This is a genomic window from Okeania sp. SIO2F5 (assembly GCF_010692685.1).
Lineage (GTDB): Bacteria > Cyanobacteriota > Cyanobacteriia > Cyanobacteriales > Microcoleaceae > Okeania > Okeania hirsuta.
Genome location: NZ_JAAHGU010000013.1, coordinates 57,672 through 115,342, shown reverse-complemented (window position 1 = coordinate 115,342; position 57,671 = coordinate 57,672). Strand labels below are relative to the sequence as shown.

Below are 57,671 nucleotides of genomic sequence, written 5' to 3'. Positions count from 1 at the left end.
AATTTCAAAATATTCGAGAGCAATATCAGCTTAAGGGAAAAATCATGGAAAAGGTAATTGCCTTTCATAGAACTCTTAACCCCCACTCTGGTTGTTATTTTTTGAATGCCGAACAGATGAAAAAATGGGCTAGTAAACCTTATTTTTTAGACCGAGATACCAGCTTTATTGGTCCGTTAGAAAGTGCTGCTACTTTAGGAATTATGCGGACTTTTAAAATTTATAAACCTGCTGCTGCTGATGCAAGTTTTCTAGAAATTCAGCATTTTGGCACTACATTTTTGAGTTTAATTGATAATCAAATAACATTGATTCAAGAACAAGCTCCAGCTAAGGAAAAAACTCAGAGTGAAGGTACAAATAAAGTAGAAAAACAAGTCAAAACAGAAACTAATCCAGAAAAAAATGAGGAGTGATTAAAAATCAATCACAACCTCATAATTTTGCTTAATGCTAATAGATTATATTAGATAATAAAGATGTCAGATTGAAGTAGGTTAGGAGTACCATTGAGGCGAGCAATGGTAATAATAGGATTACTATCATCATTTTCCAGATTACCGTTAGGATCGTACTTTAACAGACCTGAACCAGCTAGTTCTGGGTCATCTGATGTGTCATTTGGATCTGTTTTTGGGTTTCGTTCATAGATAATAGTAGGACCGCTAGTTCGAGCAAAGCTATCTTCATAGTTATCACCTGGACCAACACCAGCAAAATCATTAATGCCAATAATTGAGTTTTTGCTGGAATTTTCCAAATTAAATCCATTCAAGTCTAGAAGTATCCGGTCATCAGAAGGATCGAAGTCTACGATCACACTATTTTCAGTGACACCCTCCTCAACGGCAAAATAAGCAAAGCTATCGTTACCTTGACCACCAATTAAGGAGTCCCCTGTACCATTAAGGCCAGCTGCAATATAGTCATCACCAGCACCAGCAAGAATGGTATCAGTTCCTCCACGGCCAAATATAACATCATCCCCTGCACCAGCGCTAATACTATCTCCTAATGAGTCATCTGCAGTACCACCCACAATGGAATCATCACCTGCTCCAGTAATTAAGGTATCTCCTCCATCACCACCACTTAAAGTGTTACTACCTTGAGTATCTTCTATGAAGAATGGTGCTGTACCTCCACCCTGAAATGCTATTACTGTATCGTTACCTTGTGTATTCCCAATTAACTGATCGCTTGTTCCACCAAACTGAATAAAGTCATTACCCGTACCACCATCAAAGAAGTTTGCCACACCAGCGTTGGTACTACCCAAAAGGATATCATTACCTGAACTACCAATCAGAGTAACTTCAATACTACCACCACCCGAAGCATTGGTACTGATGCTTGTAGCATCAATGGTATCGTCACCCTCGCCCCCATCCACACGACTAAAGATACCACTGAGACAATCATTTCCCTGACCACCAATCATAGTATCTGATAAAAAGCCTGATGCTAGAGTATCATTACCGGCACCACCATCTAATCTGTTTTGACCAGCAAAACCGGGAACAGTAACTGCTATACCATTAGTACTAAATTTATCTTCATTTTCTTCGATCAAACCAGTGATAATTAAGTCATCACCTTCACCACCAACCAAGGTATCTCTTGAAGCTTGGCCCCTGATAGTATCGTTGCCAGCTCCGCCATCTAAGGAATTTCTACCATCACCAAATGGCCCTACTGCACCTTGAATAAAGTCATTACCTTCACCACCTATTAGAGTAGACCTTTCTATCGAAGTTAAAGCTATAGCTGTGCTATTAACAGGGGTACCTACAGATTCCTGATTTAGCTGAACTATTACATCATTGCCACGATCTCCACTTAAACGGACTTGGCTACCCAAAGAATATAATGTGTCATTATCTCTACCGCCGTAGATAGTATCGCGATCGCCAAAAGCAACAACTAAATCTTCTTGTCGGTTTGCAGAAATAAAGTTTTGGCCTTGACCTGTGTCACCTGTAAATGTAGGTAAGGTGTCAAAATCAAGTGCCTCTACTACTTCCGGAGCAAAGACACTAATAGTGTCATTATCCCTGCCACCATAAAGACTATCTCTTGTGCCGATAAGTAGGATATCATTACCTTGATTGGCAGAGTACCAGTTATCTCCAATCAGGCCACGGAGAAAGTCATCTCCCTGACCTCCATAAAGGCTAGTACGGGAAACAGCTACTAAGGTATCATTTTCATCATCTCCAAATCCGAAACCAGCAGCAGCTTGGAATTCCAGGGAGTCACTCCCTGCACCACCTTCGAGAGTATCTGGTTGACCAGAGTTGTTAATACCAGAAGGACCCCTAGATACCAGTGTATCGTTTCCATCTCCACCTCTAGCTAGACTGCCACCTAGGGTCGAAGTAAAGATCGTGTCGTCTCCACCAATAGCATTAATCGTATCAGGTGCTATATTACCAGAATCCTCCTGATCGAAGCGATCATCTCCATCAGTTAGCGTTACCATACCGTTTCACTCCTCTACATGGTTTATATCTAAAATATGGACAATTGTTTTGTTTGGCTCAACTACCAACAAATACCAGTAATTTTATATTCGGCTGTAGTTTAACCTGTTTATCTGGAATAAGTCTAGCCTTTTAACTACAAAAATTATCAGCCAAAATTTGGCCTACTATGTGCCTATGGGTTTACCATTATTGACTTTTAAGTACAATCTAGTATTTATACTAAGGCAGCATATTTTTAATGATTGATTATAGTGTTAACATTACCGGAGGACGTGGATTGTTGATTTTAGGTTCCCATATAGTATGGTTGATTTTTAAGGTATCTAGAGTTTAGATGAGGTTAGAGGTTGTTTTTTTTCTATACCTACATCTTTGATTTGTAAGGTGCGGTTAGCAACTTGATGAATTAGTTCTAAATGTTTTGCTAATAAGTTGGAAAGAGCGTATCGCTCTAAAACTGTTTTGCGGGCCTTGGCACGTATTTCTGCCATGCGAGTTGGATGATTCAACACTTCATCAATGCGGTCAGCTATTTGTTTGGGGGAGAAGAAGTCTACTAATAGGCCATTTTTACCATCCTCAATAACTTCCCTCACAGGAGGTGTATCTGAGCCTACAATTAGACAACCTGTGGATAGAGACTCAATCATAGACCATGAAAGAACAAAGGGTCTGGTCAAGTATACATGAACATCAGATGCTTGAATGACTTTTAAGTATAGACCATAGGGCAATGAACCAACGAAGTGAACTCGTGATAAGTCCAAGGGTATTTTTTCTAACATTTCTTGTTTGTAAGTTTTACCATTGGGTAAAGATTTACCGTAGCAAACTCTTTCAGAACCGACTACTACTACATGGCAGTTGGGCCTCCTTTCTTGGAGATAGGCGATCGCTTCTATAAATTCTGGGAATCCCCGATAGGGTTCCATGCCTCGCGCTACATAAGTTACAAGTTCATCAACACCGGACAGGTCTAAATTAGGTAGTACTAATTTTGCCTCTGGATTGGGTTTAAAATAATCAGTATCTACCCCATCGTGGAGTACTGATAGTTTGTTTTGGAGTTCTGTGGGAAATTGTGACCGCTGCCAATATGTGGGGGATAATCCCCAATCACAGGTGTACAAGTCTATGAGTATGGGAGCATTTTTTACTCTTATTCTGGCCATATCATCTACTGTTAAGGGTTCTGCGGGGTCGAAGTCAGCATCAGAACCATGGGAATGATAGAACCATTCAAAGTAGCAAAGAAGTGGGGTGTTCGGAAATGCTTCTTTGACAAATAAGGTGGGTCCCCAGCCAGAGTGGCCACAAATTATATCTGGCACAAACCCCTGTGCTTTGAGTTGTTCTGCGGTTCTAAATACGGCTTGTCCATAAATTACTGCACTTTCTAGGGGACGGACGTAGTGATGGGTTTCTGGACGTGGTTCGCGACTTGGTTTGAATAATGCTTTGTGAACTCCTGGTATTTTCCACTCTGGGCGTTCGTTTTTTGTGCCAAATACAACTTGATTATTAGGATTTGCTCCTAAAGCGGTAATAATATGACGATATTGGGCAGGAAAGTTTGGGTGTAGGAAGAGATATTTCATAAGTTCTAAATTTGTATTATTAATGATTATTTTTTAATGTTTGAATGTAAGCATTTCCTGGGGACTGCTGCGCAAACAGCTATTAGCAGTCAGCTATCAGCAATTAGTAATTATTCATTACTTCTAGGGTTTAGTCAGGGGACGTATGGCAGTAACTTTTTATTTTTTCTCAATTTCAAAGGTTGCTTTTACCTTGCCTAAAATTCATAGCTGATAGTTAATAGCTGACGGCTGTTTGCTTACGTTTAAATAGGGTTTGCTGATTAAATCTTAAAGAATTGACTGATATTGGCTTTAGTCTTTTTATGATGTAAAAAAGTGCCTGGTATTACGTCCAAAACCCTCAAAATTTTAGCATAAAAGGCAGAATAATTGCAGAAAAATAACTCTGACAAATATATTTGACTACCTCCTAATTAAATTCTATTCTCCGTTCCTCCTAACTACTCCCCCACTTCCCTACTCCTCCACTCCCCTACTCCTTAAAAAGACTTTTTCAGCAAACCCTAAATAATGTCTGGTGCCTGGCATATCCATACACAATCTCTAGGAACTGAATTAGTATCTTGATGAATAATTTTGTATTTTAGATGGGATAGAAATTTCTCCATTATTGTATTAGTCATTACTGAGTGAGCGGTTCCGTTTCGTTTTCCCATAAGATTGTTATCCCAATCTTTGAGAAATCTTTGCCAACCTAGATCGCTGAGGGTATTTGTGTGGTGAAATATGCAAATTTTTTCTCCTCGTAATTTGGCGGGTATTTTGGTTAGGTAGTTAAAAATATCTCTGGGTTCTAAATGCACCATTGTGTCGTAACAAAAACAAACATCTGCTGTTTTTGAATCAATTTCATTTAATGTTATTCCATCAAGTTTTAGGTATTTGACTTTGGCTTCGCCGAGTCGATTTTTAGTAGCATTTAACATAGAATTGGAGATATCAGCACATATTAATTTTTGGCAATGTTTGAGCAACAATTCTGCTGTACGTCCTCCACCAATGCCTATTTCTAGTACTGTATGTTTTTCATTGACATATGGTGCTATAAATTTTTGTTCTATTAATTTTTCATATTCTGCTAATGAGTTGGCTGCCCCTGCTGCTTTACCTATCCATTCGTCACCTATATGAGTTAATTCGGGATAATCTTCATGCCATTTTTTTGCATATTCTTCCCAAGAATTTTCATAATCAATAGTCATAGTTATGTCGCTATATTTTGTCAATTTTTTGATTAAAGTTGCCAGTTTAGTTCAATACCTAAATACTTAGTTAATTTTTGATTATATGGTTGAAAATATGTTACTAATTGTTGGTATATTTCATCTCTAGGTTGTGAGTAATTACCAGAATTATATCTAAAATATGTTTCTGAGTGGTATGTAGGTAATTCTAGAAATTGAAATACTTTGTTCATGGTTTCTAGTGGGTGGTTAAATAAGTCTTCACTCAGGAGAATGAGAAATTGTTCCTTGGGAAAAATATTCATCCAATTTTGTAGTTGTTCAATATATTTGCCTCTTGCTAGATATGTATAATGTTGATGATTAAAACTGTAATATGTTCCTGTTTGAATTATTTTTTCAACTTCTCCTTTTAGGCGATTTTGTTCGGCAGCGATCGCTTCTTTCAAAGTTAATTTTTCAGTTCCTAATCTAACTTCGTGATAATAATGAGATATTGCTCTTTCTGCTGGGTTTCTCAACAATATAATTAATTTCATCTGAGGATATATATCAAAAATTCGTTGGGGTACGAGAGGATGGAATAAATAGTAAGGGCTTGATTCTCCTGTAATTATTCCTGGCTCTAATTCGGGAAATTGCGATTGATACCATTTTAAATCCTTATCAAAATTTAAGTCAAAGTAATGAATTTCATGTTGTAAGGATGCTGCAACTAAAGGGTGTTGCACTAAATAGTTATATAAGGAATTAGTACCACATTTCTGAGCGCCAATTATCAGAAAATGTGGCTTTTGATAGTTGATTGGATAGTCGATTTTTTTGTGGAATTTGATACCAATATATTCCTTGAGTTTTTGGTTATAGGGTTGAAAGTATTCTGTTAATTGCTGGTATGTTTTAGAGTTAATGTCAGGTTTTTTTTCTTGATTATGATCGATATAATCATCTATTAATTCTGGCTTCAAATCGAGAAACTTAAATACTTTGTTCATAGTTTCTTGAGGATGATTAAACAAATCTTCACTTTGCAGAATTAAAAATTGTTCTTTTGGGAAAAATTTCATCCAATTTTGTAGTTGCTCGACGTATTTACCGCGAGATAAATATGTGTAGTGTTGATGGTTAAAGCTGTAATATGTTTCTGTTTCTATAATTTTCTCAACTTCTCCTTTTAAACGATTAGATTCTGTAGCGATCGCTTCTGATAAACTTAAAGATTCATAACCTAATTTCACTTCATGGTAGTAGTGATTGATTGCTCTATCTATAGGATTTCTTAGTATGACAATCAACTTTATATTAGGATAAAAATTGTAAACTCTTTGAGGAACAAGAGGATGAAATAAATAGTAAGAACTTGATTCTCCTGTAATTAAATCACTTTCTTCTTCCACTACAAATTGATTTTGATACCAGTTTATTCCTTGATGAAAATTTAGATCGAAAAAATGTAATGATGGTTGTTTAACTGCTGCTACTTTAGGATGTTGAAAAAGATACTTATGTAAGTAATTAACACCACATTGCTGCGCTCCAATTATCAAAAAATTAGGTTTTTTGGATTGTTCTTTTAATTTTTTATGTCGGAGAATACATAAGCAAAAATCACTTTTTAAACCTCCTGGAATTTCCATTAAAATTTTCTCAAATTCCAGTAATAATCTGATTATTGTTTCTCCTTTGGGGTCTTCAGTAACAAATTGATTACTATCTAGTAATTGATATAGTTCGTTAATTAATCCACCACCATAGTGATTCAAAACTTCTATATGAAAGTAGTATTTGATGAATGCCAATATCAATTTTGAACGTACTGCTTCAGATGGGTCTAGTGTAAATACTTCTTCAATACTTGGGCTTTTATATTTTGATACTTTGACAGATTTTAGACTATCATCAAAGCAATTATATATACGATTAATAATATCTAATTGTTGTTGTTCATAAATATTGAAACAATCACCAATATACTCATTTAAGATTACATAACCTTGAGGCTTTAAGCTATTTTTGATTGTGGACAAACAGTGTTCTAATTCTTTCACATGATGCAAAGAACCAAAGCACGTTATTAGGTCATATTTTTTGTTAAGAGTAAAAGTATTAAAATTATCTTGGTATAAATTAATTTTAACTCCGGCTTTTTCTGCATCTCTTCTAGCAATTGCTAATGCTGATTCAGAAAAATCAAAGGCATCAATATTCTTAGCTAAACCCAACTTAGCCATTAGTATTTCGTGATTACCAACGCCACAACCAATAGACAATAAACTATCAAATTTTCTGCCAGCAAAAAAATCTTCTATCAACCAAGCTAGCCAATATTTTTCTGTTTCGCCACCAGATATTCTTTTATTAATAGCTTTTTCAATAATCAAATTAGATACCCACTGATTACTATTTACTAAAGCTGCTTTTGGATTTGTTTGCCAATATTTTTGGGCTTGATTCTGATGCTGATGATTGAAACTCTTTTCTGACATATAAAAATTTTCTTTTAATTGTGAAATATTATATAGCAGGGAATATTGATATTATGCATTTTAATAACAATCAAATCCTCATATAGCAATTCCCAAGAAGCGTGAGGTTATTTCAGTTATCAGTTATCAGTTATCAGTACCTCTACAATAAGGAGGCTTGAAATCTGAAATATTCTCTTTTTTTATCTCCTTAAAAGGCTATCCATTACCAAATAATTAATAATTAAATAGGGCTTACCGATCAAATATAAAAGTATTTATATATAAAGGTTTGAGTATTTTTAGGCTCGAATTGCAGTGCCTCTGTTTCAGTTGAAAACGCTCAAAAAGCTAGTATTTTAGGCGTATAGTTGGGCAGAAAAATCATTCTTACAATTCTTACTCCTACCTCCTCGCTCCCGACCCATTTCTCCGTCTCCCCCTCCTGGGAGGGGTTAGGGGTGGGTTTTCTCCTGTCTCCTGTCTCCTACCTCAGCAAAAAGACTTTATTCAGCTTTCTGTGGTTTTTTTACCCTCAAAAAATACTCCTGCTGCTAAAATTTCTCTACCCTTTTCTCCTAATACAATATCTAAATTATCACCTTCTTGTACTAAAAAAGCGTGCCAATCTTCTAAACGTTCTTGCCATTCTTGTTGTTGAATATAAGGCCAGACAGTTTGAATAAACATCATCATACTATAGGATGGATAATGATGGGGAAAAATACCACTATTGATTTCTTCAAAGTCTGACAAAATTTGCCGTAAACCATGAATTGTCATATTAAAATAATGGCTGGGGTCAGCGTGAAGTGGTTGTAAAAATGCAGTATCAATAAATATTAAACCTCCTGGTTTTAAGATGCGATAAAGTTCTTTTGCGGTAAAAAATGGATTAGGTAAATGTTCAAAAACTGCATGACTAATTATGCCATCAAAGCAGTTATCTGAAAATGGTAATTTTAATGTTGAGCAGACGACATCTGTATATTGATATTGCTGCACATCTAAGTAACAAATATTTGGCTTTAGATATTCTTTTTGAGTGTTACCTGCGCCAAAATCTAAAACTATTCCATTTTCTCCAATTTTATTTAATACTGTTAAAATTCCTTCTGAGTAAGGATGGGTAGTTTCTGTTTCTGTGAGTTTAATAAATGGTAAATCTCCTGGTTGCAAAATATGAGGAGTATTGCTTCTTATCCATATAGGGCAATTTTTTTTATTACATGGTGCAGCTATATTTCCACATTGGGGGCAAATTAATAGTTTTTGTAGGTTGAAAATTTTCTGTCGTTGAGGTTGGTTAGGGATATTTCCAATAATTTTAAATTGATTTTGAAATAATAATATTTTTTCTCTTCCATCGGCAAATATTTCTATTTTTATATCTGTCTCTGGTTTAATATTTTTTGGCAGTAAAAGCTCTCCCCCAAAACCACTATGACTAGCATATTTTTTTTCTGGAAAAGCAGCAGCTACATCTGGTCGATATCCACCATGTAAAAGGGAGGCATAAGGTTTTCCATTTAGATAAATACTTAGTTGAATATTGAAATTATTTTCAGAAATGTACCAACCATAAAATTTAGTTAAGTAATGTATTTCTGTGCTTTTAGGAAAATCTAGATTAAACATTATTTATTTTCATAATTTGCCAGTTTTAAGACCAATTTTTCATACTTTAACTACAAATTTTGACTTAAAAATTACCAAATAATAAAGATTTAAAGGCTCTCCTTTAAAGTAGAAAAGCGGTCAAGGGATGGCTAGATATCCCCCCCATATCCAATCGATCAAGAGAAAATAAAAAATTTTTCTTTTAGTCAATTTTCTTCTTTTCAAGGAAAGGTAATTGTTAATTATTAATTTTAGAATGCTTTGTTTTCTCTATCATTGGTTTCTCAAGTTTTGAACTTCTTCTAAACTTAAACCTGTATTTTGACTAACACTTTTTGCATCTAAAAATTCTAGTAATCGTTTGGCAATTTCGATTTTAGCTTCTCGATTACCTTGCTCAATTCCTTGTTTTATGGCTCTTTTTATAGCATTTTTTTTTTCGGCGATATAAGTTTCCCGTGCCTCTAAATTTTCAAATTATTCTCTAGTCAAACCAGCTTGATTAGCAACTTCAAATGCTTTATGAATTTCTGGAACTTCCCTCATTTTTTCTGGCACAGAATCTAAACTATTCGCACTTTTGAGAAAATACAGCCATTTATCAGTAATTGTTGTTAATTATGAGATTTATTTAGTAAATTTGGGCAATTCCACAAAGACTAATTCAATATCATAAACAGGATAGTCTATTAAGTAATCTTTTTCTTTGAGCAGAAAGTGAGAAATTGTTTTATCTAACCCAGAGAACATTTCAAAATCTGTAATAGTCAAGCCAATAACAGGATTTAGCAAAGTGTAATCTTCTCCTGAATTTAACTGAGTAGAATAAGTTTTAGCTGCATTATATAAAATCTGCTTTTCAAATCCTTCTAAGTTTAAAACTTGCATTTAAATAATTACAGTTTTTTCACCAGTAATTTTGGCTTTAACATCTAAATAAGTATCTTTTAAACCTCGAATTTTAGGTACGAGATAGGGGTTGAGGATTTGTAGGTCTTTGATAGTAGGATTACTGTCATAGAGGATGCTGTTTAGGAAACTAATTAAAATGTCTTTACTTTGTTCGGAACCAAATATTTTCTTGAAGGCAAAATCTGTTTTGGGATTAATAAAAATCATTGGTTTGACCTCTTGAGGGAGTAGGGGAGTAGGGGAGTAAGGGAGTAAGGGAGTAGGGGAGTAGGGGAGTAGGGGAGTAGGGGGGTAAAATTAAGCTTTAATACCCTTATTTTTCTAGAAAAATAAGAGTCTAAAAAAGTGTTTAATGACTCCATAACCAAAGTCAAGAGTAACACAAAATTGGAAATTATTAGTAACATTAAACTCACTAATTAATCCGTACATCTGTGCCATAATTCCTGTGTGCTAATTTGTCTAAAGAAAAGTATGCTTCTCTGAATATTTGACCATAAGTTTCTGTCATTTATGCAAAGGTATTTAATGACTCCAATACATATTTAGAATTATCTGCGAGTCGATGACGTAATGCTTCATCTGTCAACAAAGATGTCAAAACATTTGCTAATTCTTCTGGGTTATCGGGAGTATAGAATAAACCATTAATATTTGGTTTTACTTGTTCCACAATGCTAAATAATGGAGTAGTAACTATGGATAAATTATCGGCTATTGCTTCTCATATAACTCTAATTTGGAAATTATTAGTAACATTAAACTCACTAATTAATCCGTACATCTGTGCCATAATCCCTGTGTGCTAATTTATCTAAATAAAAGTATGCTTCTCTGAATATTTGACCATAAGTTTCTGTCATTTCAGCAAAAGTATTTAATGACTCCAGTACATATTTAGAATTATCTGCGAGTCGATGACGCAATGCTTCATCTATCAATAAAGATGTCAAAACATTTGCTAATTCTTCTGGGTTATCGGGAGTATAGAATAAACCATTAATATTTGGTTTTACTTGTTCAACTATGCCAAAAACTGGAGTAGTAACTATGGGTAAATCATAAGCCATTGCTTCTAATATGACTCTTGGGAAACTCTCGACCCGAGAAGTACAAACAAATATATCTGCTGCTTGATAATATTTGGCTGTTTCTGGAGTTTCTTTGACTATTTCTACTCGCTGTTGAATTTCTTCTGGTAATTCAGTCAAAAGTTCGTGTAATTTTAAACTGTAAAGATTTGGGCGATCGCCTACTAGAAAACATTTGATTTTTTGACTTTCTGCTTCAGGAATAAATGATAAGGCTTTTACTAAATCGTGTTGACCTTTCCTATCGCAAACAGTACCTAATAATAGAATGACAATTTCATCATTTTTGACTTCTAAAGTTGACCTTGCCGATTGTTTTGACCATTTCTGAGCTGCTGATTTTAATAATTGTAAATCTAAGCCATTATGTACGACGGTAAAGTTGTGATGACTATTCAAAGGTAAGTATCTATTTCGAGTAGCATCTGCCACAAAAATTATTCGATAAGGATAGCGGAAACATTCTAATGCTCTAGCAGCTATCTCTGTGCCAAACCGATTAAAATAAGTTTGCCAAGGCTCACTTTCATGTACATTCCAGACACTGGGAATATTTAACATCTGAGCGACATCTACCATGAAAAAGTTTTCTAAAGTATTGATATACATAACATCAATATTTAGTGCTTTTATTTGTTTGGCAAAACTAGCTAAAGCTTCATCATAAATATCTCTTTGATAAATATGTTCTAGTGGATTATCTAGAACAACAACCTGAATATTATGCTGTTGATAAATTTCTCTCAACTCTCCATCATTGACAGAAAAAATTATTGGTTCAACAATTCCATCATTTGCCAATTTTAGGGCAATTTCTAATTGATGAAGTGGCGCACCAGTCAGGTCTAAGGAATTACTACACATCAATAATTTAATTCTGGGAAAAATGTCTTTCATCTTAGCGAGTAAGTTTTCCTCACTATAATTAACCAGTTCGTTTATTTCTGGTTGATTTGGAGAATTTGCCTCTACTGACAAATTATTTATTTCTGGTTGATTTAGAGAATTTCCCACTTTTGTCGGATTATTTATTTGTGATTCTGGCTGAGACTCATTAACTTTTGCCTGACTATTTATTGGTGGTTGATTTAGAGAATTTCCCACTTTTGCCGGATTATTTATTTCTGGTTTATATAGAGAGTTATCAACATTTTCGAGAATATTTATATCTGATTTTTTCTGAGACTCATCAACTTCTTCCTTCTTGCTTCTTCCTTCTTTCTTCCCTATAAAATTTAATTCTGATTCATTAGGATAATTATGAAATTCTGACTCCTGACTCCTGACTCCTGATTCCTGATTCCTAACTCCTAATTTTTGACTTTTGACTTTTGACTTTTTAATTCCTTCTTCCTTCTTGCTTCTTCCTTCTTCCTTCCCAATAAAATATCGTCTTGGTTGAATTTCAAATAATTCACTTTCTAGAGAAAAATGAGGACTATAAAATCTATCAACCATCTGAGAATATTTCTGACGATAATTTGCTTCTTCTTGGGGATTATCAGAATAACCGCGACTCGTTCCTTCCTTATGAATTAACTCAGCATCTGGACAATAAACTGAACGATAACCTCTTTCTAAAAGTCGATAACCATAGTCAGCATCATTATAAGCAACGGCAAAATTTGACTCATCAAAACCACCCAAATCTAAAAATAATTGCCGGGAAGTTAACATACAAGCAGCAGTTACTGCCGAATAATTTCTTGACACAAAAGCTTGAGAAAGATAACCCCTATTTTCACTATGTAATAATTTAAAAGCATGACCTGCTAAACCATGATGTAAACCATGAATTACTCCTGCGTGTTGAATCCTTTTATCGGGATATATTAATTTGGCACCCACTGCACCAACACCAGGAAATTGTGCATAACCAATCATTTGACTTAACCAGTTAGGAGAAATAACCTCCGTGTCATTATTTAAAAATAGAATATATTCACTATCAACCTGTTCTACAGCACGATTATTAATTGCAGCAAAATTAAACTTACCCCCACTGTTAGGAATAGAAATAACTGATATATTTGCCGACCTAGAAAATGAACTTTTTAGATTTGCAAAATATTCTAAAATTTCAGGTTCATCACTCTCATTATCAATCACAAATATTTGATAATTCTCATAAGTAGTCTTTCTCAAAGACTCAATACAACTCTTCAATAACTTGACTTGATTTTTAGTCGGAATAATAATACTTACCGACTTACCTTCGTCCGGAAAAGTAGCTTTAAAAATTCCCAAATTTTCTCGCACTGCCCAATCTGGTTGATAAATATCTCCCTTCACACCACGACGTTTTAAACTTTCTTGAACCGCTCTTTCACCTGCTAGAAAACTTTTCGGTTTTTCCCCACCAGAAATAGCAGTCGAACCAGGAGAAGTTCGCCAATGATATAACACCAAAGGTAAATGCCCAACTTCGCGAGAAATTTCTGTTGCTCTTAAAGCAAAATCATAATCTTGAGACCCTTCAAAACCAATTCTTAAACCTCCAACTCTGTCAAAAATTTCTTTTCTAACTACACACAAATGACCCATATACATATAGGAAAGTAACAGCTCTGGAGAATATTCCGGTTTAAATTGAGGGTCGAATCTTTTGCCTTCCACATTAATTTTGTCATCGTCCGAATAGAGAAAATCTGTCTCTGGATTTTGACTTAAATATAAAGCCACCTCTCCCAAAGCATCCGGGGTAAGTTCATCATCATTATCTAAAAAGAGAATAAAATCTCCCGTAGCAAGTTCAGCAGCAGAATTCGTCGCAGCACTAATATTTCCATTTTCAGAACGGAATATTAACTTAATCCGACAGTCTTTCTCAGCCATTTCTGTCAAAAATTCCCGAATATCTGGATTACTACTACAATCATCCGCTATACAAAATTCCCAATTTTGGTACACTTGGTTTAGTACACTGGCGATTGCTTTGTCTAAAAATTCCACAGGTGGATTATAAACTGGCATAACCACAGAAATTTTAGGCAAAACTGTCTGACAACTCTCTAACCGAGAAATTAAATATTGAACCGAGCGATCGCCCCAGTTATTTACAGCCAACCAAGCGTCATAAATATCTATAGTTTCTGGCACTACAAATCCAGGAGGCGGTAATAATTCCCCCTCTTGCCATTGTTCCTGTCGATATATCTGTAATATTTGTCTGGCAATACCAGGTAATTCTGAAGGTAGGGGGATGATGCGACCTAACCTTTGTTTCCTTTCCGCAGTCCGTTTCCGAATCGCTTTGGCAAATTTGGATAACTGCTGAAATTTATCCTTAGCTTTTTCCCAGAAACTATAACGTCTTAGTTTTAAAATTTCTGAGCAAGGGAAACCGACTATTTCCCCATTTTCCAAATGTGCTTCTAAACTAACTTGCCATTTTCCGGGTGGAAGTTCGACCGTTGCTTCAAACCCACTATCTGAACTTCCGAATAAGTTAGGGAAAACTTCTCCCACATCTTTTCGACGCAAACCATAAGCGCAGTCTACGGAAATATCCCCACATTTGAGAACTAATTTTGTAATTTTCTGTTCTGGATGGCAACACCAACCCGCAAATAAAATTACCCCCTCCCCTTGTTGCCAGTCTGTAGGTGCATCAAAATTTGCTTCGACTGTAGATACTGATATTGGATAGGAGGCAAATTTATGCCACTTTCCTTTTTTATCCTGTGCTTCGAGAATTAATTGATAATTTCCTGGGGAGAGTTGTATATATACTTGGAAACCGGAGTTTTCCGCAGTAGGAATGTCTGGATATTGTTGGGCAACATCTGGTCGCGAGATACCATAGTTACCAGGAAAAATTTCGCCTCCCACTTTGGCACGAATAGTTTGGATGTTAAGACTACCGCTATGGAAACACCAACCTACTATTTGTATCTGGGAGTTAGAAATTTTCCAGTTAGTAGGGGAGTCGATGGAGAAAAATAAGTGCTGTGATAGCTTGCTTAATTTCCCTTTCAGACCAAACCACTTTTCCCGCAGTTTCCAAAACTTGGAAGATTTCATGGCAGACATTTCCACCCTAAGTGTTTCAGTTTCTAGATGTTGGACGTTTAATTCAGCTTGAATTTGCTCTAGTTGAGTTTGAGTTTGCCCTAATTCTGTTTCTAAAAGTTGAATTTTATCCTGAGATTGGACTAATTTTACTTGAGTACCATTTAATATTCCTTCTGTTTTTCCTAATTCTGTTTCTAACAGTTGAATTTTATCCTGAGATTGGACTAATTTTACTTGAGTACCATTTAATATTCCTTCTGTTTTTCCTAATTCTGTTTCTAACAGTTGAATTTTGTCCTGAGATTGGACTAATTTTACTTGAGTACCATTTAATATTCCTTCTGTTTTTCCTAATTCCGTTTCTAACAGTTGAATTTTACTTTGAGACTCTTGTAACTTAGCGATATTACCGTTAAGTTGTTGTTGAGTTTGACCAAATTCTGTTTCTAAAAGTTGAATTTTATCCTGAGACTCTTGTAACCTAATTTTATTTCTTTCAAGTTGAACTTGGGTTTGCCCTAACTCTGTTTCTACCCCTAATAATTTTTTCTGAGATTCAGTTAGTTTTACCAGAGTACCATCCAGTTGAACTTGAGCTTTACCTAGTTCTGTTTCTAGACCTAATATTTTGGCTAAAGCTTCTTGAAATCTTGTCGCTGAATTATGAAGTTTTGCTTGAGCTTGACCTAAATCTATTTCTAATCCAATGATTTTCTTTTGAGACTCATCTAGTTTAATTTTTGTACTTTCAAATTGCGCCTGAGCTTGCCCTAGTTTGATTTCTAATGTGGAAATTTTGGTTTGATGTTCTTGGAATTTTCTTTCTTTACCGTCAAGTTTAGTTTGGGTTTCACCTAGTTCTCTTTCTAGTACTTCTAATTTTTTAACAGACTCTTGGAGTGTAACTTCTCTGCTATCCAGTTGTTGCTGAGTTACACCCAGTTCTTTTTCTAGATTATGTACTTTATGCTGTGCTTCTTGGAAAATTTCTTGCCATTTTTTCAAGTCTGTTTCTAACAGATTAATTTGTTTTTCTAAACCTCGAATATTCGACCAATCTTGAAATTCCCATAATTGGCGATTGTTCTGGATATTTGTGATTAATTCTGCTCCTGACTCGCCACCTAAACCTATTTTTTCTAGTTGTTGATAAATCTCTAATGTTTCTGGGAAATATTTTTCTATTAGGTTAGGTCTACTGGTTTTAATAATATCCTTTACTAACAAAGATTCTTCAAAATTTCCTGGGGTAGGTGTTGGTAAGTCTATTTCAAACTTATCATTAACTGCTTGAATAAAACCTTCAGGATTTTTGCCAATACTATCAACCTTTGCTATTAAACATTGCTGAGAAAAACTTTGATAAAAATCTAAGATTCTTTGATTAGAATTCAGCCACATTTTCACAGCTATTTCTGGCTGTTCCAATAAATTTTCATCCGTAGCTCGTCGATAAAGTGAATCTACTACTTCCCACGGCGAACGATAGACAAAAATAAACTTAGCATCTGGCAATAAGTTTAACCAAAAGTTTAAAAATAATGTTGTTCTTGGGTCTTTCCATCCCCAGATTTTTCCTAAATTATCTTGAGCTTCTCCACGGTTTTTAATTAATCGTTTAGCCGCCTTTAAATATTGTTTCTTGACGGGAATTTCTGTAATTTCAACATTACTTCCTAAATCATCCAAACCTTGGGAACCTAATATTCCTTTTTGCAGTTCCACAAATTCGATATCTTCAAAATGCCCCCTAATATTTCCATATTCCGGCCTCACTAATTTCTCTCCAATATTTACCCCTACACTCTGAAATAAAGAAGCTGTTAATGAGGTTCCCGAACGGTGCATTCCTGTAATAATAAAAACTGTTGATTTCATCTAATTTTTCTCCTGATATTAAGCAAAGTTGTAAGCAAACAGCTATCAGCTATCAGCTATCAGCTATGAGTTATTATCGCACCGAAGTCCGAATTAGTCTCCAAAGAGAATTAAAAGTTATGTTTACTTCTGCATTTCCTACCGAAAGAAAGCAGAAGTTAAAAGTCATACATTTAAAAGTCAATCATTTTTGATTTGTAATTGTTTGAGAATTTTGTAACTGGTCAGTTATTTTCCCCATCCTGCACTAGGGATATTCTGTCTGTAATTACAGCATTTAACTTGACAACTACTTCTCCAGAATACTGAGGAACTTCTACTTCTATTACTGCATATAATTTCATTGAATTTTTCTCCTGATGTTAGGCAAAATTGGCAATATTTCAAGATACCATTACTTTTTGTTCTGCTGCTAGTGCTAGTGCCACTACACGGAAGTTAAAAGTCTAGCATTTAAAAGTCAATCATTTTTGATTTGTAATTGTTTGAGAATTTTGTAACTGGTCAGTTATTTACGCCATCTTGTACTAGGGATATTCTGTCTATAATTACAGCATTTAACTTGACAACTACTTCTCCAGAATACTGAGGAACTTCTACTTCTATTACTGCATATAATTTCATTGAATTTTTCTACTGATGTTAGGCAAAATTGGCAATATTTCAAGATACTATTAATTTGACAACTACTTCCCCAGAATACTGATAAATTTCTACTTCTACTACCCCATATAATTTCATCTAATTTTTCTCCTGATTTTAAGCAAAATTTGCAAAATTCCAAGATACCATTACTTCCTGCTCTGTTGCTAGGGATATTCTATCTGTAATTACAGTAGTTAATCTGACAAATACTTCCCCAGAATACCGAGGAATTTCTACTTCTACTACCGCATAATTAGTTTTGCCAAATATATGATTGTGATTAAAAGGAATAGTTTTTTGCACTAATATTTTTCCATCCTCACTCTTAATAATCTCAATTTCACATTCTATTGAATAAGCAGCAATAGGTTCTATTTGTGGATAAACTCGAAATCTTTTTTGACCTTCAATTTGAAATTTAATTTCAGTCTGACACTTATCACTACCCGGCAGAATTTTTTCAGCAAATTTCCAAGTTTCTCCACTATCAAAAAAAGGTAGTTCCTCAACCTCTGTTTTTACTTGCCTATTTGTTTGGCTATCCGACAAATTTTTAGTTTCTTCATTATCAGATATGAGTATTTTTTCCGCTTCTATCTTTTTTCCTATTATTTCTTCCTTTGCATTTCCAACTTCTTCCTCCTTGCCAAAATTCTTAACTTCTAACTTCTGACTTCTGACTTCTGAGACTTCTAACTTCTTCCTTCCAACTTCTTCCTTCCAACTTCTTCCTTCCAACTTCTTCCTTCCAACTTCTTCCTTCTTCCTTCTTCCTTCTTCCTTCTTCCTACTTAAAGGTTGAGCAACTAAACCACCAGAAATTGGCTTTTGTAAAATATATAAATCTTGCCCATTTGCCATATTACTTTGAGGAAATCTTTTAATATGTTTGAACATAGAAAATATTTCCTGATAAGCTGCTGGTGTATGTACTGCTGAAACAGTATGTTGACCTTGACCATCTACTTCTCCTTGATGGTCTAGATACAAAAATAATCCCTCTTCTCCAATACTATACATTTCAGCTTGATGAGTATTTCCAGTGCGAAAAATATCATAAACTATCGGAAAAAATTGAGGTCCGTGAAGTGTCATAAATAATATTCCACCAGGGCGTAATACTCGATAAATATCCCAGGCCCAAAGATGTTGTAAATCTAAACGTAGGTGAGTGAATACTGAGACAGCATTAACTAGGTCAAATTGATTATTTTCAAAAGGTAATGGAGGTTGAATATTGTTATGTTTGACTGTAGCAAATTTGATATTTTCTTCACACCATTCAGCACATTCAGGAAAAACATCACAACCAAATAGTTTTTGATTGGGCAAAAGTTCTGGTTTAAATGCCATTAAATAACGTCCTACTCCACAGCCAAAATCTAGAATATTCTCAAATTGATGAAAATCAAATCCTGCTTTTTGCAGATAATTTTTTACTGTATATTTTAGGTCATCAAATGAACTAAGAAAGGCTTTAACACTAGAGTTGCCACTAATTCTGAGTAATAGATGGTTTGGTGGTAATAAGACGATGGAATTAACTGGAGAAATATTAACGACTCGCTCTAAATGGAAATTATTAATAATTTTGACCAAGATAACGTCATCTGGGGATAAATGTTCGCTGTTAATGCTGCATGACCATTGATATTTTTGAATTTTGCTTTCGTATTTTGGCAAACAGCTTTTTACTTTTATTCCATTTACTAAAACAGCTACTTCTTCTACTTTTTCTTCAGGATTAATATCTGCTGCCCATCCTTCTATATAAATGTCTCCTGTAGATGTAACTTCGATACTTCTACAACCACCATCAGGATGACAATAAAAGTTTAATAATTTATCTCTTTGTTCCTGAACTTCTCCCTTTTTAACTTCTCCCTTTCCAACTTCTCCCTTTCCAACTTCTGAATTTTGACTTTTGACTTTTGAATTGATAGCTTCTCCCTTTCCAACTTCTCCCTTTCCAACTTCTGAATTTTGACTTTTGACTTTTGAATTGATAGCTTCTCCCTTCCCAACTTCTTCCTTTCCAACTTTTGACTTTTGACTTTTGACTTTTGAATTGATAAAAACTTCTTCCTTTATTACTTTTGAATTTTGACTTTTGATTTTATAACTTCTTCCTTCTTCCTTCTTCCTTCTTCCTTCTTTATTCCACAGAATATATAGATCGTGGTATCCACAAAGACCTTTTTTAATCCGATGCCATTTTGCTTTTCCCTTAGTTGCTTGGTGAATAATTTTACCTACCCATTTTTCTCCTACATAAGTAACTCCATAATCTTCAGTTTTGAGAAAAAGACTCTCACTTTCTGGAGTAAAGTAAATTTCTTCTGCATCTTTTTCTGTCTCTATAGTCATTAAAGATAAGTCATGGGTACTAAAGATTAATATGCCGTTTTCTGTCAACAAACTATATAACTTTTCTAACCAACCACTGAAAGTATTTTCTGGAGTATGACTAAAAAATGAACAGGCAAAAATGCAGTCAAATTTTTGATTTAGTTGATAATCTTCAGGATGATTAGTTGACACTATCCCCTCTACTTCAAATAATTTTTTTTGAAACTCTACTGATTGAGGATAAATATCAGAAATCCAAATTTTATGAACTGGTATTTCCTGAACTAAAAATCTACTAAAACGCCCATACCCACTCGCAAAATCTAGAAAAGAAGAGATATTTTCAAAGCCATCAAAATGCCATTCTACAATTTGTTTAACTGCATCTAATATTCTTTTACCATTAGAAAAATATCGTAGTAGTGCTTCATCAATGTTTCCTTCAGTATTTTTCAAAGCATAGAGATACATTTCATCTTGTGGATGAATATTTACCTTGATTTCTTCAGGTTTTCTAGTTTGGTCTTGAATAAATATATCTATAATTAGCTGATTATCTATTTCATTTTTTTCAGGATTCATATTTTTAAATAGGTGTTAGGTTTTAGGAGAAGTACAAATAAAGAAGGAAGTTATGCTTAAGGAAAAATTGCATGAGGATAATCTTCTACACGCCACTTCGTGTCTTATAACCCCAAACAATTTTAAGCACTCCCTTTGAGTAGAAAATTAGATTTCAAGGTTCCCCTTGTAAAGAGGACAAAAAAAGAAAATTCAGTATTTTAAGCCTTCTGCTTTCCTACGGAATGCTGCGCAAACAGTAGGAGGTACTATTAACTGATAACTGAAATGACTGTGGGGTATTAAACCTGCCATACAAAAGATAATTTGACTGTAATTCAATATGCTTCAGAGCAGACAAAAGTTTATCTGATAGAAAGCGTAAAAATCAACTTTTGTACATCACATATTTGCCCAAAAAATTCTTAATTGAACCGTATTGTACTGTATTAATTTTATAGCAGTCGAAGGAAAGATTAACACAGTTCAAAAGTCTAAAACTCAGACAAAGTAATACTTTTCCTTCTTTATCCTTCCTTCTGCTATACATAAGCATAAGAAGAGTATTTTTTATTTAACTTAATAGCAGTTTTCACAAAGGTAGACTACAGAACTTCTGCCTTCTACCTTTAAGCCAAAATATCTGCTTTTTATGTTAATGGAAACTGCTATAATTTACGGCTGTAATTAAAAGTATTTACCGAATAATTAAGGTTTAAAGCCTCTCCTTTAAAGGAGAAACAAGCGGTCGTTCGCGACAGCGGAACGGAGTTCTCTCTTCGGAGCTTCCCGTAGGGTGGGATGGCGATCTTCGGAGCGGGTCTGCAAGAACGGGTCTCCTCGCCATATCCAATCGACCAAGAGAGAAAAAATTTTCCTTTTATTCAATCCTGTTCCTTTTAGGGATAGGTAATTATCAATTATCAATTATCAATTATCAATTATCAATTATCAATTATCAATTATCAATTATCAATTATCAATTATCAATTATCAATTATCAATTATCAATTATCAATTATCAATTATCAATTATCAATTATTGAAATCTACTTTAAAATTAATTTTATTTCTTTCTCCTTCAATAGCTACAATAAAATTTTTCCCACAACTATTTAGCATTAATATACTTGTATTCCTGCTCACTCCAAACTCCTTTGCGTTGCTCTATAGATAGAAACTCTACCTAATACCATTTTGAAAAAAGAATGTTACGAATAATAAGCGTGATTAAAAGACTTTAAAGGAGATGTCTCTTTGACATAAAAGAGAATTTCCTAGCTCAAAACTGGTATTGAAGCCATTCCTATACGACTCCTGACTCCTAAGAAATATCCTAGCTATTTGTAGCAAAAATTTATCAATTTGGTATAACTCCTTTTCTTCTCAGTTATATAGGATTTCTCAGTAAGCGTGAGGTACACTTTTATCTTTACTTCACTATTGCCTGTTGCCTGTTGCCTGTTGCCTAAAACAAACGAATTTTGTACCTTACCAGCATGGTAATTGCTATATAAATGTCATATTTCTAATCTTTAAACTAGGTTCTATTAAAAAGTCAACTACTCCCGTACCACATGAATCACTACAATGCTGTACTCTAAACATAGCAATATCAATGCAACGAGATAAATAAGTTAGATGGTCGCCTGCCATACCCACAACTCCAGCATTTAAAAAATATACCCCAGGATTTAGCAAACATTTAAACTTAAATTTAACGATAACTTTCTGTTGTGCTTCTATATATTCTACTGATTTAGTATAACCATGTAATGATGCTCCACCTAAGTCAAATCCACTCAGAGTTTTAATCAACATTCCAAACCTAACTTTAGATGTAGAGTTAATAAATTTTACTGTATAGGTATAGTAATATTCTCGACGATTAATTAAATGGTTTACTCTCTTACCATCCAAAGTAATAATGTGAGGGTCAATAATTTCCGACCCTTTGTTAGGATAATGTATCGTATTTGAAGGTATCATTTCCGGGTCATAAATTTCTTCATATTCTGTTGATTCTGAAATTTTATTTTCACTACTTTGTTCTGATTGAGATGATTGTTCATCTGTTTCTTCATCATCCAAGAAATCCTTAACTGTTAAATTAGGAATCTGACGAATTTCTTCCCTAATTGATGGAATTTTATCAGGAAAAGCATAAATTAATTTCTGATATTTAGATACCACATATTTAGGAGCATGATAAAGTAACATTTCACCATGATCCATCAAAATTGCTGAATCACAAAGTTGTACAACTGTTGAAGCAGCATGAGATACAAATAAAATTGTACCTCCCCTTTCTTGAATGTCTTGAATACGAGCAAAACACTTTCTCTGAAATGCTTCATCTCCCACCGAAAGTGCTTCATCAACTACTAAAATATCTGGATCAACACTTGTCGCCACAGCAAATCCCAACCTAATAAACATTCCACTAGAATAAGTTTTTACAGGCTCGTCAATAAAATCTCCAATGTCAGCAAAACCAGCAATTTTATCAAATTTTTCCTCTATTTCTGATGGTTTTAATCCTAATAATTGACCGTTAAAAAAAACATTTTGTCTACCTGTAAACTCTGGATTAAATCCACTCCCAAGTTCCAAAAGTGCAGAAACTCTACCTTGAACTTTTACCGTTCCAGTTGTCGGTGTAAGAGTACCAACAATTATTTGTAGAAGAGTACTTTTTCCCGAACCATTCCGCCCCACAATTCCTAAAGTATGCCCTCTTTCTATTTCTATATTTATATTTTGCACTGCCCAAAATTCATCAGCACGACTTTTTCCTGGGAATAGAATTTCTTTTAAACGGTCTACCGGATGCCCATATCGTTTAAAGCATTTAGAAACATTTTGCAGTGAAATTACAGTTTCAGCCATGAATTTTCTGGGAAATATTAACTAGCTATCAGAATTTCAGCATTTCCGTCAGGAAACACTTTTTCATCTTTTATATAACAGGTAAGACTGGTAGTTAACAATTAATAATTAATTATTAATTATTCGATTTTCACAGAGCTTTGATTATTGAAAAAGTAAGTATTTGTCAGCATTACTATACTATCTATTTGTTTGATAGAAAAAGATATTTTTATTTATAAAACATCTGCAAAAGCCGGACGTAATTTTATGTACACCCACAAGGTAAAATTTTCACAGAGCTTTGATTATTGAAAAAGTAAGTATTTGTCAGCATTACTATACTATCTATTTGTTTGATAGAAAAAGATATTTTTATTTATAAAACATCTGCAAAAGCCGGACGTAATTTTATGTACACCCAAAAGCCAAAATAAAATATTAATACAGACATCAAAGCAGCAATTCCTAACTCTCCCCAGTGTTTAATTTCTCCTACTAAAACCAGGTCTCGATATACTTCAGCGATCGCTGTTAAAGGATTACACCAAAATACCCATATTCGCCAATTTTCAGGAATTACAGATGCCGGATATACTATCGGTGTAACGTAAAACCAAAGATTTAAAATTACTCCTAAAGTCTGAGGAATATCCCGTAAAAATACTGTTAATGCTGCGGTAAAATAACCTAAACCTGCCGTTAATAAAAGCTGCGGTAAAAATACTATCGGTAATAGCAATAATGTTTGATGGAGTACCCCAGATGATATACATACCATTCCTGTTAAAACTATTAATCCAAATGTACTTTCTATAAAAGTTGAAAAAACCGGAACTAAAGGTAGTAAACTAAGGGGAAATACTACTTTTTTGACTAAGTTGGGCTGTCCAATCACAGATCCAGAAGCTTGAGTTAATCCATTAGTAAAAGCTAGCCAAGGAATTAACCCAGCAAATAACCATAATCCAAAAGTAACCTTACTATCTTCAGGTAGCCCTTCTAGGTTAAGCTTGACTTTAAGAATAATTGAGAAGACGTAGGTATAAATTAAAAGTTGGGATAGTTGATTAAGTAGTGGCCATAAATTACCCAGAATTGAGCCTTTATATCTAGCTTCTAAATCTCTTCGTACTAATGTTAATAGTAGGTTCAGATTTACCAACCAATAAGTATTTACCACGGTTAGCCACCTACTAACCCTGCTAGTTTCGCGGACAATTCCTTTCATAGTCCTACTATTTTCCGTTTTTTCCTCTACACCACACTCAAGCAAAATTGCCCATATTAAGTGTATATAATCTACTGTTTCCATCTACTACACAATCAGCAGTTTCATCACTTTTTGCTAGTAGACGGCTACAGTTTTTGAGATTATATCAGGGCATTGCTCAAAATACTCTCTACAAATTAAAGTTATTACAAGATATATGTGGTATACTTAAATGTTTAAGCTAATAAAAAACTAAGAAAGTAATGGTTCAATTGCTTGCTGAATGACCTTTAATTGTTCATCATCGTAGCCCCAACGTTCCAGAAACTGTTTGTAATTTCCCACTCCAGTAGTTGTACTTTGATATAACTCCTCAATCTCACCTTTTAAGCTGGGAATATCCATGCTTTTAATTAATCTTGTGGTTCGCGATCGCACTGTTTCTGATTGGGAGGCTGTCTCCTGGTCTTGATTTCTTTGATGATGGACTACCATTGCCGAACACATGGCCAAATTTTTGACTAATAATTCTGTCACTGTTTCTGGAGATGATTCCAGCGCTCTAAATATTGATGGTGAGGGATTATCGGCTAAAGGTCTAGAGTCTGTAAGATATGCAACGAAAAATCCTCTAGCACCATTTTTACTTTTGACTAAATCTCCAATTAATGATTCTATTTCGGCTGCCGATATCTGGCCTTTTTCCATCTCAGTCATTATTTCTTGAGTCAAGGCGATCGCTTCTTCAAATGTTAAATTTTCCGGTACAGATAATGATGTTGTCATAGTGAAGGACAATTAATTAAATCAACTCTTTGTATCATAATAAGGATGTTAGAACTCATTTCCCAACTATGGCCATAATATCTTCCAAAAAACAATCTCCACAACCAGAAAGGCCAGATAAAAACATTTTCTTAGCCTCAGAAAGTAAAAGTTCATATAAAACCAAAAAATCAAAATCCAAAAGTGAAACAGACGAAATAGAAGCTTTATTAGAAGCACAGACAACTGCAGAAGACAAAAATAATAGTAACAACGAAGAAAAAATTCGACCCCAAAAGTTAGCAGAATATATCGGACAAAAAGACCTGAAAGAAGTATTAAATATTGCGATTTCGGCGGCTAAATCGAGGAAAGAACCTTTAGACCATCTGCTACTTTATGGCCCTCCAGGGTTAGGGAAAACTACCATGTCTCTAATATTGGCAGCAGAAATGGAAGTTAACTGTAAAATTACTACCGCCCCTGCCATTGAAAAACCGAGAGATATAGTAGGTTTGCTAGTAGGTTTACAAAAAGGGGATGTTCTCTTTATAGATGAAATTCATCGCCTTTCCAAAATGACAGAAGAAATTCTATATCCAGCGATGGAAGATTTTCGGTTAGATATTACAGTGGGTCAAGGTAAAACTGCTAAGACTCGGAGTCTTCCTCTCAAACCTTTTACTTTAGTCGGAGCAACTACCAGGGTAGGGTCTCTAACTTCCCCTCTGCGCGATCGCTTCGGAATTATCCAGAGGTTACGTTTTTATGAGGTTGATGAACTGAGTCTAATTATTCTCCGAGCAGCAAAACTTTTAAATACGGATATTACAGAGGATGGTGCTGAGGAGGTTGCCCGTCGTTCCAGGGGTACGCCTCGAATTGCTAATCGTTTACTTCGGCGAGTGAGAGATTATTCGGAAGTGAAAAAGTTGACCCCTGTGAATGCTGAGGTAGCAAGTGAAGCCTTAGAGTTGTTTAATGTTGACCCTCTAGGTTTAGATTGGACAGACCGTAATTTATTGAGGACGATGATTGAAAATTATAATGGTGGGCCTGCTGGTTTAGAGACAATGGCAGCAGCGACAGGAGAGGATGCTCAAACTATTGAGGAGGTTTATGAGCCATATTTGATGCAGATTGGGTTTATGCAGCGCACTCCTCGTGGTCGGGTTGTGACGGCTGCAGCTTGGAGGCATTTGGGTTTTAGTCCACCCGATGAGCAGTTGAGTTTAAAACTGTGAAATTTTAATTTAGTTATGATTTTGGAGGTAAGCTATTTGTTTTTGTTATAGTTTTTTGAGTCGCAAAATGCTGTAGTTTAGTTTTTTTATAGATAATTTATAGATCAGGAGTTATGAACCGCCGTAAGATTTTTTGCTATGAGATTTATTATTTATCTCAACGTTGGTTGAAGACCCGCGCTCTCCCGCAAGGGAGCGTCGTATGGGAAAACCAATCAATGTTGCGGTTTCACACATGATATGCTAAAATCCCAGTCTTGAATCAGTAAACAGTATATGGTTGAAAAAGCGTACAAATTTAGATTTTACCCTACTCAGTCGCAAGAAAATTTGCTGCGGAGGACTTTGGGTTGTGTGCGCCTCATATACAACAAAGCTTTAGCCGCTAGAACTCAAGCTTGGCATGAAAGCAAAGAACGAGTAGGGTATAAGCAAACTTCTGCTATGCTGACGAACTGGAAAAAACAGGAAGATTTAGATTTCCTAAAAGAAGTTAGCAGTGTTCCATTACAGCAAGGCTTAAGACATCTACAAACAGCTTTTACCAACTTCTTTAGTGGATGTGCCAAATATCCCAACTTTAAGAAAAAGCGCAATGGTGGTAGTGCTGAGTTCACAAAGTCCGCATTTAAGTGGAAAGATGGTCAAGTATATTTGGCTAAATTTTCTGAACCGTTACCTATTAGATGGAGTAGGCAGTTGCCCCAAAACTGTGTGCCAAGTACAATTACCGTAAAACTTGACCCTTCTGGGAGATGGTCAGTGTCTCTGAGAGTCAATGACTCTAGAGATTTAAAACTGAACCCAGTAACCAAACAAGTTGGTATTGATTTAGGAATTACCAGTTTAGTTACTACCAGTGATGGAGAAACATTTGTTAACCCTAAGAATCTAAGCAAATTAGACAAAAAACTGAGATTGGCTCAAAAGTCTCTATCTAGAAAAACTAAGGGATCTAATAACTATCAAAAGGCCAGACTGAAAGTGGCCAGGATACACGCCCGAATTAAAGATTCAAGACTTGACTATACCCATAAGCTAACCACTCAACTAATCAGAGAAAATCAAACTGTTGTCGTTGAGGATTTAGCAGTAAAGAATATGGTCAAGAATCACAAACGAGCAAGAGCAATTAGTGATGCCAACTGGGGAGAATTAGTTAAGCAATTAGAATACAAAGCAGAATGGTACGGTCGTCAACTAATTAAAATTGACAGATATTTCCCTAGTTCTAAGCGTTGTTCTAATTGTGGTCATGTAGTGGAAAAATTACCTCTAAATATTAGAGAGTGGGATTGCCCAGAATGTGCAGCTCACCACGATCGAGATATTAACGCTAGTATAAATATTTTGGCTGCGGGACTCGCAGTATCAGTCTGTGGAGCGACCGTAAGACCTGAAGGGAGTAAACCCCGGAAGGCGGGTGCTATGAAACAGAAAGCCCCTAACAGTGATGTTAAGGAATCCCGCGCTGTCTCGTAGAGCAGCGTCGGGAGGATGTCAAGCAGCGTACTCCTCGCGGTCGGGTTGTTACTTCCCCAGCTTGGAGACATTTGGGTTTTGCTCCGACCGATGAGCAATTGAGTTTAAAGTTGTGAAAAAATAGACACTTATAGATATATTTATCATCACCCTTCATTCAAAGAAAATCTCAAAACTTGGAGTAAGTCTCTACTGAGTAAAGGCAGTGAAACAGTAGTAACTGAAATAGTAAAAGAAGGAGTTAAACGAGTTATTTCTCTTGCTATGACAATGCTAGTTGAGATACATAATCCAAAAATTTTCTCACTAAAAGTATTAGTTGAGAGAAGATTAAGACGAAGAAGAATAAGAAGAACTAACTAATGTTATTAGATGCCTACCTCATCTACCTCTACCAGTAGGTGAGGCTTTTTGCTTTAAATCTATTTTAGATAGATGCAAAAAGTTGACTTCTTTGATGTTCCCAACTTCAATAATTATAGTTATGGTATGGGATTCTTGCTTCTTTAAGATTGCTTCTTAACTAGATTTATAACCTCCAAGGGAAAACTGTAAAATGAAGTATAAAATTGAGACTTATTTTGGCGATCGCTACATCTTTTTTTATATAAATAGCCGAAACTAGACAGCAAAAAATAGAACAAAACATAGACACTGCTGAAAAGTCTTCTTTCTCCAACTAACTATTTATATCAATTATTTAATTTCTTCTCTGATTACCCTTCTTTTTCGGCTTTCTATTTTTGGCTTTTGATTTTTTATTCTTGAACCTCGCTCTCTGTTCAACCACTTCAGGAGGAGGACCGTAATCCCCATCCGAAAAATATACTCGCTCTACAATATGTTGTGGTTCTACTTCAATCCACAGACGAGCCCCACCAGCTTGACTTTTATTTGGATCGTGAGGTTGATAAATGATTTGACAAGGTCCATGAATTTTCAGAGCATGGCAATAACCCTTTTTACTTCCCACTTTCACGGCAACTGCCGGATGAGAAGTTTTATTGTCTCGGTTATAGTCAATAGTCTTTCGTAGAACATGAATAAAGGTATTGCCTGTCCGTCTATTCTTGTTCCAAGTTCCTTGAGGACCACGACGACCGGGTTTAATTCCTGGCATTCCTCGATGGTTGAGAGGAATCATCCAAAGTCTTTTTACCTTGTAAGCACCGATAACTCTATTTTGGTTGAGTAACTCCCGCAACCGACCAGTGGAAATATTGAGTAAAAAAGCAGCTTGTGTAGTAGTAACTAAAGATACAGTCATAAGTACAACGTTGGGGTTTTTAGATATTAGATAATAAATAAAATTTTGGAAATGCAAAAAACACTATCTTAAAGTAATCTCAAAAAAGACCTTAAATTTTACACCACAAAATATCCACAGAAATTAACGGCGTTTGATTTAACGGCTGAATGTCAAATAAAATGTCAAATAAATAGATTAAAAATATGACTTAGATTGAATTTTCCTAGTCTCTAATTGCAAAACAAAAATTAGTAATATGATTTTAAGTTAATTTCCTTTGATTTATGGCTTTTTTCATTAGCCTAATTATATAGATTAACTTGTCAAGTTAGATACATCGTTTAATTATTTATTTTAAATTATCTGATAACAAGTATGGTATAACAGAAACTATAATTTAGTCAAAAATCATGGTAAAAATTGTGGGGATTGGAGGTAGTTTGCGGTCTGCTTCCTATAGTCAGCAAGCTCTAGAAATAGCAATTCAGAAAGTAGAAGCTCTCGGTGTAGAGGTGAATATATTGGATTTACGATCGCTTAATCTCCCTTTTTGTAATGGTGAGGATGATTATTCAGAATATCCAGATGTACAGCTACTCCGAGAAACAGTTAAGCAAGCTGATGGTCTGATTTTGGCCACGCCAGAATATCATGGTAGTGTTAGTGGTGTTATGAAAAATGCCCTTGACTTGATGAGTTTTGAACATTTGGATGGAAAGGTCGCAGGTTTAATTAGTGTTTTGGGAGGTCAATCAAATAGTAATGCACTGAATCATTTACGATTAATTATGCGATGGGTTCATGCTTGGGTTATTCCGGAACAAATTGCTATTGGTCAGGCTTGGAATACTTTTTCTAGTGATGGTAAATTATTGAATGAAAAAATATCGGAACGTTTTGATAAATTTGCTCAAAGTTTAGTCGATCATACTCGTAAAATTAGAGGTTGTAGTTAGTTTTGCTTGTCAAAAATTCATTCAAGATAATGTTAATGGTGAAATTTAACTGTTGATTACTGAAGATTACATTTGAAAACTGTTATAAAAAAAATACTCTTGCAAATTAACCTTCTTTAAAAATAAAATTTCTTCTTTCTTCCTAATTTCCAATTATCTCTTTATATACCCAGTGAATCAATCTCCAAATAAAAATTGGACACCACTACATGACCAACTACATAAAACATTACGTCAACGAAAATTATTACCAGAAAACCAAAGAATATTAATCGCAGTATCTGGTGGTCAAGATTCTATAAGCCTAACTAAGTTACTGTTAGATTTACAATCAAAATGGGGTTGGTATTTAGCAATAGCTCATTGTGACCATAGATGGAGACCAGACTCAGAAGCTAATGCTAATTATGTGAAAAATTTAGCAACAAATTGGCAACTGCCATTCTTTTTAGCAGTAGCGGACCGAGTTTATCAAAGTGAAGCGGAAGCTAGAAAATGGCGTTATCAAACCTTAAGTAAAATTGCTTTAGAGTCCAATTGTCCATACATTGTAACTGGCCATACAGCTAGCGATCGCGCAGAAACTCTCTTATATAATTTAATTCGTGGTAGTGGTACTGATGGCCTACAAGCTTTGACTTGGCAACGTCCTCTGACAGGAAATTCCTCTTTATTACTTATACGCCCTTTATTAGAAATTACTCGTGGCCAAACAGGCGACTTTTGTCAAGAGCAAAAAATTGGTATTTGGGAAGATTCTACAAACCAAGATTTACGTTATGCTCGTAACCGTATCCGCCTGGAATTATTTCCTATGCTACGCCAGTTTAATCCTCAAGCTGAACTATCGTTAGCACAAACGGCAGAAATACTAAGTGCAGAAGTAGATTATCTTGAAAATGAGACACAAAAGCTATTGGAGAAAGTGACAAAAATAGATATAGATAATCTCAATATTTCTGAGCTTGAGTCTCAACAGGTCCAATTTATTAATCGTTTAGTATTACGCGAAGCTCCTCTAGCATTACGAAGAAGAGCAATAAGACATATCTTACAAAAAATTTTACCTATTCATCCTAATTTCAGTCATATTGAAAAACTAACAAATCTAATTGATGCTCCTAACCGTTCTCAAACAGACCCATTTCCTGGTGGAGCGATCGCCAAAGTTCAACATCCTTGGATTTTATTAGTCTAATAGGGAATAGGAAAAGAAAAACATAATCAAAAAGGTTGAATTTTTAGATTTTATGGAATATTGATTTTTTTATTGTAGGAATAAATCACAAATTTAAGATGTAACTACCTTTGCGTGAATTTAGTAGAAAATATAGCAATATGGTTTTAGTTGTGAGATTTGGAGACTTTTGTTTTAGGTATGGAGGTATGGAGGTATGGAGGTATGGAGGGAAGAAACGAATACATAAGAATAAGATAACTGCTATATTCTATGCTTTAAAGGAACACCTCAATTCTCACATCTGATTCCTGATTGCTATATTTTAAGTTCAACTAATGGGGGGTTCGGAGAGCTATAAGTCCCGCATTATCTTTTCTTTTATCGGTTTGATACCCTGCCATCTATACGGTGCTTAAAATTGCTTGGGGTTTGTAGACGCTGAGTGGCGTGTCAAAGACTATCCCCATAAAATTTTCCCTTCTGCCTTCTGCCTTTTTCAATCCGCTTGACCAATTATATTTTGAAGGACTTGCTGTAACTGATCCACCTGTGTCCCTATATACTGTACTTGACTTACTTCTCCTACCGCTTCTTCTAGTTGCTGCTTGAGTTGTTCAAGATAATCTTGCATAGGTAACATAACTTCTTGATAAATAGCTTCATTTCCTCCTTGTGAATTTGCCTTCTGCTTTTCCTGTAAACTCAACTCTAGTTGTTCAATTTCATTTTTTTTCGCTTCTTGTTGCCGAGTCTGACTATTAATAACTTCTTCTTTTTGGGCAACATTTGTTTGTATTTTTTGAATTTCAGCTTCTAAACTTTGTAAATTATCTGTCAGCTGCTGCCTTTGAGCATCAACCTGTGACATTGTAGGCTTTAAGTCTATTTTGTTTTGCTGTTGTTGGCCAGAAGAACTACCTAATCTGCGCCAGAGAACCTCTTGATGTTGACTTAATATTTCTTGCCTTTCCTTAAGGTTTCTTTGGGAACCGACTAAAGATTCATTTAACATTTTGTAACAGTCTTGTTCATCTGAAAGCTCTGACTCTAAGCTAATTCTGTCATATTCAGTAGCTTGATCGATTCTTCTTTGCAAAGCATCCATTTCTTGCTGCTGTAATGCTAATTCTTCTTCCTGGTCTTTAACAAAACTCATATCTCTTTGCAAGTCTTGTTGTAAACTTTGAACCAGTTGCTCTAACTCATTAAGAGAAATTTTTTCCAGAGCTTCAACATCTACTTTCTCAGAAATACCATCATTTTCCAATGCTGTTGATAGATGACTCAGTTGCTCATAAAGTTGTGTCTGTATCTCTATTTGACTATTCAATACTTGACGATACTCTTGCTTACTTGCCAATAAAGTTTGTTGCGACCTCCATTCCGAAATCAATTCGGCTAAAGACTCCTGGTCTTGTCGCCATTCTACCCATTGGTTTTGGACATGACTAACCAAACTTTCTATATTTTCCTGTTGTTCTTCACTAGAATTAGTATTTGGCACTTCTTTCAGCCTTTGTCCATGTTGCTCTAGACTTTCCTGTTGAGAACTAACTATTTCTAAAGACTGACTTAACTTTTCTCCCAAAAGATTTGTCGGAGCGATCGCCTCATTCAACCAAGTCAGTACATCTCGAATATACTGAGATTGATCTTCATCTAAAACTGCCCCTTGAGACAATTGTCCCTGATTTTGGTTAAACTCTTCTTGTTGTTTGTGTAATTCTAAGCGAGTGGCTTCTAATTCTTCTCGATATTTTTCTATCTGTTTCTGAAGTTGCTGAGATGCTTCTTGAGCTTGACTAATTTCCTGACGTTGTTGCTCCAACCTATCAATTTCCGCTTGTAGTTCTTCAAGCTGTTCTTCCTTAGCCTGCAATTCCATTTCTCTACGATTCAATTCTTGGGCCTGAAAAGTTAGAGAAGCTTTCCATTGCTCAATTTCCTCCCATTGTGTCTTAGATTTTTCTTGAGAGCGAGAGAAATTTTGCAGAATTTTCACCAACTGACGGGCAGCATCTTGAATTTGCTGCACCTGCTTACTATTGTTCAAATCTACTAACACCAATGAACCAGGAGAAAATTCCTTAGCTTCATCAGCTGGAATAACTTCTTCCCCAGGTACAGCCACCCAATTATGTTCACCACGCTGAGAGGCTAGTAGCTTCAAATCAGTTTTACCCCCACCTAGACCAAAACCACTTGGTCTTTTTTGTACTTCTGCTAAATACAGCACAATGTTATCCTCTTGAGGTTTCTATGCTAAAAGCTTGATTTTTGTAGTTTTTTATGTTACCAGTAAAGCAAATACTATATGCTATACTGCCTTTAATTTAAGAAATATTAATTTTTTTTTACTTATAAGATTTTACGACCATATAAATTAATCGTAAGTATTCTATCGTTCCTTAACTTTAATTAAGATACTATTGTTTTAGGTTATAGGCAACCCATTAGTATAGTCAAGATACTTTTAACTGAATTTTTTTTTTCAGAATCTAGTTTATTTCTTTAGTTATTATTATATTATAGTATTATATTACTTATTAATTGTATTTGTTAAATTTAGTAATAAGTATATATATTATTTTTGTACATCTACAAAAATCTTAATTTAAGTAATAAAAATTATATGAACTATATTTTAATAAAATGTTGCTTTATTAGGTTATATCTAAAAGTTAGGAATCTAAAGTAGAATATTAAAGCAAGGCGTATGTATAACTATAGCTTATTAGGCTTTGAAATAATCGATAGGTAGGTAGTATTAAGCTGAAAATATATTACTTTAAAAATTAATAATCGTAAAAAACTATGTTCCAAAATTACATATTTGTGATTTTTTTAAAAATCAAAATAACTGTAAAGGTAACATAAAGCATAGCAATACCATATAACTTTAGCTCGATATACTTTATAAGATATGATCGAACTTTGGCACTACTGCACAAATGCCTTATGATATTTAGACATCCGCGCTTGAGACATAAGTAGTCAAGTAAGAGTATAGTTTATATAGTTTTCCCTAAGATAACATTAACTATCTCAAAGCTTATTCTTATTGATTATAATACTTGCTTGTTTTTGAAAAAATGAGAGGGTATATTAATCTTCCCTAGATATATTATAAATTGTTCATCAAAAGTTATATTTTACAAGCTGCATGCAGGGAAATTTGAGTGAAATTGATATCCGCAGCATCCTGCAACTTATAGAGTTAGGTCAGCGAACTGGTGAACTGTTTGTGGAATCTTACAGCTCATCAGTTAACAATAATGTTGCCGAACCCCAACACCACTTCCCCACAGAACCATCTTGGTTTGTCTTCTTTCTCAATGGTAAAATAATCTATGCCACCCAAAGTGCGGGTAGCTTATCTCGTTTAAGAGACTATTTACGTCGCTACAAAGCAGATCAAGAGATTGACAATATTAAAGTTCCTTCTTTTGCGTCTGTTCATGCACCTGAATATGGATATTTATGGGCTTTTCTGGAAAAAGGAATTCTTACACCAGCTCAGGGACGTGGAATTATCCATAATATGGTTCGTGAAACTCTCTTTAATTTACTAAGTCTTCGTCGAGGATCATTTATCTTCGATCTTAGTCCAGCTCTCACACCTCAGTTAACAACCTTTGAAATCAGCTCGTTGTTGGCCAAAATTATCAAGCAAATACAAGAGTGGAATCAGTTTTCTCCATATATTCACTCTGCTGAACAGTGTCCAGTCATTGCAGATCCAGCTCAGTTACAGAAAGCATTACAACCCCACATATATAATAGATTAAAAAATTGGTCAGATGGCCAGACATCTATGCAGCAAATTGCTAGATATCTAAACAGAGATGTATTAACAGTAGCCAAGGCTATTTATCCATTTGTGCAAAAAGGGATAGTGCAACTAATTGATCAATCTTCAGAAACAAGCACGATCAAAAAACCAAAGCCATTACAACGAGAAACAAAAATTCAGAAAGTAGTGTGTATTGATGATGATGTAATTATTCGGGAAAAGGTTGAATTAATTCTTAATCAGAATGGTTATAAAGCAACCAGCTTAAGCGATCCTCTCAAAGCATTAGGTGAAGTATTTCTGATGAAGCCAGACTTAATTCTATGCGATATTGCTATGCCTGAACTAGATGGCTATGAAATTTGTGCAATGCTACGTAACTCCACAGCATTTCGTCAAACACCTATTATTATGCTCACTGGTATAGAGGGTTTTATAGACCGGGTTAAAGCCAGAATAGTTGGAGCTACGCACTACTTGACTAAGCCTTTTGGAGAAAGTGAATTACTAATGTTGGTAGAACAGTACATTGGACCAGGAATAGCCATAAACTATCAAGTTGACAAAACTTTTTCAAAATTTCAAAATACTTAATCCATAATCAGAAAATCAAAGTAATAATCTGTTCGAGATTAGAGTTAGGAAAATATTTATGACAAAATTTACATTTAATTTGACTTTTGACTTAAATACAAAAACAAGAAAATTTGAAACATTTTAGAGATATACACATATTTTATAGAAGATTGTCAAGAGGAAATATAATATCATTTGAAGTACCATTGGCTACCATCTGAATTTTAGTCAGCGGGCCAAAAGCCTTGATCTTAGAACTTAATACAGACAAAGTTTCTGGTTCAACTATATTACATTAAGCTAAAGAGAATAGTGATTAATTGTCCACTATTAAGTTGTCAAATTAAAGTAATAATATAGATAGTATGCAATAAAATATGTATTGAATTTATACATAACTATCATAGCTAAATATACACCTATCTAGGTGTATATTATAGCAAAAAACTCACTTATTAAGTAGATAAAACCAGTTAATAAATACAAATACTGTGATCATAAATCAGATTTACCAAAAAGTTAAATTTTGAACCAAATAGATATTTATTGCTGGTTATAAATCTAAATTAATTCAGCTAGGGCAAAAAGCCAATCTAGAAAATGTTAATAAATATATATGTTTTAATTATCAATAAATCCAAACCAAAGCTATCAGGTAGAAAAAAATGAGTAAAGTTCTAGTTGTAGAAGATAGCGTTACCCAAAGAGAAATGATTTCCCAACTTCTCAAAAATAGTGGATTAGCAGTTACTGTAGCTAATGATGGAGTAGAAGCTTTGGGACGACTTAAGAATACTAAACCAGATATAGTGGTACTAGATATTGTGATGCCAAGAATGAACGGCTATGAAGTTTGTCGGAGGATTAAATCCGATCCTAAAACTAAGAATATTCCAGTAGTTATGTGTTCTTCTAAGGGAGAAGAATTTGACCGTTACTGGGGCTTAAAGCAAGGTGCAGATGCTTACATTGCTAAACCATTTCAGCCCACAGAACTGGTAGGAACAGTTAAACAATTGTTAAGAAGATAGGAAATTGTTCAAAACTATGGTTGGCAATCAAGACTTTTTACCAGGCCAAGGTACGGGGATTCAAGAACTAGAAAATCCTGAAGGAGAACTTCATCTGCGATTTTATCTACCTTCAGGCAATGAGTTCGCTTTACCAGCAATGGATATTCGAGAGGTTATCTCTCAATCTCCAGAAGGTATTACAGTAATTCCAAATGTTTCTCCTTTACTTTTAGGTACGATAAATTTAAGGGGACGAGTAATTTGGGTAGCCGATTTAGGTCAATTCCTCGGAGATCAAATCCCAATCAATACAGATAAATCTGAGATTCCTGTAATTGCAGTAGAAGACCAAGACAGTATATTAGGATTAGCAGTTGAACGAATCGTGGAAATGGAGTGGCTTGACGAAAAGAAGCTAAAAATGTCCACAAATATTGCAGATGGCATGGCTCCCTTTTTAAAAGGAGAGTGGATTTTTGATGAAAAGGGAGAACAGGTTTTAAGATTACTGGATCAAGAAGCAATTATTCGTTCGGCTCGATGGGCAGCCTAAATAAAAGTCAAAATTGGTAAGTCAACATAATTGTTTGATTGAGTTGTTTATATATTAAAATTTCTGACTGAGGCTGATTCCCAATTCCGTCAACAATAAAATTAAAAAACTAAAAAATAATAAAATTATATTGAGAGAGGGACAGCATGACATCATCCAGCACAGACTTTTTACAAGATTATCAAAAAGTAGAAGATGCCTACAGTCAGGGTAATTATGAAGAAGCAGCAGCTTTAGTTTATAACTTAATTCAGGATTATCCAGAAGACCCTAGTGCTCGTCTTCTTTGTGGTCATATATATTGTTATGGACTCCATCAATATGATGTGGCAACAGAGCAATATCATTCGGTATTAGACCTAACTGACGACCCAGATTTTATTAGCTATGCTCAACAAGGTATAAGTGATAGTAAAGGATTTATTACAAATAATCCCACTACTAGTGAATCAGAAGAATTTATAGAAGATATTAACTTTGATAAAAATCTGGATGAAGTGGCTATGGAAGAAGAGATTTATAACTCTCAAAAATCTATAGCAAACAAAGAATTATTTCTGGATAAAAACAGCCTAGAATTAGATGCAAAAGACTTGGAAAATATTACGGAAAAAGAACTATTTCTGGATGAAAATAACGATGAATTAATAACAGAAAATTTTGACTTTAATCAATTTGATAAATTATATTTGGAAGATATAGATGATTTGGAACTGACAGATGAAGAAAATAACCCTTTTAGTACAAATAGTAATCTTACTAATCAAAAAGATGAATATGTAGAAGAGTTATCTGATTTCACAAAATATGAAGAACCTTTTGGTGAAAATGACCAAGAATTAGAATATCAGTTACCTATAGAAAATAATAAAGAAACCAAAAATTTGCTAAATGATGCTGTTTTAAATAGTAGTGATGGCCGAGAAAATATATCTGAAAAAATCTCAGAGTTTACTTTGAATGAAGACTTAGATGAAATTTGGAAAAAGCAGCAAGAAGAAATAGCAGAAGATGACAGAACAAAGTATGAAGATATAAAAAATTATTCAGATTTAGAAATAGATCATCGAATAGAAGACTTAGACTTAGATGAACTTAATGATGATTTTGAGAACGTAATAGATGAAATTTTAGATAATTCAGAAGGGATGATTACTGGAGAAACAAATAACATAAAAAGCAGTAATTCTCATTTACGAATAACTCCAGAAACGGAAGATAAAAACCATAACCATAATTTTTCAAGTTTAGATAAAGCTACTTTGTTGACGGGAAATAATAATAGTTTCGGATGGGAAGAAACTGAAGATATTAGTGAAATAAGTGGAATAAGTGAAATAAGTGAAATAAGTGATGGAATAGATGAATTAGAAGACGGATTATATAATCAATGGAATAATATAGAAGATGTAGGTACAGGAGTAACAGAAAAACTGGATAGTTTTGAGATCAATGAATTTGATGAAGCAGGATTCAGCGAAGCTTTTGATATAGATGAAGAAGGAAATACTAAAGGTAGAAAAGCAAATGGTTTTCTAGAAGATGATGAATTTGGTGATTTTGAAGAGTATGAGTCTCTAACTGATGAGATGGAAATGCCGACCGATATGACAGCTCCCGATATGAGTACTGCAGCATCTAATAATATAGAAGCAATGGACACAGGAATGGTGGTAGGTGGTACAACAGGAGCCTTGTTTGACAACAGAACTGATCGTAGCGCAATTGATAATGAAGAAACTATCCCAATAGATAATCAACTCCCAACCTTCAGTAAAATTAAAGGAGAGGCAGTAGATACAACTGTAATGGTTGAACAAGGTGGGTTGGCATTCTGGGAAAATGCTTCACTATCTACAAAACAACTATACACAGCCATAGGAACAGGACTAGTATCCTTAATTGTAGTAGCTTTTGTCAGTAATGTTGTTTCCTACAGAGCGTATCAAGAACAAAAAACAGAAGTAATTTCTTATTTGCGTGGCACTGGTTGGATTATGACAGGTATCGCAGGAATCAGTAGCTTTTTAACTGCTTATGGTCTTGGTAGTCTCACAACAAAGCAAATAGAAAGAGCTAACAAAGATTTACATACTCAATTCGATATTATTGCTGACGGCAACTTAAAAGCTAGAGCAACAGTTTATTCAGAAGATGAATTTGGCAAACTTGCTGCCAAGTTTAACCACATGGCTAAGGTTATTCAGGCAACTTACACCGATGCTCAAAGGAAGGCAGAAGAAAATGAACAAGCCAAAGAAGACTTACAAAGGCAGGTGATTCGTTTACTAGATGATGTAGAAGGAGCAGCTCGTGGAGATTTAACTGTTAGTGCAGAAGTTACAGCTGATGTGTTGGGAGCAGTAGCAGATTCGTTTAATTTAACAATTCAAAATTTGCGGGAAATTGTACATCAGGTAAAAGAAGCTGCTCAAAAAGTGAGTAGGGGTTCTATGGATAGTGCGACTTTTGCTCAAGGTTTATCTACAGATGCTTTGCGACAAGCAGAAGAGTTGGCAGCGACTCTACAGTCTGTGCAAGTAATGACCGATGCTATTCAAAGGGTGGCTGAAAACGCTCGCGAAACTGAAGATGTAGCAAGGTCTGCAGCAGCTTTAGCATTGAAAGGAGGGGAGACAGTAGACCGTACCGTAGCTGGTATTTTGCAAATCAGAGAAGGTGTGGCAGATGCAACTCGAAGAGTGAAGCGTTTATCAGAGTTTACCCAGGAAATCTCTAAGATTGTAGGTTCAATTTCTAGTATTGCCTCTCGCACAAACCTGTTGGCATTGAATGCCAGTATTGAAGCAGCTAGGGCAGGAGAAGCAGGCAAAGGATTTGCAGTAGTAGCAGATGAAGTCAGACAGTTAGCAGATAAATCAGCTAAAGAATCTAAGAATATAGAACACACAGTGATGCAAATTCAAACTGAAACAGGAGGGGTGATGACTGGAATGGAAGAAGCAACTCAGCATGTTATTAAAGGAACGGAGTTGGCAGAGGAAGCAAAGCAGTCTCTGGAAGATATTGTTCAAGTTACAACAAGAATTGATGTGTTAGTACGTTCTATTGCTGCAGATACAGTAGAACAAAATGAAGTGGCTCAATCAGTATCAAAGGTGATGCAGGCAGTAGAATTGACAGCTCAAGAAACTTCTCAAGAATCTCAACGAGTTTATAGCTCGCTACAAAATTTAGTGGGTATTGCTCGAGATTTATTGACTTCAGTAGAACGTTTCCGAGTAGATCCAGCAGATCAATAAAGTCAAAATATTAATGAACGTATGTGAACAAATAAATTATCAGCATATTTTTCAATCGATGCAAAACAAAAGTTAGTAGTTGAAAAAATATCCCGTTGAATCCAGAATTATAAAAAATATGCAAACAGAACAAACACAAAAAATTATGGGCTATTTTATTGAGGAGGCAAAAGACCACTTCAATACTATAGAACATGGAATATTAAACTTACCAAATACTATAGCAGATCGAGAACTATTAAACGAATTATTTAGAGCGGCTCATTCTGTTAAAGGTGGGGCTGCTATGTTAGAAATTAATAGTGTACGAAATATTGCTCATAGATTAGAAGATAGTTTTAAAATCCTGAGAGAAACTTCCATTAAAGTAGATAATAAATTAGAATCTTTATATTTAAGTGTTTTAGATACTTTACAAGACTTATTAGAACAACTTTCCAACTCTGTTTTAACAGAAAAGGAAGAAAAAACTAAACTAGAAAAATTAGAGCCGGTATTTCAAGAGTTAGAAGAACATCTAGATGATTTAGCAGGAGAAACTCACGGAATAACTATAGGAAAAATACCAGAATTAAATGTTGACAAACAAAGTTTTTTTATGGCAGAAGTCTCAGAAAAAATGCGAGAAATGTTGCTTTTATTCAAGCAAAATGATGATGCCAGTACAAGGAATAAATTGAAAAATATATGTGATTTTTTAGCAGGTCAGGGCAGACAAGAACATGTTTCATCAAATTGGTTAAAATTAATAGAGGCGATTAAAAAAGCTATCGCTAACACGGAAAATACATACTATACTCTTGCTCATAACATAATTAAAAATTTGAAACAAGCTGAAGAATTAATTATAGATAATCGAGAGCAAGAAATAGTGATAGATAAAAATTTAAAAGCTTTAACGAAAAACGCAGAATATCTCAACAAAAATATAGGTGAAATAGATATGTTAAATGAAACAAACAATCAACAAGACCAAACTAACATTAATGATAGAATAAACAACAAAAATGATATATTAACTAAAAAAAGAGACTCTATAAATAACTGGTTTAATAGCTTAGAAGCTACGGATATAGATGATAATAACTATGACTTAATAGGAGAGAAACAAGGAGTAAGGCAAGGACCAGAAGTTGGAGTAACAGAACTAAATAGTTTAGCAGATTTATTTGAAGGAGAAACACCAGAACTAGATTATAGTTGGGAAGAAGAAGAAATACTAGATCAAGGTAATGTGGAAGGAGGGGAGTTAAAAATATCTGAAATTGAGAGGGATGATTCTAGTGATTTGTCTGACTTATTATTTGATGTTAATGAAGTTGTACAATCATCCAAAATTAAAAATCATAATGAATCTAATTTTTTAACTCCAGTAGAGGAAGATTTGTCAGATTTGTTTAATAACACTAAAGAAAATACACTACAAAAAAAAAGTAATGTTAACAAGCAAAATACTAACTTACAACTAGATAATAGTGAAGCAAAACATACAGAATATTTGGATGACCTATTCAATGCTATAAATCAGGGAGATTTAACAGAGTTAGAAGATATAAAAAACTATGAAAATGACAGGGATTTACAAGTGGATTTACCCAAAAATAATCTGCAAAAAAATATCAAATCAATTTCTAAAAAAATAAACCAAAAATATCAGGTAGATGAAGATTTTAGTGATTTATTGGGAATCCAAGATGAAGGGAAAAAAATTAAAAATGATGTAAAAGTAGAAAATAATCAAAGCCAAATTCAAACCAAAAATGATTTAAACTCAAAAGTAGCCGATTTAGAAGCACTGTTTGAAGATTTAGACACAGTAAATGAACAACAAGAAAATCAAATAGAATCAGATGATTTGACATCCAGTTTTTCCAAAGGATTTGATCGAGAAGATGTAGATTTGTCAGACTCACAAAAATCAATCAATGTGGAGCAGATAAACTGGGAAGATGATAACAATGATTTGAATAGTTTATTCGACGATCCAAACCTAGATTTTATTAACTTAGATTCTAATGAATCATTAGATAATTTAATTGAGAGCGATAATGAACCTCAAGAAAATTCAGAAATTTCAGTAAATATAGAAGATTTGTGGCCTACCGTAGAAAACCATGAAACTGTAGATGAAACGGTAGACTTAAATAAGTTGTTAGAAGATGTAGTGAGTGAAACAACTTCTCTAGAGTCAGAAAAAAATCAACAATTAACAGCTAAAAATCAAATAGAATCAGAAGAATATGAATTTATTGAATTAGAAGCAATACTAAATGGAGAAAAATTAGATAATAATAATATTTTTGTACAACTAGAAAAACTATTAAATGGTACAGGAATTAATTCAAAACTCAAATCAAATATAGCAGTTGTAGAAAAAACTCCTCCTATCCATGAAGCTGCCAGTATCACAAAAAAACTACCAGAAGAAGATCCCTTTAGTGACCTAGATAAATTATTAGAAACTCCTAATATAGATACTTATAAATCTAGTGGGGTTTCTACTGCTAATACTCCTCGCCGAAATAGACGCCCTCCAGAACAAACAGTCAAAGTACCTGCAAAGCAACTAGATAATCTCAGTAACTTAGTAGGTGAACTAGTAGTCAATCGTAATAGTTTAGAACAAGGTCAAGAACGAATGCGCCAGTTTCTAGATAACCTGCTCCATCAGGTAATGCTACTCAGTGATGCTGGACAACGAATGCACGACTTGTATGAAAAAACACTTTTAGAAAGAGCAATTTGGGACAATCGTCAAGGACATCATTCTACTACGACAATGCCCGAAAGTACGGTGGTAAAAGTAGCACAAAAAGGGTTTAAAGACTCTCTCGATCTTGACCGGGTGGAAAACTTCACCCCTTTCCATTTATTGGCTCAGGAAACCATAGAATATATAGTCCGAGTACGAGAGTCTTCTTCTGACATTGAATTTCTGGTTGATGACGCAGAACAAGTAACCCGTCAGCTACGACAAGTGACAACTCAATTACAAGAAGGGTTAACTAGGTCGAGAATGATACCCTTTTCTCAGACGGTACAACTATTACCTCGTGCGGTGCGAGACATTTCAATGGAATGTGGCAAAGAGGTGAGTTTACAGGTAGAAGGGAAAGAGACCTTAATTGATAAAATGATTCAGGATAAGCTTTCTGACCCAATGAAGCATCTAATTAATAATGCCATAACTCATGGAGTTGAAACACCTCAACAACGTCTAGCAGCAGGTAAGTCTCGTCAAGGTAAAATCACAATTCGTGCTTTTCACCAAGGTAATCAAACGGTGATTTCGGTGGCAGATAATGGAGCGGGAATTAATGCCGAAAAAGTCAAGAAGAAAGCGATAGAAAAAGGTCTAATTACTCAACAACAAGCTAAAGGGATGTCTAACATTGATGTTTATGATTTGCTCTTTCATCCGGGTTTTAGTACAAAAGATAAGGCTGATAATTTTTCAGGTCGTGGAGTTGGGTTAGATGTGGTGAAAACTAATTTAACCGAAATTCGAGGTACTATTTCTATTGACTCTACTATTGGTAAGGGTACAATATTTACAATTCGCTTACCTCTGACTTTGAGTATCTCAAAAGCATTATGTTGTATTAGCGATCGCTCTTGGATTGCTTTTCCGATGGATGGGGTAGAGGATATGATTAAAGTGTCTAAGGAGGAAGTTAAAGCAGAAGAAAATGGGCAATACTATATAGAATGGCGTGGATCAAAGTTGCCTTTCCGTCACTTACGAGAGCTGCTTGTTTATAATCGTCATCTCCGTCGCGGTAATGTGTATGGTATTAATGCCGAGGAAGATATGATTTCAATTGTTGTTTTGCGCTCTGCTTCTGCTGGCATATTTTTGGCGGTGCAAGTCGATCAAGTTTTAGAACAACAGAAGGAAATTGTAATTAAACAATTAGAGGGTCCGATACCTAAACCTATCGGTATTGCTGGAGCAACAGTTTTAGGGGATGGTAATATTGTCGCGATCGCGGATGTTATTGAACTAATTAACTTGGCAACAGGAAGACTACGTCGAGATGAGGGTAATATGTGGTCGTCTAGCGAAGAAGATGAGGCATCTTTACCTGTACAGCAAAAGAGTGAGTTAACAGTATTAATTGTTGATGACTCAATTACGGTGCGTGAATTGTTATCAATGACATTTAGTAAAGCTGGTTATCGAGTTGAACAAGCAAGGGATGGTAAGGATGCCTGGGAAAAAATGCGTGCAGGTTTACCGTGTGATTTGGTATTTTGTGATATTGAAATGCCTCGGATGGATGGTTTCGAGTTATTATCTCGGATGCAAAAAGATTCTCATTTGAATACTTTACCTGTGGCGATGTTGACATCTCGTGGAGCAAAAAAACACATGGAAATGGCATTTGAGTTGGGTGCAAAGGGTTACTTTACCAAACCATATATCGAAGATAAGCTATTAGAAGGGGCGGTTAGTATACTAGAAGGTAAAGCTGTTGGAGATATATTGAGCGGTGGTGGTTATTGATTTTAACATGGGAGGCAACAGGCAACAGGCAACAGGCAACAGGCAACAGGGGGATTCACCCCTAACCCCTCCCAGGAGGAGAATATCGAGAAAGATTTGACAATGGCGCATCGATTGGGACATTTTTTTATACCGAACCCGAGGGAATTTGATATAATATCAAATCTGTTTGCTTCGGAGTAATATAGTTCCGTAGATCATTATACAATTTGTATTGTAGGGGCGTTAACGTAGTTATGCGCTAGCTAATAGCCATGAGCCGCTACTTGACAAAAATTACGTTTGTCAGAGATAATTGGAGATTGTGTGTCTAAATCCTGCTCGGACCAGGTTCAGACATAATAAAAGCTGGTAAATAAATCAAGGCATTTGCCCATTTTAACTAACTACAATACCACTTTCAGGTATTAGCGTTAGAACCAGCTACCTGTACGGCAAACCTATCAACACAAATTTAATGAGTTACGCAATTATTGAAACAGGTGGAAAACAACTGAGGGTAGAAGCAGGTCGCTTTTACGATATTGACCTTCTACAAGCAGCAGAGGGAGATCAAGTTTCTCTAGATAATGTGCTTCTAGTTCAACATGAGGAAGAAGTTCATATTGGTCAACCTCTTGTAGAAGGCGCTCTTGTAGAAGGCACTGTGATGAGACACTTGCGGGGCAAAAAAATTATTGTCTACAAAATGCGGCCTAAAAAGAAAACTCGGAAAAAAAGGGGACATCGCCAAGAACTTACTCGTCTAATGATTGACTCCATAAGTATTAATGGCAAAATATTAGCAGCAGGAGAATCTCAAACTTCAGCGACAACAGTAACTTCAGAAGCAAGTGAAACTGTTACAGAAACGGCAACTGAAGCTACAGAAATTCCAGAGTCAGTAGAAACTGTTAGCGAGGAAGTTTCCGAGACTACGGCAGAAGTTGAAACTGTATCTGAAGAAAAACCAGAAAATCAGGCAGAATAAGTAAAGAAGTTATTATACATAATAAAATTTGGAGGAAATCATGGCTCATAAGAAAGGTACTGGTAGTACTCGTAACGGTCGCGACTCTAATTCCCAGAGATTAGGTGTTAAACGTTTTGGCGGTCAAGTTGTTAAAGCGGGTAATATTCTTGTCAGGCAACGTGGTAGTAAATTCCATGCAGGCAATAATGTTGGTGTGGGTACTGACTATACTTTATTTGCTTTAATTGAGGGTGTGGTGACTTTTGAAAGAAAAGGTAAAAGTCGGAAAAAAGTGAGCGTTTATCCAGTAACTCAAGAAGCTAATGTCGCAATTGCTGAAGCTTAAATAGTTTGGATAAGTGTCAAGTCATACCCACGCATCGGCGACACTATTTTTAAAGTAGGATGTAAAGTCCTACTTTTTTTTCGTCTATTTAGCAAAATTCAATAAATCTTTGTGGGTACGTTCTATGGATCATCCTATTTGATACCAGTGGAAGGAAAGATTAGGATATATTAAAAGCTTAAAACTCAGACAACGCAAGATTTTTTGGTTCTTCCTTTTTCCTTTTTCCTTCTATTGAGCCAAAAACGAGATATTTTTAGGCCGATAATTCTAAGTGGGCATGATACAATTACAGTTGGATTAAAAAATTAGTAGTCGCGCATATTAATAGTTAAGTATAAATCATCGCATTATTCTAGGCATAAAATTTTTCCTTTTAAGGAGATCAAAAATTGCATATATTTACGAAATTATCAACTGCTATATATCCTCATCGCAAACTACCTAGTAAATTAATCGGAATAGGAGGTATATTTTTATGGGCGATCGCATTAACGAGTTGCACTACTCAACGCCACAGTCTAACCCTTTCTACTGGTGCTAATGGAGGTGCTTATGAAAACATAGGCAGGCAAATAGTAATTTCAGCTCGTGAAGTAGGGAAAATAACCGTCCATGATAATTATGATTCCTACGGTTCGCAACAAAACCTCAAACGTCTACTCAATGGAGAAACAGACCTTGCCCTAGTTCAACTAGATGTCGCCAGTGAAGCAATGAAAATGGGCAAAGTCCAAACAATAGCTGTTCTTGCCCATGAATATTTACATCTAATTACACAATCTGACTCACAAATCAATACTTTTACCGACCTTGACGGAAAGCGAGTCGTTTTTGGCGCTCCGGAAAGCGGTATTTACTTCACTGCTAGACGACTATTTAGTGCCACAAATCTAAACATTATTGAAGCGGATATTGATATCAGAGAAGGATTGGATAAACTGAAACAGAAAGAAATAGATGCTTTCGTCTATGTTGGTCCGGTGGGAAGCAGTAAAAAAATTCAAGCAGAGTTAGCAACACCTCCCTTGCTCAGGTTAGTTCCGATATCAACTGCCTTTATTAACTACTTAACTATTCAATTTCCAGAATCATATCAAAGTGCAACCATGCCGAAAGGTAGTTATATTCCTCTACCACCAATACCTAAGGAAGATTTACCTACCATTTCTACTGCTGCTGCTTTAGTAACTCGTCCTGATGTCAGCAAAGAAAAAATTGCTCTTTTAACTTGGTCAATTATCTCATCTTCTCGACAATACTCATTATTTTACCCAGAACTTGCTAACGGAAATGCTCGCTCTTTATTACAGAGTGGATTGGTATATCTTCATCCTGGTTCTCAGCAAGCATTTGAGCAAGGCGACCCCAGACAAGTTTGGATGCGCTATTTAGAGGAAAACCAAGATTTACAGGCAGGTATAATTATTGTTATATCTACAGGTATCATCGGATTTTTATTGCGAATGTGGCGTCATAAACAGTGTCTCAATATGATTAAAAATAGCCGTTTAGCTCTCAGTGAGATTAGTTTAAATTTAGAAGAAAATCCAATTCAAGCTCTTAAAGAAGTAGAAGAATTAAGGCACCAACATAGGTCAATGTTGATTGAAGGAGATTTACCTAAAGAAGCTTATGAAAAGTTAGAAGAAATGACAAAGGTGTTTGTAGAAGAATGCCGAATTTTGCAAGAAAAACAAAATCAGAAAGATATTCAAAATACCATAGCATTAATTGATGAATGGCAATCTATGTCGGAAGTATGCCCAGAAGAAGTTAAGGATAAGCTGGAAAATTTAGAAAATAAGTATCGAGAAATGTTATTATCACGTCAAATTGATATTCAGACTTTCATTCATCTGACTCAGCTTATTAGTCATTATGTCAAATTAAATAATAATAATAGTGGTAATGGTAATAATACTACTCATCATCATGTTCCTGTGTCCTTAAATTCTTGAAGAAGGAAGAAGGAAGAAGGAAGAAGTAGATGGGGATTCCAAACCAATTGTCAACACCGTATAGACGGTGGGGTATTATATTCAATCCGTTGGCTTCGGAGTAATATAATTTCTATTGCCAGTAAATAGTGTAATACCAATAAAAAAAAAGGATACTACAAAAAGGTAGATATTTATCGGATACGCTTCAAAATAGCTGTTTCAGTTAATTTGAGATAGTTATATCTATCTTTTTTACCTTTTTTTCAATATTTACCTCTTCGTTTCTTACTTGTATCATTTGTAACAACCATTTATCAAATTGGTATTAGATTCCGCATATCAATATTGCTTTCTTCTTCCCTCTTCCCTCTTCCCTCTTCCCTCTTCCTTCTTCCCTCTTCCTTCTTCCTTCTTCCTTATTCAACGATCTTTGAGCTTTTCTACATAGCCCCACAAACTATAATCACGAGCTAACCAACCATGAAAAAAAGCCATCTGACTCGAATCTTCCTGCACTCTTTTATAACGATAAATAATTCTTTCATTAATCATTTGAAGAGCTGTATTTCGATTATTACCTTCTGCTAATGCTGACTTAGTAACAGCATCAAATATACCTGTTTGTGGTAATCCTAAAGCTTGTTGTAGAAAAGTTACTGAGTTATTAATACCAAAATTAACTGCCGTATCAAACATAACTACAGCTAGAGCAGGATGCATTGTAGCTGACTTACTATTATCCCAATAACTTTGATAAATTTCCATCAGTTCGGTATCAGACATTTGTGTAACATCTAATGTTGGTAAACCACGTCTTCGTCTATAGGAATTATATTCAGTTTGCAAAATTCCTTTGTAAGTTCGACCACCTTTATCTGCTGGATGATTACTAAATCCACCTTCAAAATATAGAGTAAAAGCTAGAGCTGTTTCAAATAATTTTTCTTCGTATTTTTGTTCTGTTTGTGCTTGAACAGGAATTTTATGATCGATAAAAATCGGGATTCCTACTGTCAAAATTAATGAAATAATTCCCAAAATTATTTGAGGTTTAAATTTAATTTTTGGTTGAAGTTGATGCAAATTTTTTCCAATCATTGAAATTTTCCTTATTTAATATTAAATACCAAAAATAATACTACATTTATTATCAGCTTTGGGGATTAAGGTTGAGGGAAATAGTAAAAGAGCAAGTTGATATGAAATACAAGTAATTCTGCTATTTAAGACTTTCCAGCTCTCTCTATCTCTCGAACGATGATCTATTTCATATTAGTTATAGCACGACGCATTAAGATTAGGAAAGCTAAAAAAATTCAAAACATTACAGTTAAAAGTTTTGACTATCGCTGAATGCTGAATGCTATATCAAAATTAATGAAATAATTCTCAGAATTATTTGAGATTGAAATTTAATTTTTGGCTGAAGTTGATGCAATTTTTTTTTATATCATTGAAAGAGTCTTTACAGTTAAAATTTTTGGCTCTAGCTGAATGCTGAATGCTATACCAAAATTAATGAAATAATTTCCAGAATTATTTGAGATTGAAATTTAATTTTTGGTTGAAGTTGATGTAATTTTTTCCTATCATTGAAATCTTCCTGATTGAATATTAAATACCAAAAATAATACTACATTTATTATCAGCTTTAGGGCTGAAAATTGAGGGAAATATTAAAACAGCAAGTTGATATGAAATACAAGTAATTATGCTATTTATGACTTTCCCTATTTCCCCATCTCTCTATCTATTGATAAATTATCTGTAGCAAATATTAACCTATTTCATATTAGTTATAGCACTACGCATTCAGATTAAGAAAGCTAAGAAACTTCAAAACATTACAGTTAAAAGTTTTGATTCTAGATGATAACTGATCGCTATATCAAATATTTTTACCCAAAACTAAACATAGGATAACTCAAATATTGCACCTTAGAGGAAAGACCTATATTCTCTCGTCCTACTCAGGTACAAAATATGATAAATTTTAACTTTTAATTAGATAGCATAGACTTTTTTTTCCAATGAATATTTCTTCGAGTCTTCCCCATTCACAAACTCCAAATTCTGAGGCATTAACAGCACAAGCAGAACTTTATTATGCCCAGGGACATTTATCAGAGGCGATCGCTTGTTGTCGTCAGTCTTTAAATCTACAACCGAATTGGGCCTCTACTTATGTCACCCTAGCAAATATTATCCAAGCCCAAGGTAAAATTTCGGAAGCAATTAATCTATATTATCGGGCCATAGAACTTAATCCTGAGTTATCCCAGGCTCATGTTAACCTGGGCAGTATGTTTTTTCGTCAGGGAAAGCTGGATGAGGCGATCGCTTATTACAGGAAGGCGATTCAATTACGACCAGATATGGCCGTTGCTTATTGGAATTTGGCCAAAGTTTGGCAGCAACTGGGCAAGTTAGACGAAGCGATCGCCTCAGAAGAAAAAGCTTTAAAATTAAATCCTAATTTGGGTGGGTTTGAGGTTAATTTAAGTCAGGGATATAAGTTAGCTGAAGAGGGAAAGTTAGATGAAGCTATTGATAGTTGGCAAAAGGCAATTACACTGAATCCAAATTTAGCAGAAGCTTATAGTCAAATTGGCATAATTTTTAGAAGTCAAGGTAAGTTTTCTGAGGCTATTAAATATCTGAAAAAAGCGATTGAAGTTCAGCCTAATTATGCTACAGCACATCAACATTTATGTGGCATTCTTCGGGATGGTAATAATTATGTAGTTGCCAGGGAAGCAGTCACTAACTATTATCAGGAATGTGGGGAAATAGATCCGATTATGACTGGGATATATTTGATTAGCACTTATCAAATATCTGGCTTAAATGAAATTGCTAAAGATAGATTTTTTGACCTTGAAGCTAAATTGAAAGAGGATATGACTATTGTCAAAAAAGTAGTCGATATAAAGGCTTTATATGGAAATTTTCTTTTCAGCGTTCCTTACTTGAGAGATAATATTCAAGTTAACTCTGACCTCTACAGATCGGTATCGAAAATTTATACACAATTTGTCCTCAAGCCTCAAAATAATCATTTTTCTACTCCTGTTAATTTTGACAATAAACATCTATTAAAATTTGGCTTCATATCTAGTCATTTTAATCGACATTCTATCGGTTGGTGTAGCCTTGATATTATCCGAGAGTTAGGAAAATTAAATACAGAAATATATTTATATCCAACAGAACGTCTCAAAGCAGATGACCAAACTCAAAAATTTAGCCAAGCTGTTACTAAATTATATGTACCGAAAAAATATCCTCAAGGAAGCGTCGATGTCCGAGAAATTATTACGGAAATTCAGCAAGATAAAATAGATATATTGATAGATTTAGATTCTTTGAGTTTACCAATTAATACAGAGATTTTATATCATAAACCTGCACCTGTTTGTATATCTTGGTTAGGGTTTGATGCTCCTTATATATCTGAGAATAATTATTTTCTATGCGATTCATATACTCACCCTCAAGACCGAGATAAATACTATATAGAAAAATTAGTGAGGATGCCAAATTCGTTTGTAGCAACTTCTGGTTTTCAAAGAATAGAAACAAATAGAGCTAATTTAAGAAAGTCTCAAAGGATAGGTTTAGACCAAATTGTTTATCTTTGTTTAGCACCAGGGAGAAAATTTAACCGAGATTTAGTCAAAGCACAAATTGCTATCTTGAAGCAAGTTCCTAATAGTATTTTAATTCATAAAGCATTAGGAGATATAGAAGTATTTCAATCTGCTTATCATCAAGCTTGTAAAGCTGAGGGTGTAAGTATTCATCGGATTAAATTTATAGAAAGATTTCCCACAGAAGAAGAACATAGAAGCATCTATTCTTTAGCAGATATTATGCTTGATTCTTATCCTTATAATGGTGGTACTCATACCTTAGAAGCTTTATGGTTTAATTTACCAGTTATCACCCTTGCCGGAGAACAATTTTTATCTAGAATGGGTTATTCTTTTTTACAAAGTTTAGATATTAAATTCGGCGTAGCATGGTCATGGAATGAATATATTGATTGGGGTGTAAAATTAGGTCAAAATCCTCATTTACGTCAGGAATTTGTCGATAAATTAGTTAAATCTAAAGAGCTAGAAAATTTAGCGCCATTATGGAACCCGAAAAAATTTGCTCAAGATATGTATAATACAATCGGAAAACTATGATACTTATTCCATTTATTGGAAATCAAAACAAATAATAAAAATAGATAAAAAATTATTTTATTCTAGTTAGTTAATATTTTCAGCAACATAAAAATTTGGTGGCTGATAAATTGGTGGGGAGTTTGATGCATATACCGTATTACTCTCTTCTGTCTATTGCCTTTTTTACTGATTAATTTTACTGTAGAAAAGAATGGGTTGGTTAAGACTTATGCAGATAATAAATCTTAAACGGGGAAATATTCTTTCCACTGTTACTTGTTACCGAATAATTAAAGTTTAAAGCCTCTCCTTTAAAGGAAAAAAAAGTTGTCGTTGTGTAGCTTCCCGAAGAGTAAGATAGCTAGGTTTCAGAGCCATACCCAATCGACCAAGAGAAGAAAAAATTTTCACGCTCCGCGTCAATCCTCTTCTTTTCAAGGAGAGGTAATTGTTAATTATTAATTATTAATTATTAATTATTGAACTGTTCCCTACTATAATTACTTAACAAAAATAAAGTGAAAATTCCCACACTTCATCCCGATAGTAAATTTATTAGATCCTGGCAAGTATTAATTGTATTCATTACTATTTATAATGCTTTAATAGTTCCATTTAGAATTGCTTTTAAAAATAAATTTGATAGTTTCTGGGTTATATTAGACATTATAGGAGATGTAATTTTAATTCTTGATATATGTATTCGATTTCATATTGGCTACTTTGAGTATGGAGAATATATTCAAGACAAAAAAAATATCGCTCAACGTTATCGAAATCGACTCTTTTCAAGACATTTAGTAGCTAGTATTCCCGGAGATTTAATTGCCAGAATATTTGCACCCAAATCACTATTTATTATTGCTTTATTGAGATTCCCTCGTTTATTTCGACTACCTCAATTTTATCGGATTTTTAACAGATGGGAAACTAATGTAAATATTAACCCTACCTTGATTAGAATGTATAAATTAGTGATACTAATTATTTTAATTACTCATTGGGTAGCTTGTATCTGGTTTATGATCGGTAGTTGGGAACCTAACGCTGAAAATTCTTGGTTGATTAGAAATTCCCTACAATCAGCAAGTATAAGAACTCAGTATATTAATTCCCTTTATTGGGCAATTACAACTCTGACTACTGTAGGATATGGAGATATTATTCCCACTACTGAAATTGAAATAATATTTACCTTGGTAGTTATGTTTTTAGGAATATCTATGTATGCTTATATTGTTGGCAATGTATCTTCATTAATTTCTAACCTAGATGCTACAAAAGCCAGATATAGAGAAAAGTTAGGGCAAATTCAAACCTATATGCGAGAAAACAAAATTTCCCCTAAGTTACAACAAAAAATTAGAGATTACTATCAATATAGATGGATTGAAAATCACGATATTAGAGATTACCACATACTCGAAGAATTACCAGAACCTTTAAGAATGAAATTAGCATTAGAACTGCACAAAGAAGTAATTGAAAAAGTGCCTATTTTTCGAGGAGCAACTACAGATTTTTTTGAAGAAATAGTAATGGCTTTAAAGCATGAAATATTACCACCTAATGAATATATAGTTCGAGAAGGAAATTGGGGTTATGAAATGCACTTTATTAAACGTGGTTTAGTACAAGCATTCTCAGAAAAAACTGGTATTATATACAGGAATATGGGTGCATGTAAATTTTTTGGATAAATTGCTCTAGTATATGAACAACGACGTACTTCATCAATCATCACATTGACTTACTGTGAATTATTTATTTTAGAAAAAGATGACTTGAAAAAAGTGTTAGAAAATTATCCAGACCTTGCAGCTAATCTTAAAAAAACAGCAAAAGAACGTTATAAAAATGAACACAAGGAATAAATATGCAACTAACAAAAACACCAACCATTAAATATATTAAACAACCAACTTCACAAGCTTGGATAGAACAAGCGATCGCCAATCTAGACACTATATTATTAGACCATTCTCACTGTGAACGAAAAGCAGCAGGAGTAGCTTTAAATTTAATGTTTCGCTATCCTTCAAGTACGAAACTTATCAAAAAATTAACGGCTATTGCCAGAGAAGAATTAGAACATTTTGAGCAAGTAAACCAATGGTTAGAACGCCGTAATATTCCATTAGCTCCTCTAAATTCTCCTCCTTATGGAGCAGCTTTAAATAGTAAAGTGCGACGGAATGAACCTGAAAGAATGTTAGATTTATTATTAGTTTACTGTTTAATTGAAGCTCGAAGTCACGAACGTTTAGGATTACTTGCAGATTACTGTCCAGAACCAGAGTTAGCAAAATTTTATCGTAGTTTAATGGCATCTGAAGCCAGACATTATGGAATATATTGGATTTTAGCCACAACTTATTTTGAACAAGAAAAAGTAGAGGAAAGATTAGAGGAATTAGCAATATTTGAAAGTGAAATTCTGAGCAATTTACATCCCGAACCACGCATTCATAGTTAACTAGCTATCAGCTTTTAGCTCTCAGCTCTCAGCTCTTATGAGGGTGTTTATATGAATATGACTTTAAAGGGTGAACGGCCGTTAGCTTCGCATAACTATCGTTAACGCACCTAAAGAGGTAGGGAAGTAGTAAACATCAGAATAATACACACCTACTGGCTAATAATCTCTCAAAAAATTATTGAATTTTACTAATTACTTAATCATTAAAGTCTGGCATAAATATAGTATTATTTTTGAGAAATTGTATTAAATATTAGGTGGCGTGGTAATTTATTTTTTACTTTGTTCAATCAAGATTACTAATGTGTATCTTGATAATTTATATCATGTCCGAACGCAATCGTTTGTGTAAACCTAAGGGTGAATATCTACAGGAAATTTAGATTTTTTTCTTGCTCAATAGCCTTCCTCTCTCTTCTTTCCTCTTCCCTCTTCCTTCTTCCTTACCTTTGCTATACAATACCGATGCTACCAGACATGATATTATTTGTTTGAAAATTAAAAATAAACAATGTGGTATTTGCTTATAGGAATTCTATTTCAATTGCAGGTAAACAAATCTTTGAATTTAGGCAACAGGTAACAGGGGTAAAAGTTTGAGAATTTTTATATATCCTTTGATTTTTGACAAATCATTTAAGATTACTATAAAACCTTTAACCTACCACCTACCATCTAAAACCTTCTACCTAAAACCTTCTTAAATTATGAAAAAATATTATCGTGATTTTGTAATTAGAAATTGGCAACCAGATGACCGTCAAATAGTAGCAAATATTATCAGTTCTGTTCTGGCAGAATACGGTTTAAACTGGGAACCCAAAGATGCAGATCGAGATGTCTTACAAGTAGAAAAATTTTATCAAAATGTAGGAGGAGAATTTTGGGTAATAGAAAAACAAGAAAAAATATTAGGCACTGCCGCATATTATCCAATTTCACGAGGTAATAAAGCAGCCGAAATTAGAAAGATGTACTTATTGCCAGAAGTCAGAAATCAAGGTTTAGGAAAATTTTTATTAAAAGAATTAGAAAACAAAATTATAGAATGTAAATTTCAAGAAATTTGGATAGAAACAGCAACAGTATTGCAAGAAGCTGTTAAATTATATGAAAGTAGCGGTTATCACTTAACAACTGGTGTAGAAACCAAACGCTGCGATCGCATTTATCAAAAAATTCTAGACACAAAATAAACAGTAAATTAATTAAGATTGTCGCCTTAGATGAGAAAAATTTACCTACCACCTAACACCTAACACGCAACAAAAGCGTAACAAAAATAATATGGATTTACGTTATCTCATTCCCTTTTTCGACCCCAAAGTCCAAACATGGACTATAGAAGCTAGACTATTGCGATGGTTCACATTCCTCTGGTTATTTATCGGTTTAGTAGTATTGTTTTCCGCCTCCTATTCCAGTGGTGCAACAGAATATGGAGATGGTCTATACTTTTTTAAAAGGCAGTTAATATGGGCTTTAGTAGGAACGATCGGATTTAATATAATTGTTTATACCCGCTTATCTACTATGCTGCAAACTGCCAAAATAGGCATAATTTTAATACTCACTCTACTATTTCTCACCCTGGTACCAGGAATAGGAACTACAATTAATGGTGCAACTCGCTGGATATCTTTAGGCCCAGTAGTTATTCAACCATCTGAACTAATGAAACCTTTTTTGGTGCTGCAAGCAGCTCATTTGTATAGTAAATGGAATCGCTTGACTTGGTTAGTGAGGATAACTTGGTTATGTACTTTTTCTCTAATCCTAGCATCCATCTTACTGCAACCAAACTTAAGTACCACCGCCTTATGCGGTATGATTCTATGGTTTATTGCCTTTGCTGCAGGACTACCTTACTTTTATCTTGGAGGTATTGCTTTAGCTGGATTTCTTTTAGCTACCATTAGCGTCAGCATTAATGATTATCAGAGGAGGCGAGTTCTTTCTTTTACAAATCCTTGGGCAGATTCAATGGGGGATGGTTATCAGTTAATTCAAAGTTTACTAGCAGTCGCTTCTGGAGATATTTGGGGCAGCGGTTTCGGTTTATCTCAGCAAAAGCTACATTTTCTTCCTATTCCATATAGTGACTTTATATTTTCTGTTTATGCTGAAGAGTTTGGTTTTGTGGGAGCCTTATTACTGTTAATATTATTAGCTATATACAGTATTATTGCTTTGAGAGTTGCCTTAAAAGCTACTAGAATGGCACATCAACTTGTAGCCATTGGAGTAATGATAGCTTTAGTAGGTCAGTCTTTCTTAAATATAGGTGTTGCGACTGGGATACTGCCAA

General features: G+C 34.5%; 33 protein-coding genes and 2 pseudogenes (2 of these 35 cut by a window edge). 20 read left to right on the top strand and 15 right to left on the bottom strand.

Annotated features, from left to right (window positions below; genetic code table 11):
* Positions 1–416, top strand: the end of a protein-coding gene (locus F6K27_RS08085) for a calcium-binding protein (RefSeq protein WP_287274988.1). 544 nt of this gene lie to the left of the window's left edge; the window shows 416 of its 960 coding nt (coding positions 545–960); its start codon lies beyond the left edge, outside the window; its stop codon occupies positions 414–416.
* 50 nt (positions 417–466) lie between these two features.
* Here the strand turns inward: F6K27_RS08085 and F6K27_RS08080 are convergent, their stop codons facing one another.
* The 8 genes and pseudogenes from F6K27_RS08080 to F6K27_RS08045 form a co-directional block, all read right to left on the bottom strand.
* A complete protein-coding gene (locus F6K27_RS08080; RefSeq protein WP_287274987.1) occupies positions 467–2,482 on the bottom strand; it encodes a calcium-binding protein in 2,016 nt (671 codons plus the stop codon).
* Positions 2,483–2,809: 327 nt separating this feature from the next.
* Positions 2,810–4,084, bottom strand: coding sequence for a glycosyltransferase family 4 protein (locus tag F6K27_RS08075; protein ID WP_287274986.1), 1,275 nt, complete (start codon positions 4,082–4,084; stop codon positions 2,810–2,812).
* Between the two features lie 506 nt (positions 4,085–4,590).
* A complete protein-coding gene (locus F6K27_RS08070; RefSeq protein WP_287274985.1) occupies positions 4,591–5,289 on the bottom strand; it encodes a bifunctional 2-polyprenyl-6-hydroxyphenol methylase/3-demethylubiquinol 3-O-methyltransferase UbiG in 699 nt (232 codons plus the stop codon).
* Between the two features lie 32 nt (positions 5,290–5,321).
* On the bottom strand, positions 5,322–7,757 hold the full coding sequence (locus tag F6K27_RS08065) for a sulfotransferase domain-containing protein (RefSeq protein WP_287274983.1): 2,436 nt from the start codon (positions 7,755–7,757) through the stop codon (positions 5,322–5,324).
* 489 nt (positions 7,758–8,246) lie between these two features.
* Positions 8,247–9,374, bottom strand: a complete 1,128-nt coding sequence (locus F6K27_RS08060; RefSeq protein ID WP_287274981.1) for a class I SAM-dependent methyltransferase — start codon at positions 9,372–9,374, stop codon at positions 8,247–8,249.
* 609 nt (positions 9,375–9,983) lie between these two features.
* A pseudogene (locus F6K27_RS33585) lies at positions 9,984–10,475 on the bottom strand (Rpn family recombination-promoting nuclease/putative transposase).
* A gap of 304 nt (positions 10,476–10,779) precedes the next feature.
* The gene (locus F6K27_RS08050) at positions 10,780–10,986 is read right to left on the bottom strand and encodes a glycosyltransferase (protein ID WP_287275066.1); all 207 of its coding nucleotides are present in this window, start codon (positions 10,984–10,986) and stop codon (positions 10,780–10,782) included.
* A gap of 49 nt (positions 10,987–11,035) precedes the next feature.
* Entirely contained in the window at positions 11,036–17,251 is a 6,216-nt protein-coding gene (locus tag F6K27_RS08045) for a glycosyltransferase (RefSeq protein ID WP_287274979.1), read from the bottom strand.
* Here F6K27_RS08045 and F6K27_RS08040 point away from each other — a divergent pair.
* Complete coding sequence (locus tag F6K27_RS08040; protein WP_287274977.1) at positions 17,242–17,445, top strand: hypothetical protein; 204 nt, start codon at positions 17,242–17,244, stop codon at positions 17,443–17,445. The genes F6K27_RS08045 and F6K27_RS08040 overlap by 10 nt on opposite strands.
* 565 nt (positions 17,446–18,010) lie before the next feature.
* Here the strand turns inward: F6K27_RS08040 and F6K27_RS08035 are convergent.
* The 4 genes from F6K27_RS08035 to F6K27_RS08020 all read right to left on the bottom strand — a co-directional run bounded on the left by F6K27_RS08035 (position 18,011) and on the right by F6K27_RS08020 (position 25,673).
* Complete coding sequence (locus F6K27_RS08035; protein ID WP_287274975.1) at positions 18,011–20,827, bottom strand: methyltransferase; 2,817 nt, start codon at positions 20,825–20,827, stop codon at positions 18,011–18,013.
* Positions 20,828–22,315: 1,488 nt separating this feature from the next.
* Positions 22,316–23,695, bottom strand: coding sequence for an ABC transporter ATP-binding protein (locus F6K27_RS08030; RefSeq protein WP_287274974.1), 1,380 nt, complete (start codon positions 23,693–23,695; stop codon positions 22,316–22,318).
* 358 nt (positions 23,696–24,053) lie between these two features.
* Positions 24,054–24,905 (bottom strand): ABC transporter permease, encoded by an 852-nt coding sequence (locus F6K27_RS08025; RefSeq protein WP_287275064.1) that lies wholly within the window; start codon positions 24,903–24,905, stop codon positions 24,054–24,056.
* Between the two features lie 234 nt (positions 24,906–25,139).
* A complete protein-coding gene (locus F6K27_RS08020) occupies positions 25,140–25,673 on the bottom strand; it encodes a hypothetical protein (RefSeq protein ID WP_287274973.1) in 534 nt (177 codons plus the stop codon).
* Positions 25,674–25,741: 68 nt separating this feature from the next.
* Between F6K27_RS08020 and ruvB the strand changes: the two genes are divergently transcribed.
* Positions 25,742–26,896 carry a Holliday junction branch migration DNA helicase RuvB gene (ruvB, locus tag F6K27_RS08015; RefSeq protein WP_287274970.1) on the top strand — a complete coding sequence of 385 codons (1,155 nt, stop codon included), beginning with the start codon at positions 25,742–25,744 and terminating at the stop codon, positions 26,894–26,896.
* A gap of 276 nt (positions 26,897–27,172) precedes the next feature.
* Positions 27,173–28,378: an RNA-guided endonuclease TnpB family protein gene (locus F6K27_RS08010; protein ID WP_287274968.1), complete on the top strand. Its 1,206-nt coding sequence runs from the start codon at positions 27,173–27,175 to the stop codon at positions 28,376–28,378.
* A gap of 700 nt (positions 28,379–29,078) precedes the next feature.
* On the opposite strand, the gene F6K27_RS08005 is transcribed toward F6K27_RS08010, so the two are convergent.
* Positions 29,079–29,645, bottom strand: coding sequence for a helix-turn-helix domain-containing protein (locus F6K27_RS08005; RefSeq protein ID WP_287274966.1), 567 nt, complete (start codon positions 29,643–29,645; stop codon positions 29,079–29,081).
* A gap of 392 nt (positions 29,646–30,037) precedes the next feature.
* Between F6K27_RS08005 and F6K27_RS08000 the strand changes: the two genes are divergently transcribed.
* Entirely contained in the window at positions 30,038–30,583 is a 546-nt protein-coding gene (locus F6K27_RS08000; RefSeq protein WP_287274964.1) for an NADPH-dependent FMN reductase, read from the top strand.
* A 172-nt stretch (positions 30,584–30,755) separates the two neighbouring features.
* Positions 30,756–31,781, top strand: coding sequence for a tRNA lysidine(34) synthetase TilS (gene tilS, locus F6K27_RS07995; protein ID WP_287274962.1), 1,026 nt, complete (start codon positions 30,756–30,758; stop codon positions 31,779–31,781).
* Between the two features lie 478 nt (positions 31,782–32,259).
* Here the strand turns inward: tilS and hmpF are convergent, their stop codons facing one another.
* A complete protein-coding gene (hmpF, locus tag F6K27_RS07990; protein WP_287274961.1) occupies positions 32,260–33,999 on the bottom strand; it encodes a pilus motility taxis protein HmpF in 1,740 nt (579 codons plus the stop codon).
* A gap of 927 nt (positions 34,000–34,926) precedes the next feature.
* Here hmpF and F6K27_RS07985 point away from each other — a divergent pair.
* The 8 genes and pseudogenes from F6K27_RS07985 (at position 34,927) to F6K27_RS07950 (ending at position 48,727) form a co-directional block, all read left to right on the top strand.
* Positions 34,927–36,150, top strand: coding sequence for a response regulator (locus tag F6K27_RS07985; protein WP_287241243.1), 1,224 nt, complete (start codon positions 34,927–34,929; stop codon positions 36,148–36,150).
* 647 nt (positions 36,151–36,797) lie between these two features.
* Positions 36,798–37,163 (top strand): response regulator transcription factor, encoded by a 366-nt coding sequence (locus tag F6K27_RS07980; protein ID WP_124143464.1) that lies wholly within the window; start codon positions 36,798–36,800, stop codon positions 37,161–37,163.
* Positions 37,164–37,179: 16 nt separating this feature from the next.
* Positions 37,180–37,698: a chemotaxis protein CheW gene (locus F6K27_RS07975; protein ID WP_287274959.1), complete on the top strand. Its 519-nt coding sequence runs from the start codon at positions 37,180–37,182 to the stop codon at positions 37,696–37,698.
* Between the two features lie 146 nt (positions 37,699–37,844).
* Positions 37,845–40,961, top strand: coding sequence for a methyl-accepting chemotaxis protein (locus tag F6K27_RS07970; RefSeq protein WP_287274957.1), 3,117 nt, complete (start codon positions 37,845–37,847; stop codon positions 40,959–40,961).
* A gap of 118 nt (positions 40,962–41,079) precedes the next feature.
* Entirely contained in the window at positions 41,080–45,468 is a 4,389-nt protein-coding gene (locus tag F6K27_RS07965) for a response regulator (protein ID WP_287274956.1), read from the top strand.
* 457 nt (positions 45,469–45,925) lie between these two features.
* A pseudogene (gene rplU / locus F6K27_RS07960) lies at positions 45,926–46,315 on the top strand (50S ribosomal protein L21); the annotation flags it as partial.
* A 163-nt stretch (positions 46,316–46,478) separates the two neighbouring features.
* Positions 46,479–46,766: a 50S ribosomal protein L27 gene (gene rpmA / locus F6K27_RS07955; RefSeq protein ID WP_124143459.1), complete on the top strand. Its 288-nt coding sequence runs from the start codon at positions 46,479–46,481 to the stop codon at positions 46,764–46,766.
* A gap of 392 nt (positions 46,767–47,158) precedes the next feature.
* Positions 47,159–48,727, top strand: a complete 1,569-nt coding sequence (locus tag F6K27_RS07950) for a TAXI family TRAP transporter solute-binding subunit (RefSeq protein WP_287274954.1) — start codon at positions 47,159–47,161, stop codon at positions 48,725–48,727.
* 402 nt (positions 48,728–49,129) lie between these two features.
* Here F6K27_RS07950 and F6K27_RS07945 read toward each other — a convergent pair whose 3' ends face one another.
* The gene (locus tag F6K27_RS07945; protein WP_287274952.1) at positions 49,130–49,807 is read right to left on the bottom strand and encodes a glycoside hydrolase family 108 protein; all 678 of its coding nucleotides are present in this window, start codon (positions 49,805–49,807) and stop codon (positions 49,130–49,132) included.
* A gap of 932 nt (positions 49,808–50,739) precedes the next feature.
* Here F6K27_RS07945 and F6K27_RS07940 point away from each other — a divergent pair.
* From F6K27_RS07940 to F6K27_RS07915, 6 genes are all read left to right on the top strand, one after another.
* A complete protein-coding gene (locus F6K27_RS07940; protein WP_287274950.1) occupies positions 50,740–52,902 on the top strand; it encodes a tetratricopeptide repeat protein in 2,163 nt (720 codons plus the stop codon).
* Between the two features lie 500 nt (positions 52,903–53,402).
* Positions 53,403–54,584 carry a cyclic nucleotide-gated ion channel gene (locus F6K27_RS07935; protein WP_287274949.1) on the top strand — a complete coding sequence of 394 codons (1,182 nt, stop codon included), beginning with the start codon at positions 53,403–53,405 and terminating at the stop codon, positions 54,582–54,584.
* Between the two features lie 45 nt (positions 54,585–54,629).
* Positions 54,630–54,758, top strand: coding sequence for a hypothetical protein (locus F6K27_RS07930; protein WP_287274947.1), 129 nt, complete (start codon positions 54,630–54,632; stop codon positions 54,756–54,758).
* 2 nt (positions 54,759–54,760) lie between these two features.
* On the top strand, positions 54,761–55,360 hold the full coding sequence (locus tag F6K27_RS07925; protein WP_124143455.1) for a tRNA-(ms[2]io[6]A)-hydroxylase: 600 nt from the start codon (positions 54,761–54,763) through the stop codon (positions 55,358–55,360).
* Between the two features lie 710 nt (positions 55,361–56,070).
* Positions 56,071–56,559 carry a GNAT family N-acetyltransferase gene (locus tag F6K27_RS07920; RefSeq protein WP_287241229.1) on the top strand — a complete coding sequence of 163 codons (489 nt, stop codon included), beginning with the start codon at positions 56,071–56,073 and terminating at the stop codon, positions 56,557–56,559.
* Between the two features lie 91 nt (positions 56,560–56,650).
* On the top strand, positions 56,651–57,671 hold the 5' portion of the coding sequence (locus F6K27_RS07915; RefSeq protein WP_287274945.1) for an FtsW/RodA/SpoVE family cell cycle protein. 161 nt of this gene lie beyond the right edge of the window; only the first 1,021 of its 1,182 coding nucleotides appear in the window; its start codon is at positions 56,651–56,653; its stop codon lies off the right edge, out of view.

Coding starts and splice junctions, on each gene's coding strand:
- F6K27_RS08080 (WP_287274987.1), bottom strand. CDS start 2,482: ATGGTAACGCTAACTGATGGAGATGATCGCTTCGATCAGGAGGATTCT.
- F6K27_RS08075 (WP_287274986.1), bottom strand. CDS start 4,084: ATGAAATATCTCTTCCTACACCCAAACTTTCCTGCCCAATATCGTCAT.
- F6K27_RS08070 (WP_287274985.1), bottom strand. CDS start 5,289: ATGACTATTGATTATGAAAATTCTTGGGAAGAATATGCAAAAAAATGG.
- F6K27_RS08065 (WP_287274983.1), bottom strand. CDS start 7,757: ATGTCAGAAAAGAGTTTCAATCATCAGCATCAGAATCAAGCCCAAAAA.
- F6K27_RS08060 (WP_287274981.1), bottom strand. CDS start 9,374: ATGTTTAATCTAGATTTTCCTAAAAGCACAGAAATACATTACTTAACT.
- F6K27_RS08045 (WP_287274979.1), bottom strand. CDS start 17,251: ATGAAATCAACAGTTTTTATTATTACAGGAATGCACCGTTCGGGAACC.
- F6K27_RS08035 (WP_287274975.1), bottom strand. CDS start 20,827: ATGAATCCTGAAAAAAATGAAATAGATAATCAGCTAATTATAGATATA.
- F6K27_RS08030 (WP_287274974.1), bottom strand. CDS start 23,695: ATGGCTGAAACTGTAATTTCACTGCAAAATGTTTCTAAATGCTTTAAA.
- F6K27_RS08025 (WP_287275064.1), bottom strand. CDS start 24,905: ATGAAAGGAATTGTCCGCGAAACTAGCAGGGTTAGTAGGTGGCTAACC.
- F6K27_RS08020 (WP_287274973.1), bottom strand. CDS start 25,673: ATGACAACATCATTATCTGTACCGGAAAATTTAACATTTGAAGAAGCG.
- ruvB (WP_287274970.1), top strand. CDS start 25,742: ATGGCCATAATATCTTCCAAAAAACAATCTCCACAACCAGAAAGGCCA.
- F6K27_RS08010 (WP_287274968.1), top strand. CDS start 27,173: ATGGTTGAAAAAGCGTACAAATTTAGATTTTACCCTACTCAGTCGCAA.
- F6K27_RS08005 (WP_287274966.1), bottom strand. CDS start 29,645: ATGACTGTATCTTTAGTTACTACTACACAAGCTGCTTTTTTACTCAAT.
- F6K27_RS08000 (WP_287274964.1), top strand. CDS start 30,038: ATGGTAAAAATTGTGGGGATTGGAGGTAGTTTGCGGTCTGCTTCCTAT.
- F6K27_RS07985 (WP_287241243.1), top strand. CDS start 34,927: ATGCAGGGAAATTTGAGTGAAATTGATATCCGCAGCATCCTGCAACTT.
- F6K27_RS07980 (WP_124143464.1), top strand. CDS start 36,798: ATGAGTAAAGTTCTAGTTGTAGAAGATAGCGTTACCCAAAGAGAAATG.
- F6K27_RS07975 (WP_287274959.1), top strand. CDS start 37,180: ATGGTTGGCAATCAAGACTTTTTACCAGGCCAAGGTACGGGGATTCAA.
- F6K27_RS07970 (WP_287274957.1), top strand. CDS start 37,845: ATGACATCATCCAGCACAGACTTTTTACAAGATTATCAAAAAGTAGAA.
- F6K27_RS07965 (WP_287274956.1), top strand. CDS start 41,080: ATGCAAACAGAACAAACACAAAAAATTATGGGCTATTTTATTGAGGAG.
- rpmA (WP_124143459.1), top strand. CDS start 46,479: ATGGCTCATAAGAAAGGTACTGGTAGTACTCGTAACGGTCGCGACTCT.
- F6K27_RS07945 (WP_287274952.1), bottom strand. CDS start 49,807: ATGATTGGAAAAAATTTGCATCAACTTCAACCAAAAATTAAATTTAAA.
- F6K27_RS07940 (WP_287274950.1), top strand. CDS start 50,740: ATGAATATTTCTTCGAGTCTTCCCCATTCACAAACTCCAAATTCTGAG.
- F6K27_RS07925 (WP_124143455.1), top strand. CDS start 54,761: ATGCAACTAACAAAAACACCAACCATTAAATATATTAAACAACCAACT.
- F6K27_RS07920 (WP_287241229.1), top strand. CDS start 56,071: ATGAAAAAATATTATCGTGATTTTGTAATTAGAAATTGGCAACCAGAT.